Raw genomic sequence first — 53,247 nt, 5'->3', positions numbered from 1 at the left:
TTTTTTTTTTTTTTTTTTTTTTTTTTTTTTTTTTTTTTTTTTTTTTTTTTTTTTTTTTTTTTTTTTTTTTGTTTTTGTTTTTTCTCTCCTCCCCTACCGGCCTTGGGAGGATTTAGCGGGCTGCGGTCCAGCCCTTGTAGTCCTTCAGGTTCTCGGCCGTGATGAGCTTCGGGGCGAGCAGGACGGTCGGCTCCGCCGGCTTCTTGCCGGCCAACAGTTCGGCCGCCATCGTCAGCGACTGGCCGGCCATCACATAGGGATCCTGCGAGGCCGAGGCCTTGATCATCGAGGTGCCGGAGGAGAGTTCCTTCTCGATATCGGGCGCGCCGTCGACGGCGGTGAAGATGAACTCCGAGCGGTTGAGCTGCTTGGCGGCAAGCTGGGCGCCGATCGCCGTCGGATCGTTGATGGCAAACACCGCATCGATCTTGTCGAAGCGGGTGAGCAGCGACTGGAACACCTTCAGGCCGCCGTCGCGCGAGCCTTCGGCATTCTGGTCGTCGGAGAGGATCTTGATGTCGGGATGCTGCGCCAGCACGTTCTTGCAGCCCTTCACCCGCTCCAGAATCGACGACGATGCCGGTCCGTTGAGGATGACGTAGTCGCCCTTGCCGCCGGTGTGGTCGACCAGGTATTGGCAGGCCTCTTCGCCGGCCTTGACGTTGTTGGTCATCACGGTCACGTCGGCGCCCGGCGCCGAAACGTCGAAGGCGGCAACGACGATACCCGCAGCCTGTGCCTTCTTCACCGCCGGCGCGATCGCCTTGGCGTCGACGGCATTGAGCATGATCACGTCGACACCGGCGGCGATGAACGAATCGACCTGCGAGACCTGCTTGTTGAGGTCATAGTCGGCCGACACCGAGGTCACCTCGACCTTTGGGTTGATCTTCTTGGCCGCGTCCTCGATGCCCTTGATGGTGGCGACGAAGAAGGGATTGCCGAGCAGGCCGACCGAGATGCCGACCTTATTGAGGTCCTTGGCCGAAGCAGGCGCGATGGCGAGCGACGCGAGTGCGACGCCGCAGAGCAGTTTGGCGATGGTCTTCATTGCTTTCCTCCGATTGCCCCGCGCCTCTCACGGTGCGTTACATGAAACCGGTCGTTGACGCCGGCGACTAAGGTCAATCACGTTCTTGCTCCTGCCTGGAGCCTGTAGCGGTCGAGGGCGACCGCCACGATGATGACCAATCCCTTGATGATGTACTGCCAGATGTCGGAGACACCGGCCAAGATGAGCCCGTTGGAGAGCACCGCGATGATCAGGCCGCCGATCAGCGTACCCCAGATCGAGCCGACGCCACCGACGAAGCTGGTGCCGCCGAGGATGACAGCGGCAATGGCGTCGAGTTCATAGGACTGCCCGAGCTGCAGCCCGTTGGCGGCATAGAGCCGGGCCGCCGACATGGCGCCGCCAAGGCCGGCCAGCAGGCCGGAAATGCCATAGACGAAGAGCAGCACCAGCGGCACCTTGATGCCGGTCAGCCGCGCCGCTTCGGCATTGCCGCCGACGGCATAGATCCAGGTGCCGAGCACGGTGCGCTTGAGCACCAGCCAGGACAGCACCACCACCGACAGCGCGATGATGACCAGCCACGGAATGCCGAACAGCGAACCGTTGCCGATGAAATCGAACGGCAGGTCCGAATTGAACACCGTGGTGTCCTGGCCGAGCAGGCGGGCGACGCCGCGCACCGCGGTCAGCGAACCCAGCGTGACGATGAAGGGCGGCAGCTTGATATAGGCGATGAGCAGCCCGTTGATGAGGCCGAAGCCGAGGCCGACCAGAATGGCCGCCGGCACACCGAGCAAACCCCAGTCGGGCACCAGCGACACCATCACCGCCACCATCGCCGATGCGGCCAGGATGGCGCCGACGGACAGGTCGATACCGCCGGTCAGGATGACGAAGGTCATGCCGGCCGCCAGCACGATGTTGATCGACGACTGCTGGGTGACGATCAACAGGTTGGTCTCGGTCAGGAAGCGCGGGTTCAGGAACTGGAAGCCGGCCGCCAGCAGGATCAGCACCGGCAGCATGCCAAGGGCAGCGAAAGCCGTGCGCAACCGTCGGCTGGTGCCGGTGGCCTGGCCGCCTGCGCTGATCTCGGTCGCCTTGTCGGTCATTGCTGAGCCGCTCCCGTTGCAAGTTCCATGATTTTTTCCTGGCTCAGCGGTTCGCCTTGCGATGCCGTCACCTCGCCCGATATCGTGCCGTCGCGCATCACCAGCACGCGGTCGGCGACGCCGATCACCTCGGGCAGTTCGCTGGAGATCATCAGGATGGCGATGCCCTGTTTGGCGAGATTGTCGATCAGCCGGTAGATTTCCGATTTCGCCCCGACATCGACGCCGCGGGTCGGCTCGTCGAGGATGACCACCTTCGGCTCGGTCTCAAGCAGGCGGGCGAGCAGCACCTTCTGCTGGTTGCCGCCCGACAGGGAGCCGGCATTGGCCTGCACCGAACTGGTGCGGATGGAGAGATCGGCAACAGCCTTGGAAGCGCGCCTTTCGGCGGCCGCGAAATCGCGCAAGCCGCCGGCGCGCGAATCCCGCGCCAGCACGCCCATGCTGATGTTGTCGGAAATCGACATGTCGAGGAACAGGCCGAGTTCCTTGCGGTCCTCGGTCAGATAGGCGATGCCGGCATCGAGCGCCTCGCGCGGCGAGCCGATGGAGATCGTTTTGCCGTCGAGTTCCAGCGTGCCTGACACGCGCCTGTCGGCGCCGAAGATCAGCCGCGCAAGCTCGGTACGGCCGGAACCGACCAGACCCGCCAGCGCCAGCACCTCGCCCTTGTGCAGGTCGAACGAACAGTCTTTCAGGAGACGGCCGTCGGACATGCCACGCACCGAGAGCGCCACCGCGCGTTTTTCGTCCGGCGGCCGATGATCCTTCTTGTAGAAAGCCGACAGATCGCGGCCGACCATCATCGAGACGAGGCGCGAGGCGCTGAGGTCGGCACGTTCGAGCGTGCCGACATAACCGCTGTCGCGCAGCACGCTGACGCGATCGGCAAGCTGGTAGACCTCTTCCATGCGGTGACTGATGTAGATGATGGCGATGCCTTGCGATTTCAGCGTCGCGATGACCTCGAACAGCCGGTCGGCCTCGCGCGAGGTCAGCGACGTCGTCGGCTCGTCCATGACGATGATGCGCGCATTGGTCGACAGCGCGCGGGCGATCTCGACCAATTGGCGCTCGCCGAGCGACAGGCTGGAGACCATGTCGCGGGCCGAAAAGGAGACGCCCAGACGCGCGATGATCTCCCTGGCGCGTCGAGTGCACTGGTCGCGGTCGACGATGCCGAAGCGCCGCGGCTCGTTGCCGAGGAAGATGTTTTGCGCCACCGTCAGATTGGGCGCCAGCGACAACTCCTGATAGATCACCGCGACGCCGCTGGCGCGCGCCTTGATCGGATCGCCGGTCGCGGCCGGCATGCCGTCGATCAGGATCTCGCCACCGGCATCCGGCCGATAGGCGCCTGAAAGCACTTTCATCAATGTCGACTTACCGGCGCCGTTCTCGCCCATCAAGGCGTGCAGCTCGCCGGCATGGACGCTGAGCGAGACATCGTGCAAGGCACGGATCGCGCCGAACGTCTTGGAGATGTGGCGCATCTCCAGCACCGGCTGGCGCGCCGTCTCGGCCTTGGCAATCGCACTCATCGCGCGCCTCCCGCCACCGCACCAGCGACGCCCCGGTCCATGGTGGCGGCACGCCAATTGCCGCGATAGCCTACCAACCCGGTGAAACGCGACGCGCGCACCGGCTCCGGAACTTCGGCGGCGAATTCGCGCCCAACGCTCTCGAAGGCGAGCGCCGCTGCACCGGTGGCACTGCCCTCCAGCGTGGCGCCCTGCAGGAAAGCCTGGTCGGGACGCAATTGCGCCAGCAGTCCGGCGAGCAGACCGCCCGTATTCAGCCCGCCATCGACGATCACCGTGTTGTTCGAATGGATGAGGTCGAGGCAGAGATCGACCATCAGCGCGACGTAGAGCAGCGCCGTAGCCGCGCGTTCCTCGACATTGGGCGCGCGCCCCGCCAGTCGGCCGGAATGCCCCGCCATCGGCCCGCCCGGCGCGAAGCTCGGCAGCGCCATGATGCCGGCATCGATCACCCGCTGCACCGCCGGGCCGGCGATCTCGCCTTGCCAGCCGGCGCTGATGGTTGCGAATTCACGCCCGCCCATGAAGCGGATGGTCGGCACTGGGCCGCCGCCGACATCGACATTGACCAGCATGTCGCGGTCCCGGTCGAGCGCGTCGAGGGGACAGGACGGATTGAGCACGACGACCCAGGTGCCGGTAGAAACGACGGTGACCGGGCCAAGCTCCTGCCGGCGATAGGCATGCAGCGCCGCATTCGAGTCATGGACGCCGTTGTGGATGGCGATCGGGCTTGCCGCAGCGCCGAGGCGCTGCTCGCCGATAACGGTGCCGGCGCGCTCGAAGGCAGGCATCCGGTCACGCCAGCCCTGCGCGTCGACCAGCGAGGAAAAATCTTGGCGGCGCGGCGCCCACAAATGCGAATGGCAGCCGAGATAGGATACTTCCGAGACCGCCCGTCCGCCAAGGCGCCAGCTCCAATATTGCGGATAGCCGAGGATCGATTTCGACGCGGCGAACGCGTCGGGCTCGACCTCCTGCAGCCACAGCATGTGGCGGCCGTAGTTGAAGCCCAGCGGCAACCGCGGCGAGAAGGTCTCGGCAAAGCCCGGAATGCGGCGATCGATCCGCGCGGCAATCTCGGCCGGCGGCTCTTGCTCGTAATCGAGGATCGGATGCGTCAGCGCCGCCTCGTCGACCAAGGCAAAGGTGCAGCCATGGCCCGAGACCATGACCCCTTCCACTCCATGACCATCGACCGCATCGGCAACGGCGCTGAGCGCCCAATGGTGGAGCGCCGCCTCGTCGAGCACGCTGAAGCCGCCTTGGCGCACCCATTTCGGCTGGGTCCGGCGCTCGTCGACAATGCGCCCGTCCTGGCCGAAGACGAACAGCTTCGAATTGGTCTTGCCGAAATCGAGGACAGCCACCTTCACTGGATGGCTCCCGAGGCTATCCGCACCATGACGCCGGCGTCCTCCAGCATGCGCGCATCGGCGTCGGAGAGACCGTCGTCGGTGACCAGCGTGCCGATGCGGGAAAGCGGCAGCGCGACATTGCGCGCGTGGATCGACAGTTTGCGGCTATCGGCCAGCACCACGATCTGGTCGGCGCAGAGGCTGAGATCGAAGATCGAGCGTACCAGCAGCGGGTGCGATTCCATCACGCCTTCCTGGCCAAGGCCTTGCGCGCCGAGAAAGAATTTGGAGGCGTAGAAGGGCACGGCCTGGGTGAGCGAATGGATGATGCCGGGTTCGCGATGCAGATCACCGCCCGCAACCGTCAGGCTGCAATGGCCGTGGTCGCTGAGATAGGCCGCCAGCGGCATCGAGTTGGTGTAGAGGCGGATGTTGCGCTCGGCGAGCTTGACCCCGAGATGGAAGCAGGTCGAGCCGCCATGCACGATGACGGCGTCGCCGTCACGCACCATGGTCGCCGCGAGAGCGGCGATCTGCCGCTTGGCCTCGACCGCAAGGTCGCGGTTCTCGTCATAGGGCCGGGCGTAGGCGACACCGGCCTGGGAAGCGCCGTCGAGCGCCGAGATGCCGCCATAGACCTTCCGCGCTTCGCCGGCTTCGTCGATCCTGTCGATATCGCGCCTGACCGTCGCGGCTGAAACGCCAAGCCGTTCCTGCAGCTCGCGCACCGAAGCGAACGGACGATCCCGCAGCAGTTCGACGATCTGACGCTGGCGGCCGGAGTCGCTCAATTCTTTCCTCCCGGATGCCATTTCCATGGCAGTTGGCGCAACTTACTCAACATTAGCCGGATTGCAAGCGGGTTTTGATGATACTAGATCACTATTGACGTAGATCACTCGTATCTGCGATATCAGCGCCAATTCGACCCCGGCAACGGGATTTCGCGCAGGACACGGCCGAGCCGTTGGAGGAAAAGCGCCATGGCGACCCAAGCTGACGCGCAGGAACTGGCGGCCTTACGGGCGCTTTCGGCCAGCATCGGGCAGAGCCCGCATCTGACCCAGGCGGCAGGCGGCAACACCTCGCTGAAAGCCGGCGACACGCTGTGGATCAAGGCCTCCGGCACCTGGCTGAAGGACGCGCTGGTCGATGACATCATGGTGCCGGTGGCGATGGCGCCGTTGCTGAGAGCCGTCGAACAGCGCGATCGCGCCGCCGACCAGCCGCAAGGTTTCGCCATTGCAGCGCTCAACCCGCGCGGCCTGCGGCCGTCGATCGAGACCACGGTGCACGCCCTGATGCCGCAGCGCGTGGTTCTTCACGTCCATTGCGTCGACACCATCTCGCTTGCCGTGCAGGCCGATGGCGAGGCCGAGGTCGCCAGGCGGCTCGATGGCATCGAATGGGCCTATGTGCCTTATTTCCGGCCAGGCCTGCCGCTTGCACGCGGCATTGCCGAAAAACTGCGGCCTGGCGTCGACGTGCTGATCCTTGGCAATCACGGGCTGGTCGTCGCCGCCGAAACTGTCGCCGGGGCGGAGCTTCTGCTGCGCCGTATCAGGTCTTTGCTGGCCCGGCCGGCGCGCGCGACCGCCGCACCCGACCTCAATGCCTTGGCGGCTCTTGCCGGCGACAGTGGCTACAGATTGCCGGCCGATGTCGAAGCGCATGCGGTTGCGCTCGACCCTGAGAGCCGCCGCATGGCGCAGGCCGGCAGCCTCTATCCGGACCACGTCATCTTCCTCGGCCAGGGCTCCATCGTGGCGAAACCGGGCGAGGCGGTGGCCGATGTCATTGCACGACTGGACACGTCGCCTGCGGCGATCCTGTTTCCCGGCGCAGGCGTGCTGATGCGCGGCGACGCCAGTGCCGGCGCCGATGCCATGCAACGCTGCCTCGCCGACGTGACCGCGCGGATCGACGTCGCAGCGCGGCTGAACTATCTCACCGCTTCCGAGAATGACGAGCTGGTCAACTGGGACGCCGAGCAATATCGCCAGAAGCTCAACGCGGCTGGCGGCTAGCATGGACATGATGCCACTTGTCATCGGCATCGACCTAGGCACATCAGGTGCGCGCGCCGTCGCCATGCGCCCGGATTTTTCCATAGCCGGGCATTCGGCCGTTCCACTCGACAGGTTTGGCCACGATGACCGAGCCCCCACGGCATGGTGGCAAGCGGTCAAGGCGGTGCTGACGGACCTGCTTTCCGGCATCGACCGCACGGCGGTCCGCGCCATCGCCATCGACGGCACCTCCGGCACGCTGCTGCCGGTCGACGCCGCCGGGCGGCCGCTGGCCGAACCGCTGATGTACAACGACAAGGTCGATGACGACGACATTCTGGCCGCGATCGACCGCACCGCGCCGGCTGCAAGTGCAGCGCACGGAGCGACATCCGGCCTCGCCAAGGCCCTGCGCTTCCAGCATCTGCCGGGCATTGCGGCGGTGCTGCATCAGGCCGACTGGATTGCCGGAAACTTCTCCGGCCGCTTCGACGTCAGCGACGAGAACAATGCCCTGAAGACAGGCTATGATGTCGAGGCCCGCCGCTGGCCGGAATGGATCGCCGCGACCGGAATGCGCGTGGAGTTGCTGCCGCGCGTGGTCGAGCCGGGCGAAGTCACCGGCGCCCTCACCGCGGAAGCCGGGGAACTGTTCGGCTTGCCGCGCGATGTGGCCGTCGTCGCCGGAACCACGGATGGCTGCGCCTCGTTCCTGGCGACCGGTGCTGCCGCGATCGGCGACGGCGTCACCGCGCTGGGATCCTCGCTGACCATCAAGATCCTGTCCGACCGGCCGATTTCGGCGCCGCGCTTCGGCATCTACAGCCACCGGCTCGGCAACGCCTGGCTGGCAGGCGGTGCGTCGAATTCCGGCGGCAAGGTGCTGGCTCAGCATTTTCCGCTCGCCCGTATCATCGAACTCAGCGCAAAAATCGACCCGGAGACCGACACCGGCCTCGATTACTATCCGCTTCCCGCCACGGGCGAACGATTTCCGATCGCCGATCCGGCGCTGCCGCCTCGCCTTGCACCCCGGCCGGCGGACGACGCCGATTATCTGAAAGCGATGTTCGAAGGCATCGCCGCGATCGAAGCGCTCGGCTATGACAGGCTTGCCGAACTCGGCGCGCCCGCGCTGATATCGGTCAGGAGCGTCGGAGGCGGGGCGGCGAACCCAGCCTGGACGGCAATCCGGCGGCGCAGGCTCGGCGTCGATTTCCTGCCCGCGCTTTCCGACGAGGCCGCCGCCGGCACGGCGCGGCTGGCGCTGATGGGTGCAAGCCGGGCAGGACTCCTATGAGCGCGAAAACGATCGAACGTCTCGACGGCATCGGGCCGCTGGCGGAGCGCTACGACGTGTTCCTGCTCGACCAGTTCGGCGTGCTGCATGACGGCACACGGCCCTATCCGGGCGCGGTGGCAGCGCTGTCGGCGCTGAAGCGCGCCGGCAAGACCGTGGTGCTGGTTTCGAACTCCGGCAGGCGGGCACGACCCAATGAAAGCCGGCTCATAAAACTCGGCTTCGAAGCGGGAAGCTGGGATCATTTCGTTTCTTCCGGCGAGGTGGCGTGGCGATCCTTCAGGGAGATGGCGATGTCGGGGAAGCTGCGCCCAGGGACAAAATGCCTGCTGATCAGCCGTGAAGCTGACCGCTCCGCGATCGAGGGCCTGCCTTTTGTGCTGACCGGGTCCGGCGATGAGGCCGAACTGGTAATGATCGCGGCCAGCGAGGGTGACCGCTTTGACCTCGACCATTATCGCAGGCTATTCGCGCCGGCTGCAGCGCGGCGGGTGCCGTGTTTCTGCACCAATCCCGACATCATCATGCTGACGGCCGTTGGCCCTCGCTTCGGCGCCGGCCGTCTGGCCGATCTCTATGAAAGCCTGGGCGGCAGCGTTACCCGAATAGGCAAGCCCGACAAGGCGATTTTCGACGCCGCGCTGGCGCTGGCCGGCGAGCCGGACCGTGGCACCGTGGTCTGTGTCGGCGACAGCGTCGAACACGATATATCGGGGGGAAACAGCACCGGCATCGCCACCGCGCTGGTGCTGAGCGGAATACTGGCGGACACACCGGATCTCGCCGCTGTTTTCGACGAACAGCAGGCCTGGCCGGACTACATCACGGAGAGCTTCAGCTTCCGCTGACCGCTTCCAGCATGCGCCGCGCGCTCTCCTCGTCGGTGATCAGGATGGTTGGGGCGATGAGGGTCATGGCGCCGAGCAGCGCTTCGGTTTTCTCCTCGCCACCGGAGGTGAGGATACGGATCGGCGCCTTGCGCAGACGATCGACATCCACCGACATCACGTGGCTGTTGACGGGATGGTCGACCAGATCGCCATTGCGGTCGAAGAAATGGAACAGGAGGTCACCAACGGCGCCACGCGCAAGCAAGGCCTCCCGATCCGCCTCCTTGAGAAAGCCGCCACGAGAGAAGGTGGTGGCGGAGGCGATCCCGCCGACGCTCAGCAGAACGGCATCGAGCACGTCGGCCATTTCGAAAATCTCCTGCAGGCCGCAGCGCTCGATCAGTGCGATCTTGGTCTCGACGCTGTCGACGACGGCTGGTGTCGGCATCAGATAGCCGTCGCCCTGGAATATCTGAGCGAAGCGCCAGGCGAACTCGGCTGGGTTGACCCGGCGCACGACGCCGACACCGCCAAGCAGCGAAATCACCTTGAAGTCGGTGAGCGACTTGGCGCTGATGAAGGGCAGGCTCGAGAACAGCGTCTGCCCCCAGCCGACGCCGACCCGCATCCCGGACTTCATCGTGTCCGACAGGAAACTGCCGGTCTTGGCGCTGATCGCTGGTATCGGATCAGCGTTGGGTGCCGAAAGCGGCGCCACCAGCGCCTGCTGCAGCCCGAACGTCTTCTCCAGCGCGCGCTCAAGCCGCACGATTTCCGACAATTCGCTCTCGATGGTGATCTTCACTTCGTTGCGCGCCCGGGCATCCGCCAGCATGCGCACGATGGTGACGCGACCGACGCCGAGCACGTCGGCGATCTCGTTCTGCGTCATCTGTTCGACGAAATACATCCAGGCGGCGCGAATCCTGAGGCGATCCGTCCGGCTTTCGCTGGCGACCTGCTCGGTTGCCTCGCCTCGACCGTCTTCGCTTTCGCCCTGTCGTCGTCTGCCCAAGTCTGTCTCTCCCCCTGCGGCGACGGACGAGCGCGCTGCCGCCGATTCTGCATGCTGGTCTAGTATCGCCTATTGATCTACCAATCGATAGGAACAATGTAGAGAGTGGCGGCTGCCCCGGTTGGCGGCTATCCGCAGCAAATTTCAAGGCGATCCGCGATGCTCCGACAAATCTCCGAAGATGTCCGCGTCAATCTGAAGGACCGGCTGCGGGAAGTCCGCGAAATCATCCGCCAGAGCCGCCATGACGGCAGCGGCGATGCCAGCATCCTGCGCGAAGCAACCAGCCATCTGCCGCCGTTTCCAGGCAAGGGCATCGAAGGCCTGCTCAGCCATGCCGCGAGTGCCGTCGACGAAGCGCTGTCGATCGCTGAAGCTTTCGTCCCGCATGAGCGCCCGATCAAGGTGGACGGCACGACGGTGAAGGGCCTCGGCACCTATTTCCCGGTCGGCAACGAGGATCGCCAACTGGACGCCGAACGCCTGTTCCGGCGCGATATGTATTATCTGACCAAGGCGGTTCTTGCCGGCCTGAACATCGACAATGCCCGCATCCACGAAGCCGATTTCGCGGCCGTCCATGCCACGATGCGCAAGCGGCATGGCGATCTGCTGGCCGCGTTGGCCGCGCCAGGTGCCGGACTGCAGGCAATCGCGGCCACCTGTTCGGCGCTGCTGGTCGAGTGCCTCGGCCAGCGTCCGGTCCGCTTTGCCGAAACGATGTCCGAAACGCCGGCGGTGGTGGGCAGCAGCGCGCTTGACGTAAGCTGCCTGGCACCGCTCGCTTTGGCCTGCGGCCTGGCGCCCGCCGGCAGGGACGGCGCGCCGGAGCCGGATATGCTGGAGATCGCGATACTGGCGGCGGATATTCGCCACGACCGCATCGTTCAGGCCTGCGCCAAGGCAAACCCGATCGCTGAACTGACACCGGTGTTCGCCACCTTGCTTGCCCATCTGCCGTAGTTGGCCGGCCTGGGCTAGCCTTCAGCGGCCATGGCCATGATCGCTTTCTTGGCGCGCTGGATGGAAGCCGGGCTCATCGAGAGTTCGGTCAGCCCCATCTTCACGAATGTCGCAATGAGATCCGGACGGCCGGCCGCCTCACCGCACATGCCGACCATGATACCGGCGGCGACGCCGGCTTTTGCCGTCATTTCGATCGCCGACATGACGGCTGGATTGGTGACATCGTTGAGCTTGGCGACGGTCGGATTGAGCCGGTCCGCGGCCATGATGTATTGGGTCAGATCGTTGGTGCCGATCGAGAAGAAAGCGACCTCCTTGGCCAGCGTCGGGGCGATCAGCACGGCGGCCGGGGTTTCGATCATTACGCCGAGATCGAAGGTCGCATGCGGCACGCCTTCGGCTTTCAGCTCGGCCGTGCATTCGTCAACCAGCACGCGCGTCTGCCTGACCTCCGAGAGGTCGGACACCATCGGCAGCATCACCTTGATGTTGCCGTGCACGGCTGCGCGCAGCAGCGCCCGCAGTTGGCGCTTGAAGATGTCGGGCCGGTCGAGACACATGCGGATGCCGCGCCAGCCGAGGAAGGGGTTTTCCTCGTCGGGAAATTCGATGCCGGCAATCGGCTTGTCACCGCCGATGTCGAGCGTGCGTACAATGACCGGATAAGGCGCAAAAGCCTTGGCCAGCGCCGCATAGGTCTCGGCCTGCATGTCTTCCGAGGGCAGATGCATATGGCGCATGAACAAAAGCTCGGTGCGGAACAGGCCGATGCCCATGGCACCAGCCTCTTGCGCCGCTTCGATTTCCTCGAGTGAGCCGATATTGGCCGCGACCTCGATGATCCTGCCGTCGGCGAGCTTCGGCGTCACCGTCTTGAAGATGGTCAGGCCGGCGCGCTCCTTTGCCGCCGCTTCGACGCGGCCGGCGAAATCGGCACGGGTCGCCTCGTCGGGGTCGATGATCACATGGCCGGCATTGCCGTCGAGCGCGACGTCTCGCGCGGTGCGCAAGGCATTGACCTGGCCGCCGAGGCCGAGCACTGCCGGAATGCCGTGCGAGCGCGCGATGATGGCGATGTGCGAGGTGGCGCCGCCATGGCCGCACACCACGCCGCCGATACGCTTCAGCGGCGCGCGTGCCAGATCCCAGGCGCCGATGTCATCGGCAATCAGGATAGCCCCTTCGGGTATGTTTTCGAGGCTGACATCGTCTTGGCCCAGCAACACGAGGCAGATCTGCCGCCCGACCGCATGAACGTCATCCGCCCGCGCGTTGAGATAGTGATCGTCGACCGCGCTGAATTCGGCGGCAATGGTGGAGGCGGCGGTGATGACGGCGGAGACCGCGTCATTGCCGCCCTTGATCAGGCCCTCGGCCTCACCAGTCAGGCTATCGTCGGCGGCGATATCCCTGAGCGCGGCGACGATGCCGCGGTCTCCAGCCGACAGGCTGTCCTGCGCCAACGCATTATCCATACGGGCCTGGACCGCGCCGACGGCCGTGCGGAACCTGTCGATCTCGCCTTCTATCTCCTCGGCCCGCAACACGCGGCCCTGTCCGGCGATATCGGGTGGAAAATGCGCAAAGGCCGGGCCGATGGCGAAACCTTCGCTGGCGGCCACGCCACGCAGGCGGTTTGCCCCGTCAGGTGCCGCCGGCACGGATCCGGGCGCGGGTGCCGCTTCCTGCCCGGCATCGTTCGCCGGGCTCTGCGCCTCCGCTTCATCATCGAGGCCGGCCCGCGGATTCTCGAGATAGCCGATCAGCGCCTCGAGTGCCTCGATGGCATCGGCGCCATTCGCCCGCACCGTGACTTCCTGGTTCTCCTTGACCGCCAGCAGCATCAGCTTGACCGAACTCTTGGCGCTGACCGCCTTGCCGTCCTTGACCAGTTCGACGTCGGATTCGAAGCCCTTGGCGAGCTTCACGAACCGCGTCGCGGGACGGGCGTGCAAACCTTCATGCACTCTGACGATGGTCGAGCGTTCCATGGCAATACTCTGGTTTTGGGCGCCGCTCCCAACATAGGCCACGGCGCGAATGCTGTCAGGCGGCGATGGTGATGATTGCGCCGGTCTTCAGGGCGGCCACCAGCGCTTGCGGGTCGACTTGCGACGCACAGATCTCGCCCGGCCTCTCGGCCTCGGTAGCGCCGTTGAACGAGATGACGACATGGCCCATTTCCAGCACCTTGCTCCACGCGCTGGAGCCGACCGCTGTGATAACAGCGACAACCGGGCCGAGGGTGATCGAAGCGCCCTTGGCGGGCGCTCCGTCACTTGGTCCCTGCTCCGCCTTGTGGAGCACCGAAACCTCGGCAAGCTCCGGCGGCGAGCCATCCGCAAACAGGATGACCACGCCCCCTTCGGCAAGGTCCGCCACTTCGGGGCCGATGGCAGTGACCCGTGTTCTCAACAGAACCGTCATATGGCGAACCTCATTTTCTCAACTTTCCCTAGAGCGGTGAACCGCTCTAACTCTTTGTTTTGACGCAATTTCCAAGGGAAAGCATTATGCGCTTTTCCCAGAGTTGCCTTAGAACACGATCAGGCTGACGACCCAGGCGATCAGCACCGAGACCGGCCCCATGATCTGGCGGCTGATGAGCACCGCCGGAACGCCGATTTCGATCGTCTTCGGCTTGGCCTCACCGAGCGCCAGGCCGACGGGGACGAAGTCGCAGCCCACCTGGGTATTGTAGGCAAACAGCGCCGGCAGTGCCATTGCCGGCGAAATCGTGCCGTTGGCGATCTGCGGGCCGATGATGGCGACGCCGATGACCTGCGCGATGACAGCGCCTGGCCCGAGAATGGGCGACAGGAACGGCAGGCCGCAGATCGCCGAGATGATCAGCAGGCCGACGATGTTGTTGGCCAGCGGACCCATCGGCTGCGCCAGCACATCGCCGATGCCGGTATACAGGATCAGACCGATGAGCATGGTCACGAAGGCCATGAACGGCAGCACGTTGCGGATGACCTGGTCGATGGTGCGGCGGCCGGCATTGAAGAAGATGCCGACGATACGTCCCATGACCCGGCCGATCGTGCTGATGAGGCCGATCAGCCCACCCTCGCTCGGCAGCGGCTGTGGTGCCGCGGCCGCATTGTTGCTTGAACTCATCGCTGCTGCTCCCCCTGCAGTCGTGACCGTTTCGGATCCGTCCGCCATTGTGATGTTGGCCGGCTTCACGCCCGAAACGTAGATGTCCTCGGTGATGAACTGGGCCAGCGGCCCCGATTGACCGACCGGCGTCAGATTGACGGTCGGGATGCGCTTGCGCGGATAGACGCCGCATCGTGCGGTGCCGCCGCAATCGACGACCACCACCGCCATCTCGCTTTCGATCGGCGGCGCCCTGAAGCCGTCGACGGCTTCGCCACCGGTCATGTCGGCAATAAGCTGTGCCACCGGGTGGATGCCACCACCGGTGACGGAAACAACCTTGCTGCGCTGTTCGGTCGGCTCGATCACGAGCGGGCCACCCCAACCGGTCTTGCCCCGGGAGATGCGTACGGCTTTATATGTCTTGGCCATGATGTCCTCCCCGCCCTTACAGCTCGACGCCCTGGCGGCGTGCCATGATGGCGGTGATGCGTTCGGTCAGCATGCCCTTGAGCAGGATGACGACGAGACCGACGATTGCGTACCAGATCGCCACCTTGACGTGGTAACCGGCAACGACGACGCCCTTCTTTTCCAGCTCCAGCAGCGCAACGAGAATGCCGCCCCAGACGAAATACTCGCCGGGATTGATGTGCGGGAACAGGCCGAGCGGCGGGTGCACATAGGACACGGCCGCGTCATAGAAGGCCGGCTTGTGCTTTTCTTCCAGGAACGATCCGAACGTATAGGCCATCGGATTGGTGAGGAAGAACACCGCCAGCAGCGGCAACAGCGTGTAGCGCGTCAGCGCGATCCGGCCGGCGCCGCGCGCCAGGCCATGCACGCGCTCTTCGCCGACCAGTTCGGTGACGGCGTAGAAGGCCGTCATCAGCACCACCAGCGTCGGGATGATGCCGGTGACGAAGCCGGCGAAGACCTCGCCGCCCTTCTGGAAGATGCCGATGAAGTACTTGCCGATGGCGGTCAGCCAGCCGAGCTGCTCTTCCTGCTGGACGTCCTTCAGCTTTTCCTTGAACTGATCGACGGTGATCGGTCCGCTGTCCGCTTGTGCGAGGACAACGAGATGGTCGGAGGCATGCTCGACTGCGAGCTTGCCATGCAATGCGGCATCCGAGACCATGGCACCTGCGACATGCAGATTGTGCACGGCCATGTCGGCATGCTGCGCCAACAACGAAAATACAGACATTTCTCCTCCTTATGCCACCCGCCGGTTGATCCCAGTCGGTGCGCGGCGTCCTCTATCCCTTTGATTTAGAGCCCGAAATCCTGCGGCCCTAAGCCCTTGCTATGTTCAAGCCGGACAGGCCCGGCTTCTTCCCCGGCTCCGACCGTGTCTTGTCGATCTGCTCGATCGCCCGTTTCACGGCCTCGGCCACACCGGGTTCCCCCTCCCCCATGATTGCAGGGTTGGACCGGAGTTTATCGAGGGGAACACCCTCGAATTCTTCATGTCTTTTGAATTTGGTGAAGACGGAACGGCCGCTCATCACCATCAGGCGGCGCACGACCAGATCAGGCGTCACCACGACGAGCGCGATGGTGCCCTTGGCCAACCGGCCGCGAAAATTGCCGGCTCCGACGAAGCCATCCTTGTACTGGTCGGTGACGCCCCTGAAGACATCCGAATAGTGCCGCATCTGCAGCCAGACGCCGAGCGACTGCAGCGCCCACACGATAACCAGCAGAAGCAGTCCCCACTGCCAAATCGCCATTCGGTTCTCCTCCCGAAGCCTCAGTTGAACCGCACCTTGGACCGGCGCGTGACAACAGCAAAGTGAGAACATTTGTTTCCGAGAATGTCAATATGTATGATATTGGCCTCGGCTGCGGTCATCTACAAGGGCGCTGACCGATTTCGGCCGTGGCGCTGTTGTGCTAGGCTGACCGGGAAACAGGATACGAGGAACATGGAGCTGCCCTTCAGGGACGAGCTGGCCTTGATGCCGGATCTTCGCCATCGGCTGCGGCAGCTGCGCTGGTTCCGCGCCACCTTTCGCGGCAGCGCCAAGGTGGTCTCGGACACGTTCGGCGTGCGCTTCGAGATCGACGAGGCCAAGCTCACCAGAGCCTTTCTCGACTGGGTCGAGATCATGGAAGCGCAGAAGCGCTTCGCCGCGATCGACCGCGCCGACTTCATCGTCTTTGCCGCCGGCCTCGTGCTGCGCGAGTTGATAAAACAGGCGCCGGCAAAAGAAATATCCGGCCTCACCCAACTGATCGAGACGGAAACGAACGCCGGCACGCTGGAAATCGTCCGCTTCTGGCCGGAGGGTTTCCTCTACACCAACTACTGCGTCTCGGTGATTTCGGCGATCCACGAGCAGGAATTCGGCACGGCACCCGGCATCGACAAATGCGCCGACGATTTGCGCACATGGTGGTCCTATCGCGAGAATGTGACCGAGATGCCGGCCTATGCGGTGGCTTTCCTCGACCGCTTTCTCGGCGCCGAACCGAACTGGATCACCCCAGATCGCGCGCAGTCCCGGCAAGCCATGCAACGGGCGCTCGGGTCTTCCCGTGCGAGCGATGCGTTGCGCCAGCTTTGAGCCCGCTCTTCGCGCCCCCAAAACGCACGCGCTATTGAACATTTGACTTTTTGCCGATAGCGATGTGCGAAAATTGACTCGAGAGGGAAACGCGTGGCGCGACCAAGGCCTATTATTTTCGATTGCGACGGCGTTCTTGTCGACAGCGAGCCGCTGGCCGCCCGCGCCTATGAGCGCGTCTACGAAAAGCACGGCATGCCCGGTGTCAACACCAGCATCATCGCCCAATGCGTCGGCATGAAGCAGTCCGATATCATCGCCAGGATCAAGGAATTGACCGGGCACCAATTTCCGGCGGCGGCGGACGGCGACATCTGGGCCGAGACCAAGGTGCTGTTCTCGCAGGAATTGAAGCCGACACCGGGAATCACTGCGTTTCTCGCGACGCTTGCGGGCGACCGCTGTGTCGCCTCGTCCTCCTCCGTCGAGCGCATAAACCACAGCCTTGCCGTGACCGGGCTGGCGCGTTTCTTCGGCGACGCGATCTACAGCTCCTCGATGGTCAAGAACGGCAAGCCCGCGCCGGACATCTTCCTCTTCGCGGCGGACAAGATCGGCGCCAATCCCGTTGACTGCATCGTCATCGAGGACTCGCCCTTCGGCATCCAGGGCGCTGTCGCCGCCGGCATGACGGCGATCGGCTACACCGGCGGCGGCCATACCTATGCCGAGCACGCCGCGCGGCTGACAGCTGCCGGTGCCGATTTCGTCTGCGCCGACTGGCAAGAAGTTAGCCGGCAATTGGCTAGGTTTGGTGTGCCGGCCTAGTTTAGGCGATACTTTGTGAATCCACGGCTGGCCCATTCGCCAGGCGGCACCAATGAGCCCACACGGAAGTTGAAGGACAGGACCTTGGTCGCATCGGCGTCGACTTCGCATCGGAAATTTAGGTTATACCAGGCGTTTCTGGTGCTGAAGGCGGCCTGCGGAGGATTGAGAACATTGCCTTTGTCCAGCGTGATGGTTGGCACCCATTTGACCGTATAGTCGGCAGTTTGCAATTCCCGGCTCAGAACGTTGCCGCAAAGGGTGGCCACGCGCTGACCGCGCGGCACATTCTCCATGGAGCTTGTAGCGAACGCATTGCCGGTTGCCCCTTGCGAGTAAAGCTTTCTGACGCCAGGAAGGCCGGAATAGATCGGTGATCCCGCAAGGGCGTTGTTGGTGGGATTTGACCTTCCAGCATTCCCGCTCGGCGCTTTGAAAGCTTTTGCGGGTTTGAACGTCATTGTCTTGGCAGGTTTGGCTTTGGGCTTTGCCTTTTCGGTCGAGGCTGGAGGCGCCGGCTTGTCACCGGTCTCAGCCGTCAATGGCTTTGGCGTCACGACGGCTTGCTTTTCGTCGGGTTGCGGTGCGGGTTCCTGTTTGTCCGGCTGCTGTTTGTCGGTGTCCTCGGTCGCCTGCTTCTCCTCGCTTTGCGCGGGCTTTTCGTCCGGCGCAACGGTGGCTGGCTTCTCGTCAGACTTGCTGGGCTCTGCCTTCTGCTGTGGCGTTGCAGCCGGGGCGGGCTGGGTCGGCGCGGGTGTCGGTGCTACAGGCGGCTTCGGCGCCTCATCCTTGGCCGGCGACGGCGTGTTGGGTTTAGCGCTGCTTCCGTCGAGCGATTTCTCCGGCCCGGTATCTTTCTGGCCGTACTGGAAAACGCGCTTCAAAACCTGGTCGTCTGGCGGTTTCGGCGGTTCCGGAGGCGGCTTTTGTTCAGGCGGCTTTTCAGCCTTCTTTTCAGGTGTCGGCTCCGGTGGCTTTGGAGCAGGTTTCGGCTTGGGCTTTTCGGGCGGGGGCACGATCGCGACATTGACGGGCTGTTCCTGCTGAGCCGGCTGCTGCTCGGGTCTCGGCAGGCCATAGACCAGAAACGCCGCGATGAGTGCATGCAGGATCAGCGATGCGGGCAAAGCCCACAGCAGATGCCGCCGCCGTTCTCCTGTTTCGCCCTTCATCCGCACCGATGTGGAATGAAATGGCGGCGGCTTCAAGCATAGGTAGTGGATTGGCTTGATTTAACCGCTGACAGGTTGGTGATCGGATGACGACGCGCAGACCCCAGGTCAGCCAGTTTGCCGCTGGCGCGGGATCCTGTCCAGAAACCGTTCGTCCAGCCGTGTCTCGCCAAACCAGTTCAGCCGGTTGATGCTGATAAAGCCGGCATCGATCGCCTCGTTTTCGTCACCCGGCTCACTTGCATGAGCGCGCCCGCGCGGCACGGTGATGACCGTGCGTTCGCCGTCGCTTTCCACGATCTCGGCCTTGCGGGCGATCTTGTCGCGGCCGATGCGCGGCTGCCGGATTTCGGCCGGCAGCAAGGTCGGCAGGTTGATGCTCAGCCAATGCCCCTCAGCGGCCCAGTCGGCGCGCGATTGCCACAATGAAGCGATCAGCGCGCCAAGCCATTGGTCGTCGCCATCGGTGAAATCAGGATTTTTCACGCGTGAGAAGCCGATGGCTGGAACGCCCCAAAACGTCGCCTCCCGCGCAATGCCGAGCGTGCCGGAATAGGCAAGGTCCTCGGCAACGTTGCGGCCATCGTTGACGCCCGACAGCACAAGGCCCGGTTTGTCGGAATCGGCGAACAGCCAGGTCATGGCGCTTACCACGCAATCGGCCGGGGTGCCGGAACAGGAGTACCAGTTCGGCTTGACGCGCCCCATGGTCAACGGCCTGGCAATCGTCAATGACGAGCCGGCAGCAGTGCGCTTGCCGTCGGGCGCGACCACCCAGACATCGTCGCTCAACCCGCCGGCCGCATTGACCAGACGGGCAAGCCCCGGCGCTTCGATGCCGTCGTCGTTGCAGATCAGAATTCTCATCGTTTTTTCGCCTCCGACACCACTATGCGCTGGCCGGTGCGGCATTGCGTGCGCAACGACGGGATGTGGGTTTGCAGATCGCCGAGAAGGTCCGGCGTGCAGGAATGACCGAGTGCTGCGGGACGCCCGGCCTTCTCCCAGATGTCGACATTGCCCGACAGCGTCGGATGGGTCGGCATGCGCACCCAGTCCGCCCGGCCGGCCTTGTGCAACAGATCGCCCGGCGAACCTGACGGCAGATGGCCGGTAAGCAGCACCGGAAAACCGGAATGGTCGGCACGCGGCAAGAGGCGCGACGACGGGCCGGCCTCACCCATACCGTCATCCGCCAGCAACGGCATTGGCGGCAGGGGATCGGCATCGGTCCAGTCGGCTGCGTCTTGCAGGCGGCGAAGCAAGAGTTCTGAGACACCTGGCAACAGGGATGCGGTGGCGCCGATCTGCGCTTCCAGCGACGAACGCATGCCGGCATGGATGGCGAACGGCCCCGGCAAGGCCGCGATCAGCTCCAGCGACCGACCCGAGAGCGGCGTCGGCAAAAGACACCCGCCCGAATGCGTCGCAACCCACTGCGATATTTCGAGCGCCCGCGCCGCCCCCGGCACCGGATCGGCGCCATAGGAAGCATCGAGGACAAGCAGGTCGCAGTGCGGGATCGCGTCCATGACGAAGACATTGCTGTCCGGCACCACATCGGCCGAATAGGCGACGCGGCTCTCGCCATCGTCCACGGCAAACCAGACGCCGCCCACCACATGCCCGGAGCGTCCCGTCCGGATCGTGAGATTTCCGCTCTTCAGCGTATCGCCGGGTTCGAACAATTCGATGCGGTCTTCGGGAAAAGGGAACCGTCTGAAATCCTCGGGCTCAGCATAGCCGGCGAGCGTGGCGGGCGCCTCATTGCGGGTCTCCGCCGTCATGAAGATCGGGCCGGCATAGCCGCGCGACAGCAGCCAGCTCAGCGCGCCGACATGATCCTCATGGGCATGCGAGACGAACAGCGCATCGATGTCGGCGGCCGACCCGTTCAGCGCCGGATAGTAGTTCGCCCCCGAGGCGCCGACCTTGATGCCGACGTCGAGCAGGATGCGATCCTTGCCGCTGCTGACAGCAAGACTGGTGCGGCCCTTTTCGCCAAAGCCGCCGAGTAGGTCGAGCATCATCACGATGCCGCCCCCACCGCCGGGATCAGCCAGCCGGACCTTATGCGCAGACGCGCCCGGGACCCGCTTTCCAGCATGACTGGGTCGGGCTGTTCGAAGTGCAAGGTGATGTCGGGACTGGTCGAAGGCGTGAATTCGATACGCGCCGAGCCACCCTGATAGATCACCCGCTTGACCAGGCCATCGAAGCCGGGGCCATCCGGCGAAACGTCGAGATCGGCTGACCGGCAGCAGATCTTGGCGCCAGCGCGCGGCCGCTCGCCTGGCCGGCAGCGGACAATCAGTTCAGTCCCGAGAACCCGGACCTTGCAGTGGCCCGCCTGCTCCGCGCTCAGCACGTCGGCGGGCAGCAAAATGCCTTGCGAAATGAAGGATGCGACCATTTCATTTGCCGGCTCATGATAGAGCTCGCGCGGCGTCGCCAGCTGGGCAAGGCGCCCGCCATCCATCACCGCGATGCGGTCGGCCAATGCCATCGCCTCGGCCTGATCATGGGTGATGTAGACGATAGTGGTGCCGGTGCGCTTGTGGAAGGATGCGAACTCGTCCTCCATCGATGCCCTCAGATGCACGTCGAGATTGGCGAGCGGCTCATCGAACAGCACTAGCGAGGGCGCGGCGACAAGGCAGCGCGCCAGCGCCACGCGCTGGCGCTGGCCGCCGGAAAGATTGGCCGGCCGACGCTCGCCCAGCCCTTGCAGATTGACAAGGGCCAGTGCGTCTTCAACCTTCCGGCGGGCGACGGCCTTGTCGAGCTTCGCCACCTTCAGCGAATAGCCGATGTTCTCGGCCACCGTCATATGCGGCCACAGCGCATAGTTCTGGAAGACGATGCCGACGCGCCGCTTTTCCGGCGCGACGCTGCCGCCCTTGCCCGACACGACCTCGCTGCCGATGCGGATTTCGCCCGACGTCACTTTCTCGAATCCGGCGACGAGCCTCAGCAACGTCGTCTTGCCGCAGCCGGAAGGGCCGAGCACTGCCAGGAACTCGCCGTCGGCGACGTCGATCGACACGTCCTTGACGGCATCGAAATTGGCGAAGCTCTTGGTCACATTGTCCAGGCTCAATCGCGCCATGGCAGCACTCCGGTCGGAAGGTAGGGGGCAAGCAGATTGGTCACCAGCATTAGCACGAAAGTGACCGCCACGGTGATGACGGACATCGCCGCCGCATAGTTGGAATCGCCGCCCTGCTCGAAGGAGAACATCACCACGCCGATCGTTTCTGAGCCCGACGACCACAGCAGTGCCGAAACGGTAAGTTCGCTTAAGGCCGTCATGAAGATCAGCAGGCCACCGGCGATCGCCGCCGGTGCCACCAAGGGAAAGATGATCGTGCGCATGCGGGTGAACAGCCCGGCGCCTGCCACTTGCGCCGCTTCCTCCAGCGCCCGGTCGATCTGGTGATAGCCGCTGATGGTTGGCCGCAGCGCCAGCACCAGGAAGCGGGCGAGATAGGCGTAGAGGATGATCCAGACCGTGTTGTAGAGCTGGATGCCGGTCAGCGGGATCGGCCGCAGGAACATGAGCAGCGAGGCGATCGCCAGCACCACACCGGGCAGAGCATAGGGCAGTTCCACCGACAGATTGAGCAGCCGCACCCAGCGCTGCTTGCCCCAGGCGATCAGATAGCCGATCGGCACGGCGACCAGGACCGCGAAGAACGCAGCCGCGATCGACAGCCAGAAGCTGTTGAAGAAGGCACGGCTGGCGGCATCATGCTCGAACAGCACGAAGCGATAATTGTCGAAGGTTGCCGTCTTGGCGGTGAGCGCGATGCCGTAGCCCGGCACCAGCGATGTCAGAACCAGCCCGAACAGCGGCAGGAACAGCACCACGATGATCAGCAGCCACATGCCGGCCTGCACGGCCGGCCGCCATCGGCCGAGTTCGTATGGCTCAGCCGCCAGCGACGTGGAGCTGATGCGATAGTCCCGGCGGCGGCTCATGATCTCCTGGGCAAGGATGCCCGCCATGGCGATGATACCGATCAGCACCGACAGGAATGCGGTTTCGCCGAGCACGGCGGGGCCGCCGCCGGCCAGCTTCTGATAGATCAGCGTCGGCAGCACGAGATAGTTGGCGGGAATGCCTAGAAAGGCCGGAATGCCGAAATTGCCGACGCAGGAGACGAAGGCGAGTGCGGCGGCGGCCATGATCGAGGGCGTCATCAACGGCAGCACGATGGTGACCAGCATGGTGAACCAGCCGGCACCGCCCGCCCGCGCCGCTTCGATCAGTTCGCGCGGCAGCTTGCGCAGGCCGGCGCGCACCAGCAGGAAGACCAGCGGGCCATACTGCACGCCGAGCAGCAGGATGATGCCCGATGTCGAATAGAGCGGGTTCCTGGTCCCGAGCGGCGGTGCCGCCCCGAACAGCTTGAGGAACGGGCTTGCCGGGCCGAACAATTGCAGCCAGGCCAGCGCCGTCACCTGCGGCGCGATCATCAGGGGCATGACGTAACAGAGCACCATGGCGCTGCGAGCGCGGATATCGGTCAGCGTAACGAGCACTGCCACCAGCGTTCCCGACAGCACCGCAAGCAGGGTGCCGCCGATACCGACGACCAGTGTGTGCCAGGTGGCGATCCAGGTCGCCGGACTGGCGAGCCCCGCCTTTATCGCGACGGTCGACAGCGTGCCGCCGGGTGCCACGATTTCCTTGATCAGGCGCAGCATCGGCAGCAGCGAAAGCAGGACGATGACGATGGCCACCGCCGCCGTCAGGACCATTTCCTGGCCCCGGCTTTCCCTGATCCGTGTTGACATGATTGCTTTTCCTGGGATTGATCAGCCGATGCGCTCGGATTTCGCAGTCGGCATGCCGCTAGGGGCACGCCGACTGGATTGCCGGCTCAGCCGCCGAACAGTTCCGAGAACTTCGCCTTGTCGGCGTCGGTCTTGGCGACGATTGCCTTGGTGTCGAACGACATCACCTTGACCTTGACGCCTTCCGGCAGCCATTCGGGGCGGCCGACCGAGGCACGCGCCGGCAGATAGCCCATCGAAAGCGCCAGCTTCTGGCCGTCATCGGAAAGAATGAAGTCGACGAACTTCTTGGCGCCATCGACATTCCTGGCGGTCTTCATGATGGCGACCGGTTCGGTCACTGCCGGCACACCTTCCGAGGGGAACACGAATTCGACCGGGGAACCCTTCTTCTTGGCGTTCATCGCCATGAAGTCGACGAGGATGCCATAGGGCTTCTCGCCCGATGCCACCGACTTCAGCACCGCACCGTTGCCGCGCACGCTGACGGTGTTGTTGGTCTTCAGCTTCTGGAAGAAATCCCAGCCATAGTTGGTATCGCCGACGAAGCCCGAAAGCAGGTAGGCGGCGGCACCCGAATAGAGCGGGCTCGGCATCACCAGGCCATCGGCATAGGCGGGCTTGGCAAGATCGGCCCAATGCTGCGGCTTCTCGGTCGCCGCGGTGTTGTAGACGATGCCGGTGGTGATCAGCTTGCTGCCGAAATAGGTCTTGTCGGCATCATAGGCATCCGCTTCGATGCCGTCGAGCTTTGCCTCGGGATAGGGCAGCAGCCGGTCGTCCTTCTTCAACAGCTCCATGCTGACCGCGTCAGCGATCAAAAGCACATCGGGCTGCGGGCTGCCGGCGGCAAACTCGGCTGCCATCTTGGTCAGGATGTCGCTCGTTCCCGAGCGATAGATATTCACATCGATACCCGGCTGCGCCTTCTTGAAGGCATCCACGGTCTTGGCCGCGTCGGCTTCCGGCTGGGACGTGTAGAGAGTCAGTGTTTCGGCGTTTGCCACGCCGGCAAACAAAGTTGCCGCGAGCGCCAGCTGGCTGGCCAGCAGCTTGATGAAGTGCGTCTTCAATGAGACCTCCTGTCTTTCTGTGCATGACCGGTCCGGCTCTGGCCGGCTCCCCGTCTCTTCCTCCCTGCACGGCGCATATGACTGGTGGATGACACAGCGCGTGAAACCCACAAAATATGTTCATATGTACGATGTCAATTACAAATGAACAAAACTGTGCGACAATCGACGCGCCTGCGATCGGCATCAATTGACATCCGGCCGGTGTTTCCTTGATGAGCACCGATCAGGCCACGGCTCATGAGGGACAGGAACCGATGACCACGGAAAAACCCAGACAGGCTCGCCTGCCGATGGTCTCGTCGGACCTTACCGTCAAGACGGCATGGCTCTACTATGTCGAAGGTTTTACCCAGGAACAGATCGCCGAAAAGCTCGATGTCTCCAGGGTGAAGGTCATGCGTACGCTGGCCTCCTGCACCGCCGAGGGCATTGTCGTCACCATGATCAACGCACCGACCGCCGGGCAGGTGGCGCTCGAGCGGGAACTGGAAAAGCGCTGGGGTCTGAACGCCGCCGTCGTCATCCCGACACCTTCGGCGCATGACCATCTGGAGAAGGCCATCGGCCATGCCGTCGCGGCCTATCTCGGCGAGCAGATGCAGGACGGCATGACGCTGGCGATCGGTGGCGGCGCGACCCTGCATGCCAGCCTCGGCTTCCTTGCCCGCCGGCAATTGAAGCGTGCCTGCGTGGTGGCGCTTGTCGGCAGCCTGCCGCACTCGCAATGGATCAATCCATCCATCGTTGCTGCCAAGGTCGCAGACGTCTTCGAGGTCGACAGCTATCAGATCACCGCGCCGGTGACGGTCGACAATTCCTCGCTGCGCGATCTCCTCTGGGCGCAGCCGACCCTGCAGGATGTACGCCAACGCGCGGCCGCCGCCGACATCGCGCTGCTCACCGTCGGCGACATGTCGCCGGACGCCACCATCTTCCGGCACGGCATCGTGCCCTCATCGCTGATCGCTCCGCTGAAAGCGAAGGGCGCGGTCGCCAACATGCTGTGCTATTTTGTCGATGCCGCCGGCGGGCTGGTCGACCACGAGGTCAACAGCCGCGTCATGGCCATCGATCTCGATGTGGTCAGCAACGTGCCGAATGTGGTTCTCGCCGCGGGCGGCAAGCGCAAGGTCGCGGCGATCCTCGCCGCGCTGAAAGCCGTCGACACCAACGTGCTGATCACCGACAGCGATACCGCCACGGCGCTGCTTGCCAAGGGCGGCTGAGCCGGTTCGACTGGCCCCGGTGTTTCCCGCTACCCGTGTTTCCCGCTAAATGAGCCCGCGCTCGCGCAAAAAATCCTCGACACCGACATGGGTCATGGATTCGAATTCGGCGATCGCCTCGGCCACCCGCTTGCGCTGCGCCGCCAACAGCGTGAAAACCTGCTTCATCTCGCCGGAAACACCAAAACGGCTCCAGCGCTCGGCGATATGCGTGGGCAGGCCGATATCGGCGCAGAACGCGTCCAGGCTGTCATAGCCGAGGCTGGCGACAAGCTGCCTGGTCTCCTCCGCCGACATGCGCGGCTCGAAGGCGTGGTCGTGCAGGCGCTGCGCCACCAGCTTGATATCGGATGGCGACGCGCCCATGACCTTGCCGAACAGGGTTTTGACGTCAGATGGGTCGAATGCAGGCATATTTGGCCTCCCTGGATCGCAATCCAGATAGAACATGGGTCAAGGGTCGGCGCCTGACAAGTCGTTTCTGTTTTAAGCCGGCGCATCATTCGGCGCCGGCTTCTGCTTGGTGGATCAGACCAGCAGGCCCATCGGATTTTCAAGGAGGTTCTTGAAGGCGACCAGCAGTTCGGCACCCAGCGCGCCGTCGACGGCGCGATGGTCGGTCGACAGCGTCACCGACATCACGGTGGCTATTCTGATCTCGCCGTTCTTGACCACTGCCCGCTCCTCGCCGACACCAACGGCCAGGATGGTCGCATGCGGCGGGTTGATGACGGCGGCAAAGTCCTTGATGCCGAACATGCCGAGGTTGGACACCGCCGTGGTGCCGCCCTGATACTCTTCCGGCTTCAGCTTGCGGCTGCGCGCCCGGCTGGCCAGATCCTTCATCTCGTTGGAGATGGTGGACAGCGTCTTTTCGTCGGCATGCCGAATGATCGGCGTGATCAGCCCGCCCGGGATCGACACGGCGACGCCGACATCGGCATGCTTGTGCTTGACCATGGCGCTTTCGGTCCATGAGGCATTGGCATCCGGCACTGCCTTCAGCGCCATGGCCATCGCCTTGATGACCATGTCGTTGACCGACAGCTTGTAGGCGGGCGCATCGCCCTTATCGGTCTTCTTCACCGGGGCTGCGGCGTTGATCTGCGTGCGCAGCGCCAGCAGCGCATCGAGCTCGCAGTCGAGCGTCAGGTAGAAATGCGGGATGGTGGTCTTGGCCTCGACCAGCCGCCGCGCAATGGTCTTGCGCATATTGTCATGCGGGACGAGGTCGTAGGAGCCCTGTTCGAACAGTTTCAGCACCTGTTCGTCCGACATTGCCTTCACCGCAGGCGCAGGAGCGCCAGCAGGAGCCTTGGCGGCAGGCGCCGCCTGGGCAGCACCTCCACCGGCAATCGCCGCGTCGACATCCGCCTTCACCACCCGGCCATGCGGGCCGGTGCCGGCAATGCTGGCAAGGGCAAGACCCGCCTCGCGGGCCAAGCGTCGGGCAAGCGGTGTTGCACGGCCGGCCGATGGCGATTGGCCAATCTCCCCCCTTGTGGGGGAGATGCCAAGTGGCGGCAAAGAGGGCAGGGCAGAGGGGGGCGTGACAGCATGCGACGTTGGCGGGGCAGTGCCCCCCTCTGTCGGCTTCGCCGACATCTCCCCCACGGGTGGGGAGATTGGCGCTTTGTCCTGCTTTGTCGCAGCGACATCAGCCCCATAAGCCTCATCGTCAGCATAAATCCACGCGACGGCAGCGCCGACCGCAATATCGACACCTTCCTTGCCGCTGACATCGCGCAGGACGCCGCTGGCCGGCGCGTCGATCTCCATCGCCGCCTTGTCGGTCTCGATCTCGAACAGCACATCGCCCTTCTTGACGTGCGCGCCCTCCTCGGCGAACCAGCGCGAGATCTGTCCGGTCGCCATGTCCATGTCGACCTTGGGAAGAATGACTTCGGTCGGCATTTCTCAGCGAACCCCTTTCACGAGGTCGCGCGCGGCGGTGATGATGTCGGGAACCTGCGGCACCGTCGCTTTCTCAAGTTCCGGATTGTAGGGGATCGGCGTTTCGGCGCCGCCCAGCCGCACGATCGGCGCATCGAGATAATCGAAAGCCTCGCTCTCGGCGATCATGGCACTGACTTCGGCGCCGATGCCCAGCGTCTTGACCGCTTCGTAGACGCATAGCAGCCGCGACGTCTTCTTGACGCTGTCGATGACGGTCTGCTTGTCCATCGGCCGGATGGTCCGGAGATCGACGACTTCGACGTCGATGCCTTCGTTCTCCAGCGCGGCAGCTGCGTCGAGCGCCTTCTGCACCATGATCGAGGTGGCGACGATGGTCAGATCCCGGCCCTCGCGGCGGATATCGGCCTTGCCGATCGGCACGGTGTAATAGCCTTCGGGCACCGGTCCCTTCATCTTGTAGAGCAGCTTGTGCTCGAAGATCATGACTGGATCGGGATCGGCGACCGCCGCCAAAAGCATACCCTTGGCATCATAGGGCGTCGCCGGCTGGATGACTTTCAGACCCGGCACATGGCCGAGCCAGGCCTCGAGGCTCTGGCTGTGCTGAGCCGCCGCACCAGTCCCGGAACCGGCGGGAAAGCGCATCACCACGGGAACCGAAACCTCGCCGCCCAGCATGAAGCGCATCTTGGCCGCCTGGTTGACGATCTGCTCCATGGCAAGCGTGGCGAAATCGGAAAACTGGAACTCGAAGATCGGCCGCATGCCGGTGAGAGCAGCGCCCACCGCAACGCCCGCGCCACCCAGTTCCGAAATCGGTGTGTCGATGACGCGGTCAGCGCCGTAACGTTCGACCAGGTCGCCGGTGACCTGGAAGGCGCCGCCATAGACACCGATATCCTCGCCCATCAGGAAAACGCGTTCGTCCATGTCCATGGCGATCGCCATGGCTTCCTGGATCGCTTGGGCGTAGCTCAGTTCACGCACCATCGCGTCCATCACGCCTGCTCCGTATACACGTAATTTCCGGTCTCGCTGATATCGGGCGATGGGCTCGCATTGGCGAACTCGATGCCCTCGGCGATCTCTTGCGCCACGGCATCGCGAATGGCCTCGATGCCCTTGTCGTCGATGAAGCCGAATTCCCTGAGCTCGCTTTCGAACAGAGTGATCGGATCGCGGTTCGACATCCAGTCCTCGATCTCTTCCTTGGTGCGATAGCGGTTGCGGTCGCTCTTGGAATGGCCGCGATGGCGGTAGGTCTTGGACTCGATCAGCGTCGGCCCCTCGCCGGCGCGGGCTCGGGCGATAGCCTGATGAGACGCCTCAGCGACCTCGGAGAAGATGTTGCCGTTGACGATGACACCCGGCATCGAATAGGCGGCGGCGCGCTCGGCGATGTTCTTGACCGCGGTCGAGCGGGCCGTCGATGTCGACATGCCATAGCCATTGTTCTCGCAGACGAAAATGACAGGCAGCTTCCAGACCGCCGCCATGTTGAGCGCCTCGTGGAAAGCGCCTTCATTGTTGGCGCCATCGCCGAAGAAGGAGACCACGACCTTGCCGGTCTTCATCATCTTGGAGGACAATGCCGCCCCGACGGCGATCGGGATGCCGCCACCGACGATGCCATTGGCGCCGAGATTGCCCTTGCCGACATCGGCGATGTGCATCGAGCCGCCACGGCCCTTGCAATAGCCTGTGGTCTTGCCGAAGAACTCGGCGAACATGCGCTTGACCTCGGCACCCTTGGCTATGCAGTGGCCATGACCGCGATGCGTCGAGGTGATCTGGTCATCCTCGGCAAGCGGCATGCAGATGCCCATGGCGCTGGCTTCCTGGCCGATCGACAAATGCATGGTGCCGTGGATGAGACCGCGCGTGTAGCACTCCTCCGCGCCCTCTTCGAAGCGGCGGATCAGGTACATCTTATGGAGCACCTCCCTGAGCTGCTCGGCGCTGTAGTGGCGGTAGACGAAGGGCAGATTGGCGCGACTGTCAGTGACGGCTTTGCTGGCTGTGGCCATGATCACGCTCCCACGGACCCATAGACGAGCTTGTCCTGGCGGGCGCGCAGTTCGGCGATCTTGGAGCCCGCCGCGGGCGCTGCATTCGCGTAGGTTATGAGCTCGCCCTTCTTGATCGGCGCGGTGACCGAGCCGCCCTGCAGCAGGCCGCAGGGAATGGCCTTGGCGGCGCGCGCCTCAGGCGTCGTCATGATCCAGGCACGATAGCAATATTCGCCGATCGCATCGAGCTTCTCGCCGGGCTTCATGTCCTTCTTGGCCACGGCGGCGACTTCGGCCACCGGTTTGGCCAGCGGCACCATGTCGGCCTTGCCGTAGAGCACGACGCGCGCGCAGGTCAGCGGCACTTCGAGCGAGGTCAGGTGATAGGGACGATGGAAAGTGAAATACGGGCCCTTGCCCATCTTCAAATCTTCCATGCGCTCGGAGATGCGCGGATGCGACATATCGGCAACGACGAAGACGCCGGGCGCGACACCCTTGCCGATCGAATAGTCGACGACGCCGACCCTCGACAGCACGCCGCCATCCTTCTGCGGCACCAGCACCTTGGACAGTTCGCCAAGCGTCGCCGCCGGGCCATGCATGCCGGCCTTGTCTGGAATCAGGCCGGTGGCATTGGCGATTGTCGCCATCTCGACCATGGTCTTGGAGCCGTCGACGAATTCGACCAGCATCCGCACATTCATGTGCCGGCGCTTGGCTTCCTCCTCATAGTCGGGGGGAATGGCGTCGATGTTGAGCGGATTGTTCTTGCCCTTGCCTGCGGCAACGATCGGATGGCCCATGGCCGAAACGAATTCGATGAGTTCCATGCAGGAGGACGGCTCGTCGCCGGCGCCCAGCGAATAGGTGACGCCGAGCCGGTCGGCCTCGCTCTTCAGATAGGCGCCGATGGTGACGTCGGCCTCGACATTCATCATCACCAGATGCTTGCCATGTTCCATGGCGCGCAGCCCGATCTCGGCGCCGACGGCGGGAACCCCGGTGGCGTCGATGACGACGTCGATCAGATCGTTGTTGATGACCAGATTGGCGTCGTTGGTCACCGCGACCTTGCCGGCTTCCATCGCCGCCGTCATCGCGGACGCGCTCGAGACTTCGCGCGCGTGCCCGGTTTCCTGAAAGGCGATATCGACGGCCTTGCTGGCGGCAGGCAGGTTCAGTTCGGAAATGGCGCCGATCTCGATGCCCGACATATGGGCGACACGAGTGACGATGTCGGTTCCCATCTCGCCCGAGCCGATCAGGCCGATACGGATAGGCTTGCCCGACTTGGCGCGTTCCTCGAGATCGCGGGCAAGGCCCGTCAACGAAACATTGGAAGCCATACCGCTCGTTCCTCCCATAATGCAGGCTTGTTCGATTGCCTGACGGGTATTGAACATCTGTATTTCTGTCAAGACTAATGTCCAGATTCTCGTGCTTAAAACCACTTTCCCGGCAGCCCGAACCACGGAGGAAAACGAAGCTGGGAACCGCGCGGCGCGCAAAGACAGGTTCGCTCGCAGTCGCGCTGGAACAACGCCAGCGCGGAACGCTTTTTGGGATTATGGACGGCTGTGAAATAAAAATACCGGAATATAAAACTATAAAATTTATCTTTCATGGCGTGTTCTCGCGTGCTAGCGTCGCGTCACGACTGGAAATGGAGTGCGCTTCCTGGGGTGGCATTTTCCGGTCTGTTCCAAATAGGTCTGCCAAGGGACAGCGGTCGATGAAGACGAAAACGCCTGGCGGGAAGGCTGTGTCCGGAGAGACTGAGGTGGCCAGTGCGCTGGAAGCCAGGTTGCGTGAGGGCTGGCTGGATTTCGCCCGGACCGAGCAGGCAATTGCGCGATACCTGCTCGCCAACATCCATGACATTCCCTTTGAAACTGGCGCCACCATTGCCGTCGGCGCCGGTGTAAGCGAGGCAAGCGTCACCCGTTTCGTACGGCGTCTCGGTTACACCGATCTCAAGGAAATGAAGCGTGGCCTGCGCTCCGCACCGAAAGCCGGAGGCCCGGGCCTGGACAGTGCCGAGTTGCGTTTCCGCATCGGCGGCGAAAAGCGGGAGCGGTTGGCTCGCAGCCTGGAGATGGAGCAGCAGGCCTTGACCGCGGCCTATGGCCTTGCCCAGGGCGAGATGTGGTCCGAAATTGTTCATCTGCTGAGCACCTGTGATCGCGTGAACTGCGTCAGCTTCCAGGCAGTGAAGGGATTGGGGCTCGATTTCGCGACGCGTCTGCGCTGGGTGCGGAGCGATGTCCGCTTTGCCGAAGGTTTGGGCGGCACGTTCTCGGAAATCCTCACCGACAGCGGCGAAAATTCTTGTGTCCTGCTGATCGACACAGCGGAATACGCCGCGATGAGCTTTCGGCTTTGCGCCCAGATCAAGCGCCGGAAGATTCCTCTGATCATCGTTACCGACAAATACAGTCATTGGGCATCTGAATACACAAAACTGGCGCTCGAAGTATCGACGCGCGTCGACCTGTACTGGGATTCGACGGCCGCGATAAGTTCGGTTCTGAACCTCCTCACGCATTCCGTTGCCGAGAAACTCGGCAAATCGGCCGAGACGCGGATGAATGAGCTGGAGGATATCGCCGGGATCCTGCGGACCTTCCACAAGCCGCCACGGCGCGTCGCACGGCACATCAAAGAAGAAGGCGAAGAATGACGATGCATCACCCGTTGCTGAAACCGTGGACAGTCAGGGCAAGCGCATGAAGTTGACGGAATACGCCGCCTATGACGGCGTTGGTCTGGCCGATCTCCTGCGCAAGCGGGAAGTTACGCCGCGCGAACTGGGAAACTGCATCCTTTCAGGGATCGCCGCGGTCAATCCGCAGCTCAATGCCGTGATCGAAACCTATGCCGATGCGATCGAAGCGCTCGGCGAGGATCCCGGACCCGCACCTTTCCACGGCATGCCGACATTGACCAAGGATTTCCCCATCGAAGCCGGCCGGCCGGGAGAGTTCGGCAGCGTTCTTGCCAAGGGTTTCATCTGCGGCGACGATCACGCCTTCTGGGTGAAAATGCGATCCGGCGGCCTTGCCAATATCGGGCGCACCACCACGTCGGAATTCGGCATAGCGGCGGCAACCGAATCCTCCCTCTATGGTGCGACACGCAACCCCTGGGATACCAGCAGGGGTGTTTCGGGATCGAGCGGCGGCGCAGCGGCAGCCGTTGCCGCCGGCATCGTTCCCTTCGCGCAAGGCGCCGACGGTGGCGGCTCCATTCGCACCCCCGCCGCCTTTTGTGGTGTCGTCGGCCTGAAGCCGTCTCGTGGCCGGATCAGCGGTGCGCCGGAATCGAATGCGCCAATGCTGGGTCTCGCCATTTCATTCATGCTGACACGCTCGATCCGCGACACGGCGGCTTTGCTTGATCTGGGGTCTGGTGCGCTTCCCGGCGACAGCTATGAGATCGTCCCTCCAACCACCAGCTATGCCCAGGCGATCAAGACGCCACCAAAGGCTTTGCGCATCGCCCTGTGTACAACGTCCTGGTCCGGCTATCCGCTCGACGCCGAGGTGAAGGCGGCAGTTCTCGAAGTGGGCAAGAGGCTGGAGCAACTGGGCCACAAGGTCGTCGAAGCCGGGCCTGTGTTCGATTATGAGCGCTATCTGGCGGCACAGAAAGTGATCTGGGCAGCTTCTACGGCGCAGTCGCTCGACGAGTTGGCGGGCTTGCTGCGACGGCCAGTCGAAGAGGCCTGCCTGCAGCAGACGACACTTGCTGTCTATCGCCATGGCCGAACGCTGGACGCGGCAAGCCTGATCGCGGCCCTCGCTGTTTATGACCAGATCACGCGGACGGTTGGCGAATTCCTGGCCGTCCATGACGTGCTGGTGACGCCGACTTGCGCGATCTCGCCGGAGTTGCTCGGCACGTACAACCCGGATCGTCCCGGCCGCGACATCGATACGGTGTTCGCCGATCTGGCGCCGAAGGAGACGTTCAGCGCGCTCTTCAACGGCACTGGATCGCCGGCGATATCTCTGCCGCTCGGCTGGACGCAAAACGGCCTGCCGATCGGCGTGCAGTTTGTCGCCGCATTCGGACGCGACGATCTGCTGCTACGGCTAGGTGCGGTGCTTGAGGCCGACTACGCCTGGCACCAGCGCAAACCACCTGCCCACATCACCAAGACTGCTTGAACCAACAAGGACTGCTTGAACCAACAAGCATGGAACCGCCCCGGGAACATCATCAACGAAAATGGGAGATTGTCATGGACCGCAGAGTATTCCTCAAAAGTGCGGCGTTTGCCGGCTTCAGCATCGCGACGTTGCCGGCCACATTGCTTCGAGCCAATGCTGACGGCAGCAAGATACTGCGTATGGCCTATGGGGCCGAGGTTCTCACCCTGGACCCGATCAAAACCACTTACGGAGCCGATATCCTTATCCAGGGCATGATGTATGCACGCCTGCTGCATGCCAATGCCGATCGCACAGAAGTCGGCCCGGGCCTTGCCGAGAGCTGGGACATCGCGGATGACGGCAAGACCTATACCTTCCACCTGCGCGAGGCCAAATTTTCCGATGGGTCGCCGATCACGGCCGAGGACGTGGCGTTCAGCTGGAACCGCATGCGCTTCCAGAAGGATTCCGCCTATGCGGCGCCGTTTCAGCCCCTGACCAAGGTCGAGGCAAAGGACGCCAGGACAGTGGTGATGACGCTCGACCGCAAATTCACGCCCTTCCTGACGCTGACCGAAATCTGGAATACCGGCATCGTGCCGAAGGCAGCGGTCGAGAAAATGGGCGACGACGCTTTCGCCAAGGCGCCGGTCACATCAGGGCCGTTCAAATTCGTCGAATTGAAGCCGGGAGACCGCGTGGTCCTTGGCCGCAACGAGCATTATTACCGCCAAGGCGAGCCCAAGATCGACGGCGTCGAATTCCGCTATGTCCCGGACGACAACACCAGGGTCTCGATGTTGCAGGCGGGCGAACTCGACGTCTGCCTCGCAGTTCCGGCCCCGCGCATGGCCGAGTTGAAGGCCGCCGGCTTCCGGGCCGACCCTGAACCTTCGAGCACCACCTATGACATGCTGATCAACCATTCGGCAGAACCCTTCAACGACCTCAAATTCCGCCAGGCCGTCAGCTATGGCATCGACCGCACGGCCATCAATGCCGCGGTGACGCTGGGTCTCGGCACGCCGGCCAGTTCCATCATGAGCCCGACGCTCGATTTCTTCGACAAATCGCTGCCAGTCATTGCCCGAGACGTCGAAAAGGCCAAGGCCCTGCTGGCAGAATCCGGCAAGACCGGAGCCAGTTTCGAACTCATCCAGAATGCCGGAAGTGCCGACGAGGAAAAGGCGGCGGTGCTGATCCAGGCGCAGTTGGCGGAAGTCGGCATCACCGTCAACATTGCCAAGATCGATTCAACCCAGGCATGGACCCGCCTCGCCGATGGCGAGTATCAGGCGGAAATGAACTGGTGGTACAACGAGACGCGAGATCCCGACAACGCATTGCGCTGGTGCGTCTGGGGCGCGGGCGACAACAAGTCCTACTACACCCGCTACAACAACGAAACGGTCGACAAACTGATCGATGAAGCCTCGGGCGAGGCGGACAATGCCAAACGGGCCGAGCTCTATGCCCAGATCCAGAAGACCGTGGTGGACGAGGTGGCGCAGGTGGCGCTCTATCACCCGACGTGGCTCAACGCCTACGCCCCGAGCGTGAAAGGGTTGGTCCTGAACGTCGGCCTGCAATTCTCGTCCATCGGCGGGACCAGCCTGGATTGATCGGCACAGGATGCGAGACGGGGACGAGACACTTCGTCCCCGTCTCGCATCGATTTGACACCAGGATCCCGACCATGAATCGATTCTCCTTCGTGCTTAGACGGCCGATACAGTTGATCCCCGTGCTGCTGGGTATCAGTGTGATCACCTTCCTGCTGCTGCAAATGACACCCGGCGATCCGGTTCGCCTCATGCTTGGCCCCAAGGCCAGTCAGGAGGCGATCGAATTCGTGCGGGCGCGATACGGTCTCGATCAGCCCATCCCCGTGCAGTATTTCTATTACGTGCTGAATTGCCTGCGCGGCGATTTCGGTCAGTCGATCGCCTTCCGGGGTCCCGTCAGCGGCGTCATCGCGGCACGGATCGCGCCAACGGTTTTCTTGATCCTCTACGGCCTCGTGATCTCGCTGCTGTTGACATTCGCGCTCGCGGTCACCGCTGCCCGGCAGCGCGGACGGTGGATCGATCACCTCATCCGTCTCGTCTGCGTCGCGGGCGTCGGCGTGCCGTCCTACTTTGTCGGCCTGCTGTTGATCATGGGCTTCTGCCTGCGGCTGAAGATTTTCCCGGTATCCGGTTACGGACCGACCTTTATCAACAATCTGTGGCATCTGTTCTTGCCGGCCCTGACGATCGGTATCGGGGTGACGCCGATCCTCGCGCGCAATCTGCGCGCGACCTTCATTCAGCAGCTGGACAAGGATTATGCGATCGCCTGCCGCTCCAGGGGCCTGCCGGAAAGCTACATCTTTTCCCGGCATGTGTTCTGGAATTCCCTGTTGCCGACAGTCAATCTGCTGGGCGTCGTGGTCGCCTTCCTGATCGGCGGGACGGTCGTTGTCGAAAATGTCTTCAACATTCCAGGGCTCGGCAACCTGCTCATCCGCGGCGTTCTCACGCACGACCAGTTCGTCGTCCAGGCAGTGGCCCTGCTGCTTGCCGTAGGTGTCGTCATTTCGAATTTTGCCGTCGATGTCTTGACCGCCATTCTCGACCCACGGGTGGAATTATGAGCGATGTGATGCGAGGCAGCGGCCCCTTGGCCATGGCGCGGATCCGCACGATGCCGGCAACCTTGGCCATTGGCGGCGCCATCACCTTGGCCTGGATCGTCGTGGCCATTCTGGCGCCGGTGCTGACCAGTTTCGACCCGATCAAGGTCGATGTGATGCAGGCGCTGAAACCACCTGGCGCCGAGCATTGGTTTGGCACGGACGCCATCGGCCGCGATGTCCTGGCGCGGACACTGTTTGCCGCGCGCTACGATCTCGCCATGGCCTTCTTCGGCGTGGTCGGTCCGATCATCCTGGGGACGACCATCGGCCTCATCGCCGGCTACCTGGGCGGCAGGATCGATGCGGTGCTGATGCGCATCCTCGAGGTCACCGTATCATTTCCCTATTTCGTCCTCGTGATCGCCATCGTGGCCGTGCTGGGGCCCGGCCTCAAGAGCTACTTCATCTCGCTCACCTTGGTGAACTGGGTCAGCTATGCCCGACTTGTGCGGAGCCAGGCGCTGGTGCTGCGCGGCGTCGATTTCGTGCTGGCGGCACGTGGCATGGGTTTTGGGCATTTGCGCATCATGCTGTTCCACATCCTGCCGAATGCCATCGTCCCATCGATCGTCTTCGTCATGACCGATGCCGTGCTGGCCATCGTGCTCGGATCATCATTGGGTTTTCTCGGCCTCGGCGTACAACCGCCGACGCCCGAATGGGGCGCCATGATCGCGGATGGGCAGACCTACCTGACGACCGCATGGTGGATTGCGATCTTCCCAGGCATCGCCATCTGCCTTCTGGCGCTCGGCCTCTCCTTGACCGCTGATGGTCTCGCCCGCCTCCTGAACACGGAATCCTGAGATGAGCGACCTCGTCAGCGTCGAGAACCTCACCATCGACTTCACCACCGATTTTGGCGACGTCCACGCCCTGCGCGGCGTCAGCTTTTCACTAAAAGCGGGAGAGGTCCTTGGGATCGTCGGTGAATCCGGATCGGGCAAGACGGTGGCCTGCAGAGCCATCCTCAAGCTGATTGCCGGCAACGCACTGGTGAAGTCGGGCCGGATCATGTTCGAGGGCAGCGATGTCCTCGCCATGAAGGATGCCGAGCTGGGCCGGCTGCGCGGCGGGCAAGCGGCGATGATCTTCCAGAACCCGTCGGCGCATCTTGATCCGATCATGACGGTCGGGCGTCAGGTGGGCGAGGCGATGGTGGTCCATCAGGGCATATCCTGGCGGCAGGCCAATGCGCGGGCGGTCGGACTGCTCGAAGACATGCATATCAAGGACGCGCCAAGGCGCGCGGGCGCCTATCCTCACGAGCTGTCCGGTGGCATGCGTCAGCGGGTGATGATTGCGGCGGCCCTTGCCTGCGAACCGAAACTGCTGATTGCCGACGAGCCCACGACGGCACTTGATGTCACGGTGCAAGCTCAGATACTCGACCTGCTCCGCGGCATCCGGCGTGAACGCAACCTGTCGGTCATTCTGGTCTCTCACGACCTTGGCGTGATCGCGGAAATGTGCGACCGCGTCGTCGTCATGAAGGACGGTGCGGTGCTGGAAATCGGCTCGGTCGATCAGATCCTGCGTGACCCCGCCCATGAATACACGAAGCGCCTGATCGCTTCCCAACCCTCGCTGATGAAGCCGACCACGCATGCCTGCCCCGTGGCGACGGAACCGCATCTCCTGGTGAAGAACCTGTGCGTGAACTTCTACCCTGGGCAGAGCCTTGCGGCCTGGGCGACGCGCAAGCCGCCGCAAATCGTGCGCGCCGTCGACAATGTTTCGCTGGCATTGCGGCGCGGTGGGGCGCTGGGGATCGTCGGCGAGTCCGGTTCCGGCAAGAGCACCATAGCCCGGGCTATTGCAGGCCTTGTGCAGCCGCAACAAGGAGAGATCGAGGTGGACGGCCAATCGCTCGATCGCGCACTGAGGCAGCGCCGACCGGAGCAGGTTCGCAAACTGCAGATGGTGTTCCAGGACCCGTTCATGTCCCTCAACCCGGCGTTTACGGTTGCGCGAACTCTCGCCGAACCGCTGCGGCAACAGAACATCTGCCCGGAAAGAGACATCCCGGAGCGGATCCGTGAGCTGATGGAAAAAGTGGAATTGCCACGCCAGTTGCTGGACCGACGCACCACGCAGCTTTCCGGCGGCCAGCGGCAGCGCGTCGGCATCGCCAGAGCCCTGGCGCTGGAGCCCGAGATCTTGATCGCCGATGAAGTCACCTCCGCTCTGGACGTCACCATCCAGGCCCAGGTGCTCGGCCTCTTTGCGCGGCTGCGCCGCGAATTGTCGCTGACGCTGATCCTGATTTCCCACGATCTGGGCGTGGTGCGTTATCTCTGCGAGCACGTTGCGGTCATGCAGCACGGCAAGCTGGTTGAGTATGGCAATACGGAAGACGTTCTGGATCGTCCGCAGCAGGCCTATACCCAAGAGTTGATCGCCGCTATCCCGAAACTCTCGCGTCGAACGAGCAGCGGAATCCAACCAGGAGACACCCCGCTACTGGCCGCCGGAAGCAAATGCTAGACTAAAGCCTTCAGGGCCGAGCGTGATCGAGCACGGCAGCGTCAGCACTCAGGCAAGCAGCAAATTGCGTCGGGCGTTGCCGGAACGATGGCGGCGAACGGTTCCGGCTGCAATGGGGCGGCGCTGCGCACGCCGAAGGCGGGCAGGAACCACTTCGCGCTGCCCGATTGTTCCAGCGGATGATCCGGTCTCGGAATGCCCGCCTCGCTGGAACTATATCCACCATGTCCCACTCCAGATGCATTGCAGCAAAGAACTGGGAAGAACGCTATGGCCGCACGATGAACCCTGTGTGACGCCGGCGAACCGCGTTGACGCACAGGCCTGGCCGAAAAGCGGGTGGGCGACCTATTTGGCAATCTCGAGCAGGGACGATACCAACAGCTCGCGCTCGTCTTTCGACAGGACATCCGAATCGAAGAGGTTCATGCTGCGCAATCCCTCGATGGCGAGATAGCAGATCAATAGCGATTTGAGATCCGGCGTTTCGCCCTTCAGCCGCTCGAAAAGCTGCCGCTTGAAGGTCTTTATCGGCATCATGAAATCGGGATCCTCGGCGATGGCCGAGAAGATCCAGGACGCCGACGGCTGCTTTTCCTCGCAATCATTGGCCGACAGCCTGATGTAGACGGCCAGGGGATTTTCGTCCTTGTCATTTGTGCGGGCGGCTTCCAGCGCGTGCTCGAACTCACGCAGATAGCCTTCGACCAAACCTTGCATCAATTTGGCCTTGGTCGGGAAGTTGTAGAGGAGCCCTCCTTTCGACACGCCGGCACGGCTGGCGACGGCATCCAGCGACAGGCTGCCTGGTCCGGATTCCCGGGCAACATCAGCCGCCGCGGCGAGAATCTTCTCGCGCGAATTCGGTCGTTGGGCTCTCATGGTGCCTCCCATCGCAAGCTTAGGCCCAATTGACAAGACCGTCCAGACGGTACAGTAAGACCGCCATTATTTGAAATCGGGACCCGCAGTCGATATGTGTCCCGATATCCGCGCTTCGCGCCGGATTTTCGACTGAGGGGACTTCCTTGTTCAAGCGCATACTCCGTATATTTATCATTGTTCTGGTTTTGGCCCTGCTCGTCGTCGTGGTCGGCGGCATCGTGGGCTTCAACTTCCTGCGTGACAACGGCATCAAGCAGTACTTCGCATCGATGAAGCCGCCGGCAGCAACCGTTTCGACAACCATCGCCAAGCCTTCGGCCTGGACGCCCGGCGTCGAGGCGATCGGTACGGTCAAGGCCGTGCGCGGTGTCGACCTGACGGTCGAGACCACCGGTATCGTCAAGGACATCCTTTTCCATGCCAACCAGAAGGTGGCGGACAATGCGGTTCTGCTGCAGCTCGATGACGCCGTCGAGCGCGCCGATCTCGACGCACAGAAGGCTCAGGCCGCGCTCGATCAGACATCGCTTGCCCGCGCCATCGAACTGACCAGGCGTGGCGTTGGCTCCGACTCGACGCTGGACACGGCGCGTGCGGCGGCCTCGGCCTCGGCGTCTCAGGTCACCAAGCTGCAGGCCGTGCTCGAGCAGAAGCAGTTGACGGCGCCTTTCGGCGGCACGGTGGGCATTCCGAGGATCGATATCGGCCAGTATCTGGCGCCCGGCACCGCCGTGGTGACATTGCAGGATCTCGACACGATGCGGGTCGATTTCTCGGTTCCCGAACAGCAACTCGCCTTGCTCAAGATAGGCCAGACGATTCGATTGGGCTTTGGCGGTGAGGACAGGCCATTCGCAGGCGCCATTCGCGGCATCGACCCGAAGATCGACTCGTCCAGCCGGCTGGTGAACATCCGGGCGGAAGTCGCCAATCCCGATGGCAAGCTGACCCCCGGCCAGTTCGTGCAGGTGCGTGTCGAGCTGCCCGAAGAGCAGAACGTGCTGACCCTGCCGCAGACGGCGCTGACGACAAGTCTCTATGGCGACTACATCTTCGTGGTGCAGCCAGCCAAACCCGCCGAGGCGGCGCCAGCTGCCAAGCCGGAGGAAAAACCCGCCGCGCCGGCAGCCGACAAATCGGCTGATGCCAAGCCTGCGGACACCAAGCCGGCCGATGCCATGAAGCCGGCGGCTGATGCTGCCAAGCCCACCGCCGATGCGGCAAAGCCGACTGACCAGGCTCCCGATGCGGCCAAGCCGGCGGCGGAAGGTGACAAGCCCGCGCTCGTGCTGTCGCAGGTGTTCGTCAAGCCCGGCCGCCGCAATCAAGGCATGGTCGAGATCGTCGAGGGGCTGAAGGCTGGCGACGAAGTCGTCACCGCCGGTCAGAACCGCCTCTTCAACGGCATGTCCGTCGTTGTGGACAACACCATCGACCCGACCAAATCGGCAAACAAGCAGGCCGGCCAGCAATGAGCATCTCCGATCTCTTCATTCGCCGGCCTGTTCTTTCGACGGTCCTTGGCTGCATGATCCTGCTTCTGGGTTTCCAGGGCATCTTCAACCTGTCGATCCGGCAGTATCCGAAGGTCGACGAAACGGCGATCACCATCACCACGGCCTATCCGGGCGCCAGCGCCGATCTGATCCAGGGCTTCATTTCCGCCCCGATCGCGCGCGCCGTCGCCTCGACCGAAAACATCGACTACGTCACCTCGTCCAGCCGCCCGTCCTCCAGCACCGTGACGGTGCAGATGAAGCTCGGCTCGAACCCCGACGTCGCGCTGACTGAAGTTCTGTCCAAGGTCCAGGGCGTGCGCGGCACCTTGCCGGACGCATCGAAGGACCCTGTCATCGTCAAGGGCACCGGCCAGCAGTTCGCGATGATGTACATCTCGATGCAAAATCCGAACATGACGAAGGAGCAGCTTACGGAGTATATCGAGCGCGTCATCAGGCCGCGCATGTCGACGGTCGAAGGCGTCGCCGACGTGCAGATCTTCGGCGCCCAGGAATACTCGATGCGCGTCTGGATCGATCCGGTCAAGCTTGCCGCGCGCGGCGTGACGGCCTCCGAACTGCTGACGGCGATCAACAATTCCAACTTCCTGTCGGCGCCCGGCAACACCCAGAACGAGTATGTCGTTTCCTCGATCACCGTGCGCTCGACATTGCAGACGCCGGAGGCCTTCGCCGAGCTGCCGCTGCGCTCGACTGACGGCAATGTGGTGCGGTTGCGCGACGTGGCTCGCGTCGAACTCGCCGCCGAGAACACCGACACCAGGGTCTCGTTCAACGGCAAGCCCGGCACCTTCCTCGCCATCTTCCCGACGCCGGCGGCCAATCCGCTGACCACGGCGGCGGCGCTCACCAAGCTGGTGCCACAGATTCAGGAGACACTGCCGAAGGGAATGACGATCGAGGTCGTCTACGACGCGACCGGGCAGATCAGCGCCTCGATCGAAGAGGTGTTCAAGACCATCGCCGAGGCGGTTGCCATCGTCATCGTCGTCATTCTTCTGTTCCTTGGCTCCTTCCGGTCGGTGATGATGCCTATCATCACCATCCCGTTGTCGCTGATCGGCGTCTGCTTCCTTTTGTTTGCGGTCGGCTACTCGATCAACCTGCTGTCGCTGCTGGCCATGGTTCTGGCGATCGGCCTGGTCGTCGACGACGCCATCGTGGTGGTGGAGAACATCCATCGCCATATGGAAGAAGACCACATGTCGCCGATGCAGGCCGCGTTCAGCGGTATGCGCGAAATATCGTCGGCCATCGTTGCCATGACCATGACGCTGGCCGCCGTGTTCGCGCCGCTGGCCTTCACCGGCGGCCTGACCGGCGCGTTGTTCCGTGAATTCGCGGTCACGCTCGCCGGCTCGGTGGTGCTGTCGGGTGTCATTGCCATCACCATCACCCCGATGATGTCGGCACGCCTCTTGAAGTCCGGCACGCCGGGCCGTTTCCAGCGCATTGTCGACGGCACCTTCGCGCGCGTCGAGCATGTCTATGAACGGGCCGTCACCGGATCACTGAACTATCGCCCATTGACGCTGATCATCGTGCTTGCGCTTGTCGGCGTCACCGGCTTCATGTTCACCAAGACCTCGAGCGAACTGGCGCCGGAAGAAGACCAGGGCTTTCTGCTCTCGATTGTGACGGGGCCGCGTTATGCGACCTCCGATTACACCGAGACATACGTCAACCAGATCCTCGGCCTGGTGAAGGATATTCCCGAAACACGGGCGCAGTTCTCGGCCGTCGCCTTCGGCGGCACGACAAACAGCGCCTTCGTCGGCTATGCCTTCAAGGACTGGGCGGAACGCAAGCGCAATTCGAAGGAACTGCAAGCCGACATTACGGCCCGTATCGCCAAAGTGGCCGGTGTCGAGGCTTTCGTCTTTGCACCGCCGACGTTGCCGGGCTCCGGTGGCGGCCTGCCCATTTCCATGGTGGTGCGATCGACGGGCGCTTCCTCGGAGGTGTACGAGGTGGCCGAGCAGATCAAGAACAAGGCGCAGGCCTCCGGCCGCTTCATCGTCGTGCAGAATTCGATGGCCTATGACGCGCCGGAGGTGACGGTGACCATCGACCGCGACCGCGCCGCGGCGCTGAACCTGCCGATCGCCGATATCGGCCGCACGCTGACCTTGCTGGTCGGCGGCGCCGAAGTGGCGCAGTTCGACCGCGACTCCAACAGCTACGACATCATCCCGCAGGTGCCGCAAGAGTTTCGCGACAACCCCGACAAGCTCGGCGAATACTTCGTGCGCAGCGTGACGGGCGAGATGGTGCCGCTATCGGCGGTGGTCAAGATTTCGACCAATGCGGCGCCGGCGGCAATCGAGCAGTTCAACCAGCTGAATTCGTCGACGATTTCGGCGCTCCCGCTGCCCGGCGTCACGACCGGCGACGGGCTGAAGGCGCTGGAGGACATTGCCAAGGAGAGCCTGCCCGACACCTTCTTCCTCGACTATTCCGGTCAATCGCGGCAGGAAAAGGAACAGGGCAACACCATCCTGATCGCTTTCGCGGCCGCCGTGGTCGTCATCTATCTGGTGCTGGCGGCGCAGTTTGAAAGCTTCCGCGACCCGCTGATCATCATGATGGCGGTGCCGCTGTCGATCTTCGGCGCGATCGTGCCGCTCAATCTGGGCCTCGGCACGCTCAACATCTACACGCAGGTCGGCCTGATCACACTGATCGGTCTGATAACCAAGCACGGCATCCTGCTGGTCGAGTTCGCCAACCAGCAGCGTGAAAAACATGGCATGCGGCGGCGCGACGCCATCATCGCCTCGGCCAAGGTGCGCCTGCGGCCGATCCTGATGACGACAGCGGCGATGGCGCTCGGCGTGGTGCCGCTGATCACGTCCAGCGGCGCTGGTGCCGCGGCCCGCTATTCGATGGGCCTGGTCATCTTCACCGGCATCCTGGTCGGAACCCTGTTCACGCTCTTCGTCGTGCCCATGTTCTACACCTTCATCGCCAGCAAGGATCTGCCTCATTTGGCGGAGAAGCCGGACCCCAAGCTGATGCCGGCACTGCCGAGCTAGGGCGGTCGAGGGAGTCCCGCCCGGAAATGTGCAGGACAAATCGATGGAAGCAAAAGAAAAGAGGCCGGGAATCTCCCGGCCTCTTTCTTTTGGCTGGGCTCGATACCCGGTTCGAGCTGTGCTCGATACCGCAGCGTTTTCCAGCGGGAGCCTCGAGGCGCGGCAGCATGCTGACACGCCGTCGGTCACAGCCTGCTACTTGACGATGACGATGCTGGTGTTGGTCGCCCCGAAGGTTTCGACGAGCTGGTAGAAATCGGCGGCGTTGTCGGGGTGCAGCCGCACGCAGCCATGCGAAGCCGGCTGGCCGAGGCGCTTGATCGCGTAGGTCGCGTGCACCGCATAGCCGCCGCTGAAGAAGACCGAGTGCGGCATCGGGGCGTTGTCGTATTTCTTCGAGTACCACATTTCATGCATGCGGGTCGGCTTGAACGAGCCGGTCGGCGTCACATGGGCCCGGTCGCCGGTGGAGACTTTCCAGGCGAAGGTCGGCCGGCCGTCGACGGAGACTTCCATGATCTGCTGCGAAAGCGAAACGCGCGCCACGATCTTGTTGGCGGCGTGCGCCGCACCCGAGCCGGCGCCGAGCAGCAGTGCTGCACCAGTCAAGGCAGCGGCGGTGATGTTGATGAGTTTGGCGGAAATGGCGGTATGCATGATGAAGTCCCCTCTCTCTGCCGGTTAGGCCGGCTCCAATTCGATAGCCGCTTATCCCAACGTCATGTTTCGACGTGATTTCGCAAAACACTCGTTTCTGTTTCGAATCTGTTTCCACTAGTTAACAAACGCCTCCTTATAAGCCTGGCTAGAAAGGCTCGGCAGGCCCGCCCAGCCAAGACCAAGAGTCGGAACATGAGTATCCGCCCCCAAACGAAAGTGCGAATTGGCGTCATGTGAAAGAACAACCGCCGGCATCGAAACCAACCTGCAACAAAGCGCGGCTCCTAGCGGCATGATCCGGATACGAGCCGCGAGCAAAGTTGACGCAACGAAAACAGCCGGTAACGAACATGGGAACGAAATCGAACGCGCTGTCCTGGCTTCTCAGGATCAGCATCGCGGCAGCGGTCATCGGCGGCGTCGGCACGGTTGCCGGCACCCCGCTGACAAGCCTCGGCGCGATGACATCAGGCGAGATTTCGACGCTGCATGCCGCACTGTTTTTCGCCACGGTCTGGATTGTTTCCAGCCTGCGCATCGCCCGGCTAAAGGCCCTCTGGCGGGTCGGCCTTAGGCTGACGGGTTTGCGCGGCGCCTCCGGCAACTTGCTGCCGAGAGGACCGAAGGCCCGCGCCGCGACGGGGGGCTCCGTGGGCGGCGCGGGCACTTCGGGGGTATCCTGAAGCGACCCGCAACAGGTTCATTTCTAGAGAATTGGCATTTTTGGGGAACTGCGACGATGAAAACGAAATTCGCTGCTTCGGTGCTGTCCGCACTGCTTTACGCCCAAGGCCTGCTCGGCTTTGCCGGCATTGCCACCATGCTTCTCAGGGACCGCGCCCATGCAAGCGAACTCACCATGGGCAGTGACATGCCGGTGGGGCCATCGCTTCTGCTGGTACGCTGAGTATCAGGAGCATCGGGCCCAGAGATGGAAAATCCGATGCCCGAAAAAAGGGATTGTGCCAGTACCCGGCAGTCAGTCGGCGAATTGCCGCGGCGGATCGAACCGATAGCCGGCTCCACGTATTGTGGTGATGGTGTCGGTGTCGAGCTTGCGGCGCAGCCGCACGATGCGCGAATCGATCGAACGATCGAAGGCGTCGGCGTTTTCGGCCGGTGCCGCGGCGATGATATCGTCACGCGTCAGCACCTTGCGTGGACTGGCCAGGAACAACCTGAGCAGCGCCACCTGGCCGGGCGAAAGCTGTTCCTCGGAGCCGGAGCGATGCATGACCATGGCCGACCTCAGATCGACGGTCGCGTTCTCCAGCACGATCAGTTCCTGGGTACCCCTGCCGCGGCGCGAAAGCAGGCCGCCGACACGGGCGGCCAGTTCACGGACATTGAGCGGGCTCTCGACGACGTCGGCCGCACCAAGCTCCAGCGCCAGCACCTTGTCGACAAGATCGGCCGGCCGGCAGATGAGGATAAAATCCGGTCCGCCCTCGCCGCCTCCTCCTTGGCCGCCATAACGTCTGAGCAGGTCCCGTCCCTCCGCCTGGCTGAGGCTGTCGCCGACGACGACGACGTCGATGCCCTTTCCCGACAGCAGCGATTCGGCCTCCCAGGGCTGACGTGCCTGATGCACATCGTGGCCGCGCCGCTCGAGATGGTCGGCGAGTTCGGTCGCCACCACTTCGGCTACCGAAACGAGCGCAATAACGGATCGTGCGGCCATCTTTTCCAACCGTTCCCTGGCAACCCGGATATGAGTGCTGGACATGATGTTTATACCCAATCTACTTTCCACTGAAAGTGGGAGCGAAAGCATCGTGCGGGCAAGAATTGTCATCGTCGAGGATGAGCCCGACCTCAGGGACGCGGTCGCCGAATATCTTGGCGCATCCGGCTATGACGTGGCCACCGCTGAAAGTGCTGCCGCGGCGCGCAGCCTCGTTGAAACGCAATCGTTTCATCTCGCCATTCTCGACATCGCCATGCCCGGCGAGGACGGCCTCTCGCTCGGCCGCTGGCTGCGTTCGAAACTGCCGATCGGCATCATCTATGCCACCGCGGCCGGCACTGCGCTCGACCGCATCGTCGGGCTGGAACTCGGTGCCGACGACTACATCGTCAAACCCTACGAATTGCGCGAAGTGCTGGCCAGGGTGCGCAGCGTGTTGCGCCGGGTTCCCCAGCCGAAGGAGCTCCAGGACAACAAGGCCGGGACGGATCGCCGTTCCGTTGCCTTCGGCCCCTTTCAGGCCGATCTCGACGGCAGACTGGTCACCGGCGCCAATGGCGCGGTGATCGATATGGCCAAGAGCGAGTTCGACGTGCTGGAGATTTTCCTCACCCGCGCTAACCGGCTGCTGACCCGCGCCGCTATCTCCGAGGCGATCGGTTTCACCGAAGATCCGGAATCGTCACGCGCGGTCGACATTCGCATCATGCGGCTACGCAAGAAGATCGAGGCCGATCCCGCCAATCCGAAATTCCTGCGCACGGTGCGCGGCGAGGGCTATATCTTCTCGCTGCCGGCCGGCGACGGCAACTGAGCACCGGGCCAGAAGGATTCGGTTGCTCGCCAGCCGAAATTGGCACGACTCCGAATTGGCACGACTCCGGAATGACGGCACAAGATGATCGCTGAAGCAGCAAGCACCGATATGCAAGGGTTCAGGCAGGGCGCGGCGATGGCGGCCGTGCGCGTCGTTCGCCGGCTTCGCGAGGCTGGCGACTGGCAGCGCGAGATGGACGGCATACTGGAAACGCTCTGCCGGGCCATGGATTGCCAGCGCGGCATCCTGTTTCGCTTGCGCGAACTGCCCGGCCAGGGCTTCGCCCAATCCGTCGCCGCCTATTGGATCGACCCTCTTTTCGGCGGCGAACTGGCGTCGCCGACCGTCATCATGCAATCGATCGTCAATTCCGACCCCCTGCTGGAGCGGCTTGCCGAGGACGAACGGCAAGGCAAGATCTTCGCCGGGCACACGCGCGACCTCGAAGGCTTCCTGAGGACCGATTTCGAGAAGCAGAACATCAAATCGTTCCTCTCGGTCTCGGTCTTCGCGCATGGCCATCTCTGGGGCACGCTGGCGGTCAATGACTGCGTCAACGAGCGTGCATGGACGGACGAGGAAGAGGCGACGCTGCATATCATCGCGCTGGCCATCGGCGACGCCATCGAGCGCTCGCCCTCCGACGCCCACGCCAGCGAGGTCATTCGCCGCACCATGCTGCAGGCCTCGCTCGACGCCATCGTCGTCATCGACGAGACCGGCTCGATCATCGAATTCAATCCGGCTGCCGAGAAGATGTTCGGCTTCCAGCGCAGCGACATCCTCGGAAAGGACCTGCTCGATACGATCGTGCCGATCTACTACCGCAAGGGCTATGCTTCGGGGGCCGAATACATGTCCGGCCGCGGCGCGCCGATGGTCGGCCAACGGCTCGAGACGGTGACCCAGAACGCCGCCGGCGAAGTGTTCCCGATCGAGCTGACGGCGACCGAGATGCGGGTTGCCGACCGCCGCCTGATCTTCGGCTCCATCCGCGACCTCCGCGACAAATTGCGCGCCGAGGAGGAGATCGGCCGGCAGCGCGAGAAGCTGCACCAGAACGAGAAGATGGCGGCGATGGGTTCGTTGCTGGCCGGCGTCTCGCACGAGCTCAACAACCCGCTGGCCGTGGTGGTGGCGCAATCGACGCTGCTGCACGAATTCGCTTCCGACCCGCAGACCAAGGTGCGCGCCGAGAAAGTCCGTGCGGCCGCCGAGCGCTGCGGCCGCATCGTCAAGAGCTTCCTGTCGATGGTCCGCCTCCATCCCGCGGCACAAGCCGAAACCGACCTCAACCAGGTGATCCGGTCGGCACTCGAAGTGACCGCCTATGGCGCGCGCTCAAGCGGCATCACCATCGACACCGATTTCGCCGCCGGCCCGCTGCTGGCCATGGCCGACGCCGACCATGTGACGCAGGTGGCGGCCAATTTCCTCATCAACAGCCAGCACGCCTTGGCCGGCATTGCCGGCGACCGGCTGATCAAGGTGCGGACGTTCCGCAGCGACCGGGGTCATCCCTGCTTCTCGGTCGAGGACAATGGGCCCGGCGTGCCGGAAACGATCCGCAGCCGCATCTTCGAATCCTATTTCACCACCAAGCCGGTCGGTGTCGGCACCGGCATCGGCCTGTCGATCTCGAAATCGATCATCGAGCGGCACAATGGCAATGTCTGGTTCGAGGAAGTGCTCCCGAGAGGCGCGCGCTTCGTCGTCCAGCTGCCGGCCATCGTGGCCGGCCTCGCCACCGCCGGCGAGAACCAGCCGCGATCGAGCGGCCTGCGCCATGCCTTGATCATCGACGACGAGCCGGATGTCGCCGGCTCGCTCTCCGACATTCTCGAACTGATGGGCATCAAGTCACGGATCGTTCCTGTCTGGGAAACGGGCGCCGCCACTTTGAGCGGCCACATGCCGCCGGACATCGTCTTTTCGGACCTGCGCATGCCCGGCGTTAGCGGCATATCGATCTATCGCGAGTTGCTCGCCGAAAAGCCTGATCTGGCACGGCGTTTCGTGCTGGTCACAGGCGACCTGATCGGTGCGAAAGCCGAAATCGAGGCGCTGCCGGCACAGCAGCGGCCGCAGATCCTGGAAAAGCCGTTCAGCACTTTGGATGTGCGCAGTGTGCTGTCCGCCATTGCCGAACAGGCGGTCTTGAAAGGGCGGGGGCCGAAGAAGAGCGCGCTGGAGGGAGCGCTCGGGGAGTCCGGAGCATGATCCCAAAGCGGGAACGGTTTCGGATCATGCTTCGACAAAATCAGAAAATATTCGGCGTATCGGCCAAGGGTGCGGCATTGGCGATCATGCGGATGGCGCGGTTCTTGTGTGTTCCGGACTGTTCGGCGATGGCGCGCAGGCAATCGATACTCTCGGCACCCCATGCCTGGCCCTTGCAGGCGAAGTCGGTCACCGGCACCGGCAGACGCGCGGTCCTGGTCGTCGTCTGCGCGCCGTCGATGAGATTGGACGGCGGATTCAACGAAGCGAAGGCCGGCCCGATTGTCGGCGTGAACGCCATGCCGACGAAGGCGCAAGCAGCCAGCACCATGAACATCGCCATGGGGTGGTCGCTGGCCCGCTGGCGCAGCGCCAGTTTCGGACGGCGGTCATTGCGCTCTGGAGCCTGAAGGCGGCTCTCGCCGCGGATCGTCTGGATTTTCGCATGCATTGCCTTCCCCTTCGCTGAGTTTCTTTTGGCGGTGAAATGAACTTATCCGCACTTTGTAACAACGATGGGGTGGCGAAGGACTGGCATTGTAACGAATTCGAAACAGCATTCGGGCGAAGTCGGGCAAAATCGGGCATAGCTTCGACGGCGCTCGGGCTCGAGGCGCAACCCGACCGATCTTGCCGAACAGTTTTTCGGAAAAGATCAGGCTCAGGCCGGAGCTCGAAGCTCGGCAATGATCTTGTGCGCGGCGATACGCCCGGCAATGATAGCGCCCTCGACATACCCCGGAAACGACGGCGAGAGTTCTGAACAGGCGAGATACACCGGGGGTGCGCCGGCAAGGATCGTTCGCTCGGCATCTCTTGCTGTCACGTCGACAACAAGATCGCTGTACGCGCCGCCGCTCCAGCGATCTCCTATCCAGTCACGCAAACTGAAATCGATGACGCCACCGGCATCCGGGCCAAGGGCTGCCTCCAACCGGCCGGTTAACTCCGCACGCAGTTCCGGCTCGCCGAGGTCGCGCCAGCGCAGCGCGAGCGGCCCGCCAACGAACACGACGAGCGCGGCATGCTCCACATCCTTGCCGGCGTCGCAGGCAAACAGCCCCGGCGGATCGAGCCACAACACCATGCCGTTCAAATCCCGCCCGCGCCAAAACGGTTTGGCATAGCGCACCAGGATCTTGATAGCCGCGCCGCTTTTCCAGGCGCCGAGCGCCCGCCCCAGTCCAGCCGGCAAGGCAGGGACAAAGGCGAGCTCCGTCACCGTCGCCGGGGGGACGGCAACCAGAACCGCGCGCGCCTCGATGGCACCCCCGGCCGAAACGACAAGAACACCTTGCGAACTGTGCTCGATGCGCGTGACCGGCTCGCTGAGCCGCAACCGATCGCCAAGGTCGCGGGCCAGATCTTCGGCCAGCGAATGCATGGTTTCGCGCACGAAATATTGCAGCTCCGGCACCTCGTTGGTGACGCGTCGGTCATTGTCGATCAGATACCAGAGAGGAATCCGATCCAGCGCCATGCACCAGAGACCTTCGATCATCGAACGGAAGACGGCCCTGGCATCGGCCGAATCGCGCTGGCGGGCAAGCCAGTCGGCAACGGTCAGCCCCGCAATCGAGACGTCGTCCGGATCGATCCCGTTCATGCGCTCGCGGATTGCCATTGCCGCGTCATAGATCCGCTCTGCTCTTTGTACGGACATCGTCGGCTGGGTGATGAAATCGCCATCGACATAGGTTTCAACCAGCGTCTTGCCGCGCGCCTCGATCAGCGCCATCAATTCCGGCATGTCCTCGCACAGGAACTGGCCGCCACTATCGATCCGTTCGCCAAGTCCGTTCAGTCGGGACTCGACGCGTCCGCCGACGCGGTCGCGTGCTTCGAGCAGGATGAAATCGATGTCGGCCTTCTTCATCTCGAGCCCCGCCGACAGGCCCGTGAAACCCGCACCGACGATGACGACATCGGTTCGCTCGAATTCGCCGCCCTCATCCGTGAAGGTCTTCAGCATCCACCCAATCGCATCCGGCTTCCACAGACGAAGTATGTCCTTGTCGACATATGCCGGCGGGCCGCACACGCCGTGCCGCAGGCTTGTCTCTAACCTATCGTTTTCTCGAGCATATTGAGCCAGTTGCGATAGGCGATTTTTTCGATCAGTGCGCGGCCGAAACCGCGTGCCGCCAATGCATCGATCAGCTTCGGCAGGCCGGCGACATCCCCGATGACGGCCGGGATCATGGCGCCGTCGAAATCGGAGCCAAGACCAACGCCATCCTCACCCAGCGCCTGCAGCAGCGAATCGATATGCCGCACCATGATATCGAGGCTGGTGTCGGCATTCATGCGACCGTCCTCGCGCAGGAAGCCTGTTGCGAAGTTCAGCCCGACCATGCCGCCGGTTTCGCGGATCGCGCCGAGCTGCCAGTCGGTCAAGTTGCGCGAATGGCCGCAGATCGCGTGCACGTTGGAATGGGTCGCGACCAGCGGCGCATCGCTGAGCGCCGCGACATCGCGAAAGCCCTTCTCGTTGAGATGCGACAGGTCGATCATGATCTTCAACTGGTTGCATGACTTGACCAGCGCCTTGCCGGCATCGGTCAGGCCGGGTCCGGTGTCGGGCGAGGACGGGAAGCGGAACGGCACGCCGTGGCCGAAGGCGTTCGGACGGCTCCAGACGATGCCGAGCGAGCGCAGGCCGGCTTCATGCAGCACGTCGAGCATGGTGAGCTCGGGATCGATCGCCTCGACCCCTTCGATGTGGAACACCGCGGCGATCGAACCTTGCGCCATGGCATTGCGCACATCGCCGGCGCTGCGGCAGACGGTGAGCGCTCCGGCCCGTTCCAGCCTGAACAGGATCGAGGCCATGGCGATCGTCGAGGTCAGCGCCTCATTGCGCGGAACCTCGGGCGGCAGCGGTTCGGCGACGCTCGGCGCCAGGGGCACGGCGCCGCGCCTGGATTTCTCGACAGGCGGCGGAAAGATGGCGAACATGCCCCCGGCGAAGCCGCCGGCTTTCGCGCGTGGCAGGTCGATATGGCCGCCCGATTTCCCCTCGATGAACAGTTTTTCGACGTCCGTGTCTTTCGACTGATAGAGTCTGAGCAACGTATCGTTGTGGCCGTCGAAGACGGGAACGAGATCGGTTTCGGTCATTGGGGGATCATTCGGTTCGTTTGTCGGCGCGGCGGCTAGGATATATCCTATCTACTTAGGCAGGATGCGCCACCCGCGCAAATGCCAAAGCCGCCCCGGCAGGAGGGCAGCCGCTTGCCGCGCCGTTTCCAAGCAACGAAATCCTTACCGCTTCAGCACGTCGGCCCATTCCTGATGGCGGCGGAACTGG

The 53,247-nt window shown here is 63.3% G+C and carries 48 protein-coding genes (1 of these 48 only partly in view); 19 read left to right on the top strand and 29 right to left on the bottom strand.

All coding sequences use genetic code 11. The features are described 5' to 3' along the window. Window positions 1–112 precede the first annotated feature (112 nt). From NKH06_RS23695 to NKH06_RS23675, 5 genes are all read right to left on the bottom strand, one after another. A complete protein-coding gene (locus NKH06_RS23695; protein ID WP_352894222.1) occupies window positions 113–1,051 on the bottom strand; it encodes an ABC transporter substrate-binding protein in 939 nt (312 codons plus the stop codon). Window positions 1,052–1,128: 77 nt separating this feature from the next. Continuing rightward, window positions 1,129–2,127 (bottom strand): ABC transporter permease subunit, encoded by a 999-nt coding sequence (locus NKH06_RS23690; protein ID WP_352611812.1) that lies wholly within the window; start codon window positions 2,125–2,127, stop codon window positions 1,129–1,131. Then, window positions 2,124–3,668, bottom strand: coding sequence for a sugar ABC transporter ATP-binding protein (locus tag NKH06_RS23685; RefSeq protein WP_352894220.1), 1,545 nt, complete (start codon window positions 3,666–3,668; stop codon window positions 2,124–2,126). Before NKH06_RS23685 ends, NKH06_RS23690 begins: the two co-directional genes overlap by 4 nt. After that, window positions 3,665–5,044, bottom strand: a complete 1,380-nt coding sequence (locus NKH06_RS23680; protein ID WP_352776304.1) for an FGGY-family carbohydrate kinase — start codon at window positions 5,042–5,044, stop codon at window positions 3,665–3,667. The genes NKH06_RS23685 and NKH06_RS23680 overlap by 4 nt, the downstream gene beginning before the upstream one ends. Then, a complete protein-coding gene (locus NKH06_RS23675; protein ID WP_023811051.1) occupies window positions 5,041–5,817 on the bottom strand; it encodes a DeoR/GlpR family DNA-binding transcription regulator in 777 nt (258 codons plus the stop codon). Before NKH06_RS23675 ends, NKH06_RS23680 begins: the two co-directional genes overlap by 4 nt. A 192-nt stretch (window positions 5,818–6,009) precedes the next feature. Between NKH06_RS23675 and NKH06_RS23670 the strand changes: the two genes are divergently transcribed. The 3 genes from NKH06_RS23670 to NKH06_RS23660 are packed head-to-tail and all read left to right on the top strand — an operon-like array spanning window position 6,010 to window position 9,183. Continuing rightward, window positions 6,010–7,053, top strand: coding sequence for a class II aldolase/adducin family protein (locus tag NKH06_RS23670; protein ID WP_352894217.1), 1,044 nt, complete (start codon window positions 6,010–6,012; stop codon window positions 7,051–7,053). Between the two features lie 7 nt (window positions 7,054–7,060). Next, window positions 7,061–8,335 carry an FGGY-family carbohydrate kinase gene (locus tag NKH06_RS23665; RefSeq protein ID WP_352442066.1) on the top strand — a complete coding sequence of 425 codons (1,275 nt, stop codon included), beginning with the start codon at window positions 7,061–7,063 and terminating at the stop codon, window positions 8,333–8,335. Continuing rightward, window positions 8,332–9,183 carry a TIGR01459 family HAD-type hydrolase gene (locus NKH06_RS23660; protein WP_352442061.1) on the top strand — a complete coding sequence of 284 codons (852 nt, stop codon included), beginning with the start codon at window positions 8,332–8,334 and terminating at the stop codon, window positions 9,181–9,183. The genes NKH06_RS23665 and NKH06_RS23660 overlap by 4 nt, the downstream gene beginning before the upstream one ends. Here the strand turns inward: NKH06_RS23660 and NKH06_RS23655 are convergent. After that, the gene (locus NKH06_RS23655) at window positions 9,170–10,180 is read right to left on the bottom strand and encodes a sugar-binding transcriptional regulator (RefSeq protein WP_127269653.1); all 1,011 of its coding nucleotides are present in this window, start codon (window positions 10,178–10,180) and stop codon (window positions 9,170–9,172) included. The genes NKH06_RS23660 and NKH06_RS23655 overlap by 14 nt on opposite strands. A 159-nt stretch (window positions 10,181–10,339) precedes the next feature. Here NKH06_RS23655 and NKH06_RS23650 point away from each other — a divergent pair, with 159 nt between their 5' ends. After that, on the top strand, window positions 10,340–11,143 hold the full coding sequence (locus NKH06_RS23650; protein WP_352894216.1) for a hypothetical protein: 804 nt from the start codon (window positions 10,340–10,342) through the stop codon (window positions 11,141–11,143). Window positions 11,144–11,157: 14 nt separating this feature from the next. Here NKH06_RS23650 and ptsP read toward each other — a convergent pair whose 3' ends face one another. The 5 genes from ptsP to NKH06_RS23625 all read right to left on the bottom strand — a co-directional run bounded on the left by ptsP (window position 11,158) and on the right by NKH06_RS23625 (window position 15,987). After that, on the bottom strand, window positions 11,158–13,137 hold the full coding sequence (gene ptsP, locus NKH06_RS23645) for a phosphoenolpyruvate--protein phosphotransferase (RefSeq protein ID WP_023811045.1): 1,980 nt from the start codon (window positions 13,135–13,137) through the stop codon (window positions 11,158–11,160). Between the two features lie 55 nt (window positions 13,138–13,192). Beyond that, entirely contained in the window at window positions 13,193–13,573 is a 381-nt protein-coding gene (locus NKH06_RS23640; protein WP_023811044.1) for a PTS glucitol/sorbitol transporter subunit IIA, read from the bottom strand. 108 nt (window positions 13,574–13,681) lie between these two features. Continuing rightward, window positions 13,682–14,683 carry a PTS glucitol/sorbitol transporter subunit IIB gene (gene srlE / locus NKH06_RS23635; protein ID WP_023811043.1) on the bottom strand — a complete coding sequence of 334 codons (1,002 nt, stop codon included), beginning with the start codon at window positions 14,681–14,683 and terminating at the stop codon, window positions 13,682–13,684. Window positions 14,684–14,699: 16 nt separating this feature from the next. Then, a complete protein-coding gene (srlA, locus tag NKH06_RS23630; protein WP_013529328.1) occupies window positions 14,700–15,461 on the bottom strand; it encodes a PTS glucitol/sorbitol transporter subunit IIC in 762 nt (253 codons plus the stop codon). Between the two features lie 88 nt (window positions 15,462–15,549). Further along, window positions 15,550–15,987 (bottom strand): transcriptional regulator GutM, encoded by a 438-nt coding sequence (locus tag NKH06_RS23625; protein ID WP_023811041.1) that lies wholly within the window; start codon window positions 15,985–15,987, stop codon window positions 15,550–15,552. Window positions 15,988–16,182: 195 nt separating this feature from the next. Between NKH06_RS23625 and NKH06_RS23620 the strand changes: the two genes are divergently transcribed. After that, window positions 16,183–16,824 carry a hypothetical protein gene (locus NKH06_RS23620; RefSeq protein ID WP_023811040.1) on the top strand — a complete coding sequence of 214 codons (642 nt, stop codon included), beginning with the start codon at window positions 16,183–16,185 and terminating at the stop codon, window positions 16,822–16,824. 93 nt (window positions 16,825–16,917) lie between these two features. Next, entirely contained in the window at window positions 16,918–17,592 is a 675-nt protein-coding gene (locus NKH06_RS23615; RefSeq protein ID WP_023811039.1) for an HAD family hydrolase, read from the top strand. Here NKH06_RS23615 and NKH06_RS23610 read toward each other — a convergent pair. The 6 genes from NKH06_RS23610 to NKH06_RS23585 form a co-directional block, all read right to left on the bottom strand. Continuing rightward, window positions 17,589–18,764 (bottom strand): DUF930 domain-containing protein, encoded by a 1,176-nt coding sequence (locus NKH06_RS23610; protein ID WP_023811038.1) that lies wholly within the window; start codon window positions 18,762–18,764, stop codon window positions 17,589–17,591. The genes NKH06_RS23615 and NKH06_RS23610 overlap by 4 nt on opposite strands. Window positions 18,765–18,872: 108 nt before the next feature. Further along, a complete protein-coding gene (locus NKH06_RS23605; RefSeq protein WP_023811037.1) occupies window positions 18,873–19,631 on the bottom strand; it encodes a 5'/3'-nucleotidase SurE in 759 nt (252 codons plus the stop codon). Beyond that, the gene (locus tag NKH06_RS23600; RefSeq protein ID WP_352894211.1) at window positions 19,628–20,794 is read right to left on the bottom strand and encodes an MBL fold metallo-hydrolase; all 1,167 of its coding nucleotides are present in this window, start codon (window positions 20,792–20,794) and stop codon (window positions 19,628–19,630) included. The genes NKH06_RS23605 and NKH06_RS23600 overlap by 4 nt, the downstream gene beginning before the upstream one ends. Continuing rightward, a complete protein-coding gene (locus tag NKH06_RS23595) occupies window positions 20,794–21,873 on the bottom strand; it encodes an ABC transporter ATP-binding protein (protein WP_023811035.1) in 1,080 nt (359 codons plus the stop codon). Before NKH06_RS23595 ends, NKH06_RS23600 begins: the two co-directional genes overlap by 1 nt. Continuing rightward, on the bottom strand, window positions 21,861–23,564 hold the full coding sequence (locus tag NKH06_RS23590; protein ID WP_023811034.1) for an ABC transporter permease: 1,704 nt from the start codon (window positions 23,562–23,564) through the stop codon (window positions 21,861–21,863). The genes NKH06_RS23595 and NKH06_RS23590 overlap by 13 nt, the downstream gene beginning before the upstream one ends. A gap of 86 nt (window positions 23,565–23,650) precedes the next feature. Then, window positions 23,651–24,637: an ABC transporter substrate-binding protein gene (locus tag NKH06_RS23585; RefSeq protein ID WP_128305052.1), complete on the bottom strand. Its 987-nt coding sequence runs from the start codon at window positions 24,635–24,637 to the stop codon at window positions 23,651–23,653. A 257-nt stretch (window positions 24,638–24,894) separates the two neighbouring features. On the opposite strand from NKH06_RS23585, the gene NKH06_RS23580 reads away from it, so the two are divergent. Next, window positions 24,895–25,866: a sugar-binding transcriptional regulator gene (locus tag NKH06_RS23580; protein WP_023811033.1), complete on the top strand. Its 972-nt coding sequence runs from the start codon at window positions 24,895–24,897 to the stop codon at window positions 25,864–25,866. Window positions 25,867–25,911: 45 nt separating this feature from the next. On the opposite strand, the gene NKH06_RS23575 is transcribed toward NKH06_RS23580, so the two are convergent. The 5 genes from NKH06_RS23575 to NKH06_RS23555 form a co-directional block, all read right to left on the bottom strand. Beyond that, the gene (locus NKH06_RS23575; RefSeq protein ID WP_013529317.1) at window positions 25,912–26,280 is read right to left on the bottom strand and encodes a hypothetical protein; all 369 of its coding nucleotides are present in this window, start codon (window positions 26,278–26,280) and stop codon (window positions 25,912–25,914) included. A gap of 114 nt (window positions 26,281–26,394) precedes the next feature. Next, on the bottom strand, window positions 26,395–27,780 hold the full coding sequence (locus tag NKH06_RS23570) for a pyruvate dehydrogenase complex dihydrolipoamide acetyltransferase (protein ID WP_352442060.1): 1,386 nt from the start codon (window positions 27,778–27,780) through the stop codon (window positions 26,395–26,397). Window positions 27,781–27,783: 3 nt separating this feature from the next. Beyond that, a complete protein-coding gene (locus NKH06_RS23565; protein WP_023811031.1) occupies window positions 27,784–28,782 on the bottom strand; it encodes an alpha-ketoacid dehydrogenase subunit beta in 999 nt (332 codons plus the stop codon). Next, entirely contained in the window at window positions 28,782–29,810 is a 1,029-nt protein-coding gene (locus tag NKH06_RS23560) for a thiamine pyrophosphate-dependent dehydrogenase E1 component subunit alpha (protein ID WP_023811030.1), read from the bottom strand. Before NKH06_RS23560 ends, NKH06_RS23565 begins: the two co-directional genes overlap by 1 nt. A 2-nt stretch (window positions 29,811–29,812) precedes the next feature. Continuing rightward, a complete protein-coding gene (locus NKH06_RS23555) occupies window positions 29,813–31,141 on the bottom strand; it encodes an NAD(P)H-dependent oxidoreductase (protein ID WP_023811029.1) in 1,329 nt (442 codons plus the stop codon). 386 nt (window positions 31,142–31,527) lie between these two features. Between NKH06_RS23555 and NKH06_RS23550 the strand changes: the two genes are divergently transcribed. The 6 genes from NKH06_RS23550 to NKH06_RS23525 all read left to right on the top strand — a co-directional run bounded on the left by NKH06_RS23550 (window position 31,528) and on the right by NKH06_RS23525 (window position 39,113). Continuing rightward, complete coding sequence (locus tag NKH06_RS23550) at window positions 31,528–32,475, top strand: MurR/RpiR family transcriptional regulator (protein ID WP_023811028.1); 948 nt, start codon at window positions 31,528–31,530, stop codon at window positions 32,473–32,475. 46 nt (window positions 32,476–32,521) lie between these two features. Next, window positions 32,522–33,964 carry an amidase gene (locus tag NKH06_RS23545; RefSeq protein ID WP_023811027.1) on the top strand — a complete coding sequence of 481 codons (1,443 nt, stop codon included), beginning with the start codon at window positions 32,522–32,524 and terminating at the stop codon, window positions 33,962–33,964. Between the two features lie 74 nt (window positions 33,965–34,038). Continuing rightward, window positions 34,039–35,571 carry an ABC transporter substrate-binding protein gene (locus NKH06_RS23540; RefSeq protein WP_050592685.1) on the top strand — a complete coding sequence of 511 codons (1,533 nt, stop codon included), beginning with the start codon at window positions 34,039–34,041 and terminating at the stop codon, window positions 35,569–35,571. 74 nt (window positions 35,572–35,645) lie between these two features. Further along, window positions 35,646–36,584 carry an ABC transporter permease gene (locus NKH06_RS23535; RefSeq protein ID WP_023811025.1) on the top strand — a complete coding sequence of 313 codons (939 nt, stop codon included), beginning with the start codon at window positions 35,646–35,648 and terminating at the stop codon, window positions 36,582–36,584. A gap of 50 nt (window positions 36,585–36,634) precedes the next feature. Next, a complete protein-coding gene (locus tag NKH06_RS23530; RefSeq protein ID WP_155930577.1) occupies window positions 36,635–37,432 on the top strand; it encodes an ABC transporter permease in 798 nt (265 codons plus the stop codon). A 1-nt stretch (window position 37,433) separates the two neighbouring features. Next, complete coding sequence (locus tag NKH06_RS23525; RefSeq protein WP_352442058.1) at window positions 37,434–39,113, top strand: dipeptide ABC transporter ATP-binding protein; 1,680 nt, start codon at window positions 37,434–37,436, stop codon at window positions 39,111–39,113. Window positions 39,114–39,461: 348 nt separating this feature from the next. On the opposite strand, the gene NKH06_RS23520 is transcribed toward NKH06_RS23525, so the two are convergent. After that, a complete protein-coding gene (locus NKH06_RS23520) occupies window positions 39,462–39,995 on the bottom strand; it encodes a TetR/AcrR family transcriptional regulator (RefSeq protein ID WP_023811021.1) in 534 nt (177 codons plus the stop codon). A 146-nt stretch (window positions 39,996–40,141) separates the two neighbouring features. Between NKH06_RS23520 and NKH06_RS23515 the strand changes: the two genes are divergently transcribed. Then, window positions 40,142–41,473, top strand: a complete 1,332-nt coding sequence (locus tag NKH06_RS23515) for an efflux RND transporter periplasmic adaptor subunit (protein ID WP_128305042.1) — start codon at window positions 40,142–40,144, stop codon at window positions 41,471–41,473. Further along, a complete protein-coding gene (locus NKH06_RS23510; RefSeq protein WP_023811019.1) occupies window positions 41,470–44,553 on the top strand; it encodes an efflux RND transporter permease subunit in 3,084 nt (1,027 codons plus the stop codon). Before NKH06_RS23515 ends, NKH06_RS23510 begins: the two co-directional genes overlap by 4 nt. A gap of 195 nt (window positions 44,554–44,748) precedes the next feature. Here the strand turns inward: NKH06_RS23510 and NKH06_RS23505 are convergent, their stop codons facing one another. Continuing rightward, window positions 44,749–45,210, bottom strand: a complete 462-nt coding sequence (locus tag NKH06_RS23505; RefSeq protein WP_023811018.1) for a L,D-transpeptidase — start codon at window positions 45,208–45,210, stop codon at window positions 44,749–44,751. Between the two features lie 353 nt (window positions 45,211–45,563). Between NKH06_RS23505 and NKH06_RS23500 the strand changes: the two genes are divergently transcribed. Both NKH06_RS23500 and NKH06_RS23495 read left to right on the top strand, forming a co-directional pair. After that, complete coding sequence (locus NKH06_RS23500; RefSeq protein ID WP_023811017.1) at window positions 45,564–45,896, top strand: hypothetical protein; 333 nt, start codon at window positions 45,564–45,566, stop codon at window positions 45,894–45,896. 56 nt (window positions 45,897–45,952) lie between these two features. Next, window positions 45,953–46,120, top strand: coding sequence for a hypothetical protein (locus NKH06_RS23495; RefSeq protein ID WP_352894204.1), 168 nt, complete (start codon window positions 45,953–45,955; stop codon window positions 46,118–46,120). A 72-nt stretch (window positions 46,121–46,192) separates the two neighbouring features. On the opposite strand, the gene NKH06_RS23490 is transcribed toward NKH06_RS23495, so the two are convergent. After that, window positions 46,193–46,894, bottom strand: coding sequence for a response regulator transcription factor (locus NKH06_RS23490; protein WP_127271440.1), 702 nt, complete (start codon window positions 46,892–46,894; stop codon window positions 46,193–46,195). Window positions 46,895–46,940: 46 nt separating this feature from the next. Between NKH06_RS23490 and NKH06_RS23485 the strand changes: the two genes are divergently transcribed. Next, window positions 46,941–47,714 (top strand): response regulator, encoded by a 774-nt coding sequence (locus tag NKH06_RS23485; protein WP_196815325.1) that lies wholly within the window; start codon window positions 46,941–46,943, stop codon window positions 47,712–47,714. Window positions 47,715–47,798: 84 nt separating this feature from the next. Then, complete coding sequence (locus tag NKH06_RS23480; protein WP_352894202.1) at window positions 47,799–49,937, top strand: ATP-binding protein; 2,139 nt, start codon at window positions 47,799–47,801, stop codon at window positions 49,935–49,937. A 40-nt stretch (window positions 49,938–49,977) separates the two neighbouring features. On the opposite strand, the gene NKH06_RS23475 is transcribed toward NKH06_RS23480, so the two are convergent. The 4 genes from NKH06_RS23475 to NKH06_RS23460 form a co-directional block, all read right to left on the bottom strand. Then, entirely contained in the window at window positions 49,978–50,388 is a 411-nt protein-coding gene (locus NKH06_RS23475) for a hypothetical protein (protein WP_352894200.1), read from the bottom strand. A gap of 210 nt (window positions 50,389–50,598) precedes the next feature. After that, entirely contained in the window at window positions 50,599–51,909 is a 1,311-nt protein-coding gene (locus NKH06_RS23470; RefSeq protein WP_352894198.1) for a flavin monoamine oxidase family protein, read from the bottom strand. A gap of 89 nt (window positions 51,910–51,998) precedes the next feature. Next, complete coding sequence (locus tag NKH06_RS23465; protein WP_352894196.1) at window positions 51,999–53,057, bottom strand: dipeptidase; 1,059 nt, start codon at window positions 53,055–53,057, stop codon at window positions 51,999–52,001. Window positions 53,058–53,201: 144 nt separating this feature from the next. Further along, a protein-coding gene (locus NKH06_RS23460; RefSeq protein WP_023811010.1) for a GNAT family N-acetyltransferase crosses the window boundary here: on the bottom strand, window positions 53,202–53,247 show its final stretch. The gene runs 254 nt beyond the window's last position; 46 of the gene's 300 nt are visible here — the last part of the coding sequence; its start codon lies beyond the right edge, outside the window — the gene reads right to left on this strand; the stop codon is at window positions 53,202–53,204.

This window comes from Mesorhizobium sp. M1342 (genome assembly GCF_040317955.1).
GTDB lineage: Bacteria > Pseudomonadota > Alphaproteobacteria > Rhizobiales > Rhizobiaceae > Mesorhizobium.
The sequence above is the reverse complement of the archived record's forward strand: the minus strand, read 5'-3'. Positions and strand labels throughout refer to the sequence as shown.

Excerpts from the sequence above, each read along its gene's own strand:
- NKH06_RS23595 (WP_023811035.1), bottom strand. The coding sequence starts at position 21,873 with ATGGCGCGATTGAGCCTGGACAATGTGACCAAGAGCTTCGCCAATTTC.
- NKH06_RS23640 (WP_023811044.1), bottom strand. The coding sequence starts at position 13,573 with ATGACGGTTCTGTTGAGAACACGGGTCACTGCCATCGGCCCCGAAGTG.
- NKH06_RS23560 (WP_023811030.1), bottom strand. The coding sequence starts at position 29,810 with ATGGCCACAGCCAGCAAAGCCGTCACTGACAGTCGCGCCAATCTGCCC.
- NKH06_RS23570 (WP_352442060.1), bottom strand. The coding sequence starts at position 27,780 with ATGCCGACCGAAGTCATTCTTCCCAAGGTCGACATGGACATGGCGACC.
- NKH06_RS23695 (WP_352894222.1), bottom strand. The coding sequence starts at position 1,051 with ATGAAGACCATCGCCAAACTGCTCTGCGGCGTCGCACTCGCGTCGCTC.
- NKH06_RS23610 (WP_023811038.1), bottom strand. The coding sequence starts at position 18,764 with ATGAAGGGCGAAACAGGAGAACGGCGGCGGCATCTGCTGTGGGCTTTG.
- NKH06_RS23600 (WP_352894211.1), bottom strand. The coding sequence starts at position 20,794 with ATGATGCTCGACCTACTCGGCGGCTTTGGCGAAAAGGGCCGCACCAGT.
- NKH06_RS23495 (WP_352894204.1), top strand. The coding sequence starts at position 45,953 with ATGAAAACGAAATTCGCTGCTTCGGTGCTGTCCGCACTGCTTTACGCC.
- NKH06_RS23545 (WP_023811027.1), top strand. The coding sequence starts at position 32,522 with ATGAAGTTGACGGAATACGCCGCCTATGACGGCGTTGGTCTGGCCGAT.
- NKH06_RS23530 (WP_155930577.1), top strand. The coding sequence starts at position 36,635 with ATGCCGGCAACCTTGGCCATTGGCGGCGCCATCACCTTGGCCTGGATC.
- NKH06_RS23685 (WP_352894220.1), bottom strand. The coding sequence starts at position 3,668 with ATGAGTGCGATTGCCAAGGCCGAGACGGCGCGCCAGCCGGTGCTGGAG.
- NKH06_RS23540 (WP_050592685.1), top strand. The coding sequence starts at position 34,039 with ATGGACCGCAGAGTATTCCTCAAAAGTGCGGCGTTTGCCGGCTTCAGC.
- NKH06_RS23480 (WP_352894202.1), top strand. The coding sequence starts at position 47,799 with ATGATCGCTGAAGCAGCAAGCACCGATATGCAAGGGTTCAGGCAGGGC.
- NKH06_RS23490 (WP_127271440.1), bottom strand. The coding sequence starts at position 46,894 with ATGGCCGCACGATCCGTTATTGCGCTCGTTTCGGTAGCCGAAGTGGTG.
- NKH06_RS23465 (WP_352894196.1), bottom strand. The coding sequence starts at position 53,057 with ATGACCGAAACCGATCTCGTTCCCGTCTTCGACGGCCACAACGATACG.
- NKH06_RS23620 (WP_023811040.1), top strand. The coding sequence starts at position 16,183 with ATGGAGCTGCCCTTCAGGGACGAGCTGGCCTTGATGCCGGATCTTCGC.
- NKH06_RS23665 (WP_352442066.1), top strand. The coding sequence starts at position 7,061 with ATGATGCCACTTGTCATCGGCATCGACCTAGGCACATCAGGTGCGCGC.
- srlA (WP_013529328.1), bottom strand. The coding sequence starts at position 15,461 with ATGTCTGTATTTTCGTTGTTGGCGCAGCATGCCGACATGGCCGTGCAC.
- ptsP (WP_023811045.1), bottom strand. The coding sequence starts at position 13,137 with ATGGAACGCTCGACCATCGTCAGAGTGCATGAAGGTTTGCACGCCCGT.
- NKH06_RS23510 (WP_023811019.1), top strand. The coding sequence starts at position 41,470 with ATGAGCATCTCCGATCTCTTCATTCGCCGGCCTGTTCTTTCGACGGTC.
- NKH06_RS23575 (WP_013529317.1), bottom strand. The coding sequence starts at position 26,280 with ATGCCTGCATTCGACCCATCTGACGTCAAAACCCTGTTCGGCAAGGTC.
- NKH06_RS23625 (WP_023811041.1), bottom strand. The coding sequence starts at position 15,987 with ATGGCGATTTGGCAGTGGGGACTGCTTCTGCTGGTTATCGTGTGGGCG.
- NKH06_RS23660 (WP_352442061.1), top strand. The coding sequence starts at position 8,332 with ATGAGCGCGAAAACGATCGAACGTCTCGACGGCATCGGGCCGCTGGCG.
- NKH06_RS23505 (WP_023811018.1), bottom strand. The coding sequence starts at position 45,210 with ATGCATACCGCCATTTCCGCCAAACTCATCAACATCACCGCCGCTGCC.
- NKH06_RS23500 (WP_023811017.1), top strand. The coding sequence starts at position 45,564 with ATGGGAACGAAATCGAACGCGCTGTCCTGGCTTCTCAGGATCAGCATC.
- NKH06_RS23485 (WP_196815325.1), top strand. The coding sequence starts at position 46,941 with ATGTTTATACCCAATCTACTTTCCACTGAAAGTGGGAGCGAAAGCATC.
- srlE (WP_023811043.1), bottom strand. The coding sequence starts at position 14,683 with ATGGCCAAGACATATAAAGCCGTACGCATCTCCCGGGGCAAGACCGGT.
- NKH06_RS23605 (WP_023811037.1), bottom strand. The coding sequence starts at position 19,631 with ATGAGAATTCTGATCTGCAACGACGACGGCATCGAAGCGCCGGGGCTT.
- NKH06_RS23555 (WP_023811029.1), bottom strand. The coding sequence starts at position 31,141 with ATGGCTTCCAATGTTTCGTTGACGGGCCTTGCCCGCGATCTCGAGGAA.
- NKH06_RS23520 (WP_023811021.1), bottom strand. The coding sequence starts at position 39,995 with ATGAGAGCCCAACGACCGAATTCGCGCGAGAAGATTCTCGCCGCGGCG.
- NKH06_RS23670 (WP_352894217.1), top strand. The coding sequence starts at position 6,010 with ATGGCGACCCAAGCTGACGCGCAGGAACTGGCGGCCTTACGGGCGCTT.
- NKH06_RS23650 (WP_352894216.1), top strand. The coding sequence starts at position 10,340 with ATGCTCCGACAAATCTCCGAAGATGTCCGCGTCAATCTGAAGGACCGG.
- NKH06_RS23550 (WP_023811028.1), top strand. The coding sequence starts at position 31,528 with ATGAAGACGAAAACGCCTGGCGGGAAGGCTGTGTCCGGAGAGACTGAG.
- NKH06_RS23535 (WP_023811025.1), top strand. The coding sequence starts at position 35,646 with ATGAATCGATTCTCCTTCGTGCTTAGACGGCCGATACAGTTGATCCCC.
- NKH06_RS23690 (WP_352611812.1), bottom strand. The coding sequence starts at position 2,127 with ATGACCGACAAGGCGACCGAGATCAGCGCAGGCGGCCAGGCCACCGGC.
- NKH06_RS23525 (WP_352442058.1), top strand. The coding sequence starts at position 37,434 with ATGAGCGACCTCGTCAGCGTCGAGAACCTCACCATCGACTTCACCACC.
- NKH06_RS23475 (WP_352894200.1), bottom strand. The coding sequence starts at position 50,388 with ATGCATGCGAAAATCCAGACGATCCGCGGCGAGAGCCGCCTTCAGGCT.
- NKH06_RS23470 (WP_352894198.1), bottom strand. The coding sequence starts at position 51,909 with ATGCTGAAGACCTTCACGGATGAGGGCGGCGAATTCGAGCGAACCGAT.
- NKH06_RS23590 (WP_023811034.1), bottom strand. The coding sequence starts at position 23,564 with ATGTCAACACGGATCAGGGAAAGCCGGGGCCAGGAAATGGTCCTGACG.
- NKH06_RS23565 (WP_023811031.1), bottom strand. The coding sequence starts at position 28,782 with ATGGACGCGATGGTGCGTGAACTGAGCTACGCCCAAGCGATCCAGGAA.
- NKH06_RS23580 (WP_023811033.1), top strand. The coding sequence starts at position 24,895 with ATGACCACGGAAAAACCCAGACAGGCTCGCCTGCCGATGGTCTCGTCG.